The organism is Mesorhizobium sp. M0898, from assembly GCF_040319695.1.
Classification (GTDB): Bacteria; Pseudomonadota; Alphaproteobacteria; order Rhizobiales; family Rhizobiaceae; genus Mesorhizobium.
In genome coordinates, this window is sequence record NZ_JAMYOE010000021.1 from 1 (window position 1) to 54,088 (window position 54,088).

At 61.1% G+C, this 54,088-nt stretch carries 60 protein-coding genes and 2 pseudogenes (1 of these 62 cut by a window edge); 22 read left to right on the plus strand and 40 right to left on the minus strand.

The window, feature by feature from the left end:
• The 4 genes from NKH90_RS20565 to NKH90_RS20580 all read right to left on the minus strand — a co-directional run.
• The coding region (locus NKH90_RS20565; RefSeq protein ID WP_352820632.1) for a general stress protein at positions 1-329 on the minus strand (329 nt) is incomplete at its 3' end.
• A 507-nt stretch (positions 330-836) separates the two neighbouring features.
• The gene (locus NKH90_RS20570; RefSeq protein ID WP_023719429.1) at positions 837-1,037 is read right to left on the minus strand and encodes a CsbD family protein; all 201 of its coding nucleotides are present in this window, start codon (positions 1,035-1,037) and stop codon (positions 837-839) included.
• A 186-nt stretch (positions 1,038-1,223) separates the two neighbouring features.
• Positions 1,224-2,270, minus strand: coding sequence for an NAD(P)-dependent alcohol dehydrogenase (locus tag NKH90_RS20575; protein WP_352820634.1), 1,047 nt, complete (start codon positions 2,268-2,270; stop codon positions 1,224-1,226).
• Between the two features lie 665 nt (positions 2,271-2,935).
• On the minus strand, positions 2,936-3,775 hold the full coding sequence (locus tag NKH90_RS20580) for a succinate dehydrogenase/fumarate reductase transmembrane subunit (RefSeq protein WP_352686130.1): 840 nt from the start codon (positions 3,773-3,775) through the stop codon (positions 2,936-2,938).
• Between the two features lie 515 nt (positions 3,776-4,290).
• Between NKH90_RS20580 and NKH90_RS20585 the strand changes: the two genes are divergently transcribed.
• The 6 genes and pseudogenes from NKH90_RS20585 (at position 4,291) to fghA (ending at position 7,457) form a co-directional block, all read left to right on the plus strand.
• Positions 4,291-4,557 (plus strand): AbrB/MazE/SpoVT family DNA-binding domain-containing protein, encoded by a 267-nt coding sequence (locus NKH90_RS20585; RefSeq protein ID WP_352474931.1) that lies wholly within the window; start codon positions 4,291-4,293, stop codon positions 4,555-4,557.
• Positions 4,554-4,952 carry a type II toxin-antitoxin system VapC family toxin gene (locus tag NKH90_RS20590; RefSeq protein WP_352820637.1) on the plus strand — a complete coding sequence of 133 codons (399 nt, stop codon included), beginning with the start codon at positions 4,554-4,556 and terminating at the stop codon, positions 4,950-4,952. Before NKH90_RS20585 ends, NKH90_RS20590 begins: the two co-directional genes overlap by 4 nt.
• 109 nt (positions 4,953-5,061) lie before the next feature.
• Positions 5,062-5,382: a nucleotidyltransferase domain-containing protein gene (locus NKH90_RS20595; protein WP_352820639.1), complete on the plus strand. Its 321-nt coding sequence runs from the start codon at positions 5,062-5,064 to the stop codon at positions 5,380-5,382.
• A 73-nt stretch (positions 5,383-5,455) separates the two neighbouring features.
• Positions 5,456-5,908 (plus strand): annotated as a pseudogene (locus NKH90_RS20600) (ribonuclease toxin HepT-like protein).
• A 4-nt stretch (positions 5,909-5,912) separates the two neighbouring features.
• A complete protein-coding gene (locus tag NKH90_RS20605; protein WP_352820641.1) occupies positions 5,913-6,239 on the plus strand; it encodes an HVO_A0114 family putative DNA-binding protein in 327 nt (108 codons plus the stop codon).
• Positions 6,240-6,605: 366 nt separating this feature from the next.
• Entirely contained in the window at positions 6,606-7,457 is an 852-nt protein-coding gene (gene fghA, locus NKH90_RS20610) for an S-formylglutathione hydrolase (RefSeq protein ID WP_352820643.1), read from the plus strand.
• A gap of 21 nt (positions 7,458-7,478) precedes the next feature.
• Here fghA and pqqE read toward each other — a convergent pair whose 3' ends face one another.
• The 8 genes from pqqE to NKH90_RS20650 form a co-directional block, all read right to left on the minus strand.
• Complete coding sequence (gene pqqE, locus NKH90_RS20615; protein ID WP_352779662.1) at positions 7,479-8,600, minus strand: pyrroloquinoline quinone biosynthesis protein PqqE; 1,122 nt, start codon at positions 8,598-8,600, stop codon at positions 7,479-7,481.
• Positions 8,597-8,893: a pyrroloquinoline quinone biosynthesis peptide chaperone PqqD gene (gene pqqD, locus NKH90_RS20620; RefSeq protein WP_352503273.1), complete on the minus strand. Its 297-nt coding sequence runs from the start codon at positions 8,891-8,893 to the stop codon at positions 8,597-8,599. Before pqqD ends, pqqE begins: the two co-directional genes overlap by 4 nt.
• Positions 8,890-9,648, minus strand: coding sequence for a pyrroloquinoline-quinone synthase PqqC (gene pqqC, locus NKH90_RS20625; RefSeq protein ID WP_352820644.1), 759 nt, complete (start codon positions 9,646-9,648; stop codon positions 8,890-8,892). The genes pqqD and pqqC overlap by 4 nt, the downstream gene beginning before the upstream one ends.
• Positions 9,645-10,583: a pyrroloquinoline quinone biosynthesis protein PqqB gene (pqqB, locus tag NKH90_RS20630; protein ID WP_352820645.1), complete on the minus strand. Its 939-nt coding sequence runs from the start codon at positions 10,581-10,583 to the stop codon at positions 9,645-9,647. The genes pqqC and pqqB overlap by 4 nt, the downstream gene beginning before the upstream one ends.
• A gap of 153 nt (positions 10,584-10,736) precedes the next feature.
• A complete protein-coding gene (locus tag NKH90_RS20635; RefSeq protein WP_101918690.1) occupies positions 10,737-10,832 on the minus strand; it encodes a pyrroloquinoline quinone precursor peptide PqqA in 96 nt (31 codons plus the stop codon).
• A 216-nt stretch (positions 10,833-11,048) separates the two neighbouring features.
• Positions 11,049-11,912 (minus strand): substrate-binding domain-containing protein, encoded by an 864-nt coding sequence (locus NKH90_RS20640; RefSeq protein WP_352820646.1) that lies wholly within the window; start codon positions 11,910-11,912, stop codon positions 11,049-11,051.
• Position 11,913: 1 nt separating this feature from the next.
• Positions 11,914-12,438: a c-type cytochrome, methanol metabolism-related gene (locus NKH90_RS20645; RefSeq protein WP_023678824.1), complete on the minus strand. Its 525-nt coding sequence runs from the start codon at positions 12,436-12,438 to the stop codon at positions 11,914-11,916.
• A gap of 155 nt (positions 12,439-12,593) precedes the next feature.
• A complete protein-coding gene (locus NKH90_RS20650) occupies positions 12,594-14,495 on the minus strand; it encodes a methanol/ethanol family PQQ-dependent dehydrogenase (RefSeq protein WP_352617352.1) in 1,902 nt (633 codons plus the stop codon).
• A 54-nt stretch (positions 14,496-14,549) separates the two neighbouring features.
• Here NKH90_RS20650 and NKH90_RS20655 point away from each other — a divergent pair, with 54 nt between their 5' ends.
• Together NKH90_RS20655 and NKH90_RS20660 are read left to right on the plus strand one after the other, a co-directional pair.
• Positions 14,550-14,819: a hypothetical protein gene (locus tag NKH90_RS20655; protein WP_352474916.1), complete on the plus strand. Its 270-nt coding sequence runs from the start codon at positions 14,550-14,552 to the stop codon at positions 14,817-14,819.
• A 346-nt stretch (positions 14,820-15,165) separates the two neighbouring features.
• Positions 15,166-15,519, plus strand: coding sequence for a hypothetical protein (locus NKH90_RS20660; RefSeq protein WP_023678826.1), 354 nt, complete (start codon positions 15,166-15,168; stop codon positions 15,517-15,519).
• A gap of 103 nt (positions 15,520-15,622) precedes the next feature.
• On the opposite strand, the gene NKH90_RS20665 is transcribed toward NKH90_RS20660, so the two are convergent.
• Genes NKH90_RS20665 through NKH90_RS20680 form a run of 4 tightly spaced genes read right to left on the minus strand, consistent with a single transcriptional unit; the run spans position 15,623 to position 18,365 of the window.
• Positions 15,623-16,363 carry an ABC transporter ATP-binding protein gene (locus NKH90_RS20665; RefSeq protein ID WP_352820716.1) on the minus strand — a complete coding sequence of 247 codons (741 nt, stop codon included), beginning with the start codon at positions 16,361-16,363 and terminating at the stop codon, positions 15,623-15,625.
• Positions 16,332-17,129, minus strand: coding sequence for an ABC transporter permease (locus NKH90_RS20670; protein WP_352820647.1), 798 nt, complete (start codon positions 17,127-17,129; stop codon positions 16,332-16,334). The genes NKH90_RS20665 and NKH90_RS20670 overlap by 32 nt, the downstream gene beginning before the upstream one ends.
• On the minus strand, positions 17,126-18,112 hold the full coding sequence (locus NKH90_RS20675; RefSeq protein ID WP_352820649.1) for an ABC transporter substrate-binding protein: 987 nt from the start codon (positions 18,110-18,112) through the stop codon (positions 17,126-17,128). Before NKH90_RS20675 ends, NKH90_RS20670 begins: the two co-directional genes overlap by 4 nt.
• A 43-nt stretch (positions 18,113-18,155) precedes the next feature.
• Positions 18,156-18,365, minus strand: a complete 210-nt coding sequence (locus NKH90_RS20680) for a hypothetical protein (protein WP_023678830.1) — start codon at positions 18,363-18,365, stop codon at positions 18,156-18,158.
• Between the two features lie 364 nt (positions 18,366-18,729).
• Here NKH90_RS20680 and NKH90_RS20685 point away from each other — a divergent pair, with 364 nt between their 5' ends.
• A complete protein-coding gene (locus tag NKH90_RS20685; RefSeq protein WP_352503280.1) occupies positions 18,730-19,110 on the plus strand; it encodes a c-type cytochrome in 381 nt (126 codons plus the stop codon).
• Between the two features lie 59 nt (positions 19,111-19,169).
• On the opposite strand, the gene gph is transcribed toward NKH90_RS20685, so the two are convergent.
• From gph to NKH90_RS20735, 10 genes are all read right to left on the minus strand, one after another.
• Positions 19,170-19,871 carry a phosphoglycolate phosphatase gene (gene gph / locus NKH90_RS20690; RefSeq protein WP_352775152.1) on the minus strand — a complete coding sequence of 234 codons (702 nt, stop codon included), beginning with the start codon at positions 19,869-19,871 and terminating at the stop codon, positions 19,170-19,172.
• Positions 19,868-20,422: a thioredoxin family protein gene (locus NKH90_RS20695; protein WP_352820651.1), complete on the minus strand. Its 555-nt coding sequence runs from the start codon at positions 20,420-20,422 to the stop codon at positions 19,868-19,870. The genes gph and NKH90_RS20695 overlap by 4 nt, the downstream gene beginning before the upstream one ends.
• Positions 20,423-20,462: 40 nt before the next feature.
• Positions 20,463-21,149, minus strand: a complete 687-nt coding sequence (gene rpe, locus NKH90_RS20700) for a ribulose-phosphate 3-epimerase (protein ID WP_352541879.1) — start codon at positions 21,147-21,149, stop codon at positions 20,463-20,465.
• A gap of 62 nt (positions 21,150-21,211) precedes the next feature.
• On the minus strand, positions 21,212-22,150 hold the full coding sequence (cbbX, locus tag NKH90_RS20705; RefSeq protein ID WP_352820652.1) for a CbbX protein: 939 nt from the start codon (positions 22,148-22,150) through the stop codon (positions 21,212-21,214).
• A gap of 7 nt (positions 22,151-22,157) precedes the next feature.
• Positions 22,158-22,592 carry a ribulose bisphosphate carboxylase small subunit gene (locus NKH90_RS20710; RefSeq protein WP_352474618.1) on the minus strand — a complete coding sequence of 145 codons (435 nt, stop codon included), beginning with the start codon at positions 22,590-22,592 and terminating at the stop codon, positions 22,158-22,160.
• A gap of 18 nt (positions 22,593-22,610) precedes the next feature.
• Entirely contained in the window at positions 22,611-24,104 is a 1,494-nt protein-coding gene (locus tag NKH90_RS20715; RefSeq protein WP_084641467.1) for a ribulose-bisphosphate carboxylase large subunit, read from the minus strand.
• A gap of 21 nt (positions 24,105-24,125) precedes the next feature.
• Entirely contained in the window at positions 24,126-25,205 is a 1,080-nt protein-coding gene (fba, locus tag NKH90_RS20720) for a class II fructose-bisphosphate aldolase (protein WP_352771211.1), read from the minus strand.
• Between the two features lie 12 nt (positions 25,206-25,217).
• Positions 25,218-27,239: a transketolase gene (gene tkt / locus NKH90_RS20725; RefSeq protein ID WP_352820654.1), complete on the minus strand. Its 2,022-nt coding sequence runs from the start codon at positions 27,237-27,239 to the stop codon at positions 25,218-25,220.
• A gap of 10 nt (positions 27,240-27,249) precedes the next feature.
• Complete coding sequence (locus tag NKH90_RS20730) at positions 27,250-28,122, minus strand: phosphoribulokinase (protein ID WP_023678839.1); 873 nt, start codon at positions 28,120-28,122, stop codon at positions 27,250-27,252.
• A 5-nt stretch (positions 28,123-28,127) separates the two neighbouring features.
• A complete protein-coding gene (locus NKH90_RS20735) occupies positions 28,128-29,174 on the minus strand; it encodes a class 1 fructose-bisphosphatase (protein WP_352820655.1) in 1,047 nt (348 codons plus the stop codon).
• Between the two features lie 123 nt (positions 29,175-29,297).
• Between NKH90_RS20735 and NKH90_RS20740 the strand changes: the two genes are divergently transcribed.
• Positions 29,298-30,257 (plus strand): LysR family transcriptional regulator, encoded by a 960-nt coding sequence (locus NKH90_RS20740; protein ID WP_352820656.1) that lies wholly within the window; start codon positions 29,298-29,300, stop codon positions 30,255-30,257.
• 438 nt (positions 30,258-30,695) lie between these two features.
• Here NKH90_RS20740 and NKH90_RS20745 read toward each other — a convergent pair whose 3' ends face one another.
• The 4 genes from NKH90_RS20745 to NKH90_RS20760 form a co-directional block, all read right to left on the minus strand.
• Positions 30,696-31,310, minus strand: a complete 615-nt coding sequence (locus NKH90_RS20745) for a TetR/AcrR family transcriptional regulator (RefSeq protein ID WP_352795824.1) — start codon at positions 31,308-31,310, stop codon at positions 30,696-30,698.
• A 146-nt stretch (positions 31,311-31,456) separates the two neighbouring features.
• Positions 31,457-34,567: an efflux RND transporter permease subunit gene (locus NKH90_RS20750; protein WP_352820657.1), complete on the minus strand. Its 3,111-nt coding sequence runs from the start codon at positions 34,565-34,567 to the stop codon at positions 31,457-31,459.
• A gap of 2 nt (positions 34,568-34,569) precedes the next feature.
• Positions 34,570-35,676 (minus strand): efflux RND transporter periplasmic adaptor subunit, encoded by a 1,107-nt coding sequence (locus NKH90_RS20755; protein WP_352820658.1) that lies wholly within the window; start codon positions 35,674-35,676, stop codon positions 34,570-34,572.
• A gap of 92 nt (positions 35,677-35,768) precedes the next feature.
• Positions 35,769-36,131 (minus strand): hypothetical protein, encoded by a 363-nt coding sequence (locus NKH90_RS20760; protein WP_352503292.1) that lies wholly within the window; start codon positions 36,129-36,131, stop codon positions 35,769-35,771.
• Positions 36,132-36,212: 81 nt separating this feature from the next.
• Between NKH90_RS20760 and NKH90_RS20765 the strand changes: the two are divergent.
• From NKH90_RS20765 to NKH90_RS20785, 5 genes and pseudogenes are all read left to right on the plus strand, one after another.
• A pseudogene (locus NKH90_RS20765) lies at positions 36,213-36,486 on the plus strand (TetR/AcrR family transcriptional regulator); the annotation flags it as partial.
• Positions 36,487-36,745: 259 nt separating this feature from the next.
• Positions 36,746-37,324, plus strand: a complete 579-nt coding sequence (locus NKH90_RS20770) for a TetR/AcrR family transcriptional regulator (RefSeq protein WP_352820660.1) — start codon at positions 36,746-36,748, stop codon at positions 37,322-37,324.
• 47 nt (positions 37,325-37,371) lie between these two features.
• Positions 37,372-38,676, plus strand: a complete 1,305-nt coding sequence (gene fabF / locus NKH90_RS20775) for a beta-ketoacyl-ACP synthase II (RefSeq protein WP_352820661.1) — start codon at positions 37,372-37,374, stop codon at positions 38,674-38,676.
• 66 nt (positions 38,677-38,742) lie between these two features.
• Positions 38,743-39,558, plus strand: coding sequence for an oxidoreductase (locus tag NKH90_RS20780; protein WP_352820663.1), 816 nt, complete (start codon positions 38,743-38,745; stop codon positions 39,556-39,558).
• 268 nt (positions 39,559-39,826) lie between these two features.
• Positions 39,827-40,027, plus strand: coding sequence for a hypothetical protein (locus tag NKH90_RS20785; protein ID WP_352474601.1), 201 nt, complete (start codon positions 39,827-39,829; stop codon positions 40,025-40,027).
• A 27-nt stretch (positions 40,028-40,054) separates the two neighbouring features.
• Here the strand turns inward: NKH90_RS20785 and NKH90_RS20790 are convergent, their stop codons facing one another.
• The 5 genes from NKH90_RS20790 to NKH90_RS20810 all read right to left on the minus strand — a co-directional run bounded on the left by NKH90_RS20790 (position 40,055) and on the right by NKH90_RS20810 (position 44,605).
• Positions 40,055-40,684: a hypothetical protein gene (locus tag NKH90_RS20790; protein WP_352820665.1), complete on the minus strand. Its 630-nt coding sequence runs from the start codon at positions 40,682-40,684 to the stop codon at positions 40,055-40,057.
• On the minus strand, positions 40,684-41,544 hold the full coding sequence (locus tag NKH90_RS20795) for a lanthanide ABC transporter permease protein PedC (protein WP_352820718.1): 861 nt from the start codon (positions 41,542-41,544) through the stop codon (positions 40,684-40,686). Before NKH90_RS20795 ends, NKH90_RS20790 begins: the two co-directional genes overlap by 1 nt.
• A gap of 11 nt (positions 41,545-41,555) precedes the next feature.
• The gene (locus NKH90_RS20800) at positions 41,556-42,344 is read right to left on the minus strand and encodes a lanthanide ABC transporter ATP-binding protein PedB/LutE (protein WP_352775117.1); all 789 of its coding nucleotides are present in this window, start codon (positions 42,342-42,344) and stop codon (positions 41,556-41,558) included.
• A gap of 98 nt (positions 42,345-42,442) precedes the next feature.
• Positions 42,443-43,408, minus strand: coding sequence for a YVTN family beta-propeller repeat protein (locus NKH90_RS20805; protein WP_352820666.1), 966 nt, complete (start codon positions 43,406-43,408; stop codon positions 42,443-42,445).
• 21 nt (positions 43,409-43,429) lie between these two features.
• Positions 43,430-44,605 (minus strand): ABC transporter substrate-binding protein, encoded by a 1,176-nt coding sequence (locus NKH90_RS20810; RefSeq protein WP_502898864.1) that lies wholly within the window; start codon positions 44,603-44,605, stop codon positions 43,430-43,432.
• Positions 44,606-44,922: 317 nt separating this feature from the next.
• Between NKH90_RS20810 and NKH90_RS20815 the strand changes: the two genes are divergently transcribed.
• The 3 genes from NKH90_RS20815 to NKH90_RS20825 all read left to right on the plus strand — a co-directional run bounded on the left by NKH90_RS20815 (position 44,923) and on the right by NKH90_RS20825 (position 48,109).
• A complete protein-coding gene (locus NKH90_RS20815; protein ID WP_352541895.1) occupies positions 44,923-46,050 on the plus strand; it encodes an S-(hydroxymethyl)glutathione dehydrogenase/class III alcohol dehydrogenase in 1,128 nt (375 codons plus the stop codon).
• 71 nt (positions 46,051-46,121) lie between these two features.
• Positions 46,122-46,691 carry an S-(hydroxymethyl)glutathione synthase gene (gene gfa / locus NKH90_RS20820; RefSeq protein WP_352451333.1) on the plus strand — a complete coding sequence of 190 codons (570 nt, stop codon included), beginning with the start codon at positions 46,122-46,124 and terminating at the stop codon, positions 46,689-46,691.
• A gap of 734 nt (positions 46,692-47,425) precedes the next feature.
• Positions 47,426-48,109 (plus strand): response regulator, encoded by a 684-nt coding sequence (locus NKH90_RS20825; RefSeq protein ID WP_023679211.1) that lies wholly within the window; start codon positions 47,426-47,428, stop codon positions 48,107-48,109.
• A gap of 425 nt (positions 48,110-48,534) precedes the next feature.
• Here the strand turns inward: NKH90_RS20825 and NKH90_RS20830 are convergent, their stop codons facing one another.
• The 4 genes from NKH90_RS20830 to NKH90_RS20845 all read right to left on the minus strand — a co-directional run bounded on the left by NKH90_RS20830 (position 48,535) and on the right by NKH90_RS20845 (position 50,486).
• Entirely contained in the window at positions 48,535-48,678 is a 144-nt protein-coding gene (locus NKH90_RS20830; RefSeq protein ID WP_352616137.1) for a hypothetical protein, read from the minus strand.
• A gap of 149 nt (positions 48,679-48,827) precedes the next feature.
• Positions 48,828-49,286 (minus strand): RrF2 family transcriptional regulator, encoded by a 459-nt coding sequence (locus tag NKH90_RS20835; RefSeq protein ID WP_352774925.1) that lies wholly within the window; start codon positions 49,284-49,286, stop codon positions 48,828-48,830.
• 58 nt (positions 49,287-49,344) lie between these two features.
• Positions 49,345-49,809 (minus strand): group III truncated hemoglobin, encoded by a 465-nt coding sequence (locus NKH90_RS20840; protein WP_352774923.1) that lies wholly within the window; start codon positions 49,807-49,809, stop codon positions 49,345-49,347.
• 131 nt (positions 49,810-49,940) lie between these two features.
• Positions 49,941-50,486, minus strand: a complete 546-nt coding sequence (locus NKH90_RS20845; protein WP_352774921.1) for a PTS sugar transporter subunit IIA — start codon at positions 50,484-50,486, stop codon at positions 49,941-49,943.
• A gap of 411 nt (positions 50,487-50,897) precedes the next feature.
• On the opposite strand from NKH90_RS20845, the gene NKH90_RS20850 reads away from it, so the two are divergent.
• The 3 genes from NKH90_RS20850 to NKH90_RS20860 all read left to right on the plus strand — a co-directional run bounded on the left by NKH90_RS20850 (position 50,898) and on the right by NKH90_RS20860 (position 52,766).
• Positions 50,898-51,311, plus strand: coding sequence for a DUF5602 domain-containing protein (locus NKH90_RS20850; RefSeq protein WP_352774919.1), 414 nt, complete (start codon positions 50,898-50,900; stop codon positions 51,309-51,311).
• Positions 51,308-51,832: a plastocyanin/azurin family copper-binding protein gene (locus NKH90_RS20855; RefSeq protein ID WP_352774917.1), complete on the plus strand. Its 525-nt coding sequence runs from the start codon at positions 51,308-51,310 to the stop codon at positions 51,830-51,832. The genes NKH90_RS20850 and NKH90_RS20855 overlap by 4 nt, the downstream gene beginning before the upstream one ends.
• A gap of 103 nt (positions 51,833-51,935) precedes the next feature.
• Positions 51,936-52,766 (plus strand): ATP-binding protein, encoded by an 831-nt coding sequence (locus tag NKH90_RS20860; protein WP_352820670.1) that lies wholly within the window; start codon positions 51,936-51,938, stop codon positions 52,764-52,766.
• A 17-nt stretch (positions 52,767-52,783) separates the two neighbouring features.
• On the opposite strand, the gene NKH90_RS20865 is transcribed toward NKH90_RS20860, so the two are convergent.
• Positions 52,784-53,635, minus strand: a complete 852-nt coding sequence (locus NKH90_RS20865) for a LysR family transcriptional regulator (protein ID WP_352820671.1) — start codon at positions 53,633-53,635, stop codon at positions 52,784-52,786.
• Positions 53,636-53,822: 187 nt separating this feature from the next.
• Between NKH90_RS20865 and NKH90_RS20870 the strand changes: the two genes are divergently transcribed.
• On the plus strand, positions 53,823-54,088 hold the 5' end (the start) of the coding sequence (locus NKH90_RS20870; protein WP_352820673.1) for a gluconate 2-dehydrogenase subunit 3 family protein. It continues 496 nt past the right edge of the window; the window shows 266 of its 762 coding nt (coding positions 1-266); it begins with the start codon at positions 53,823-53,825; its stop codon lies beyond the right edge, outside the window.

Sequence of the window (54,088 nt, forward strand, 5' to 3'; positions counted from 1 at the left end):
GTTCCGAGAAGCACGCCGGCAAAGCCGCCCCACGCCGCACCGACCAGGGCCATGCCGGTCATCCCCGCGGGATCAACGTCTTGAGCTCCAAAAGCGCTGAAGCCGGCCAACAGACCAGCCGTGGCGCCAAGTGCGGCACCAGCAATCGCACCCCACCAGAGAGCGCTCATCTCATCGTCGTAATATCCAGCAACGCTGATCGGTTCATCATTGTCGTTGTAAGATCCGACCACGCTGATTTGCCGGCGACGAATCCCGGCAGCCTGAAGCCTGGCCACAGCACGTGCTGCCTGGGCATGGGAATTGAACAGTCTGCTGATTGTTTGCATTTACGCCCAGGCCCGACGCCCGTTCGGAGCGTCGGGCCTCTCCTCCCTGGCTTGAACTCTTCCGCCCGGACGCATCTTCGTCGCGCCAAAAGCTCACCACAACGTGAGCCAGCCGGCTACGTTCCTCAGCCGGGGCTTCGGTCCAAATCCCAGAGCGTCTCGCTTGGGACCTAAGTCTGACCAGCTTGGGCGTGCTGAGGCCATGCCGAGCGGGGACGGTCGCCGGCTCGAAGAGAGGGTTCAGATGCTATCGCAGACCCAAAAAGCTCAAAATGGCGATTACGATCACGATCGCGCCGACCAGCCAGATAATGTTGTTCATCATTGCACTCCTTCGCCTCCGGGCGGGGCGCACGCCGGGGCGAAGCCCGCCACGCAAGTGGAACATTAGATGCGGCTAAAGGTTCCTCGCGGGCCTCGCTGTCGAAAGAGCCACCGCACCAGTCGGCACGGCGACGCAGAGTTTTACCCCGGTGGTGGCGCAGCAGACGGCGTTGCGCCCAAGGCTCAGCTGATGCTTCTGGACCAGTTATCAACCTGGCGCTCTGCCTCTTCCTTGGCGATGCCATATCGCTCCTGGATACGCCCCAAGAGCTGGTCCCGGTTGCCCTCGATCCGATCAAGATCATCGTCGGTGAGGTCACCCCACTGCTCTTTCGCCTTGCCTTTGAACTGCGTCCATTTTCCCTTGATTTGATCCCAGTTCATGTGTTCCTCCTTGCTTGCGCGCCAGCTCGCGTTGTTGAAAGCCACCTTTCAGGAGAAACCGCTCAGGCGATAGGCTCGGTTGATGCCAACAAAAACTGGGTTGCCAATGCCCTTGCTCCAAGCCCGGAAGCCTACGCAACGCATCGAGGAGATCGGGAGGACAGCCCGGGGGCTTTGGAACTCGCCTTAATCCGGCAACAGGATCTGAAGCTTTACGTCCGCCGGCCGGGCTTCGACTGCGCGGTCGAAGGCGTTGATGGAATCTTCGAAGGGGAAGGTCGCCGAAATGAGTGGCTTTAGGTCGACCCGGCCCGACCCCATCAGCGCGATTGCCCGCTCATATTGGTGGGCATATCGGAATACCGTTTCGATGCGAACTTCCTTGGTCGAGGCGGTGGCGACATCGAATGCGATCGGCGCCACCGGCAGGCCGACGACCACTACCGCGCCACCGGGCCGCGGCAGATCGAGCAGGGTCTCCCATGCCTTGGACGAGCCCGAGCATTCAAACACCACGTCGGCGCCCCAGCCATCGGTCAGGCGCTTTACCTCCGCCGCCAGGTTCCTGTCGCGGACGTTGATCGGGATCACGCCTTGATAGCCGCCGGCGATGTCGAGCTTGGGTTGGGCGAGATCTGCAACAACGGCGCGGGCGCAGCCGCCGGCGAGCGCCGCGATCGCCACCATCGTGCCGATTGGCCCTGCGCCAATCACGACCGCCGTGTCGCCCGGCGCGATCTTTGCTTTGGCAGCCGCCTGCATGCCGACAGCGAAGGGCTCCACCATGGCGCCTTCGGCGAAGCTGACATTGTCGGGCAGTTTGAAAGTGTAGTTGGCGGGGTGGACGACATAGGGCGTCAGCACGCCGTGGATCGGCGGCGTTGCCCAGAACCTGACCGCTGGATCGATGTTGTAGAGGCCGAGCCGGCTCGCCCGCGAATTGAGATCGGGGATACCCGGCTCCATGCAGACGTGGTCGCCGACCTTCAGATGCTCGACGCCTTCCCCCGTTTCGACAACAGTGCCGGCTGCTTCATGGCCCAAGACCATCGGCGCTTCGACCACGAACGGGCCGATGCGGCCATGCGTATAGTAGTGCACGTCGGAGCCGCAGATGCCCACCGTATGGACCTTGATGCGAACTTCGCCCGGGCCGACGGTCTGTGGCAGATCGATGTCACGCAGCTTGAGTTCGTGCTGGCGTTCAAGGACAAGGGCGCGCACGTTCGTCATCGACGTAGTCTCCTCTAAAGCTTATTGTAGGGGCCTTCGTGACCTTACTTGCACTCGGCGCGTTCATCATAGCCGCTCATTCACAGCTTCAAAATCCAGCTCGGAAAACAGGGGTGTTGCCTGATTCCGACTATCCGTACCAACTTCCCGGCCAAAGGACTTTGAAGGCCGGCCATGCCGCTGCCGAATGCCCTCGGCGGAATGAAATAGTCGTTCGCCCCGAGACTCCCCACTCCCCAGCCTCCAAGCCAGAAGACCGGCATCGGCCAGTCATCAACAGGGGTTCAGCAGGTGCGCGACACCCGACGCTACATGCCATGGAACGCTTGCCCGATCCGCTTCTGGTCGATGCGGCCCACCAGGTGAAATGTCCGCTATCGTTTTTTGGGCGCCAGAAGTTTCCGGTTCGCTTCCGGCCCATAATGCTGCCGGGCGGCAATGCGCTCATTAACGTCAATCTCCATTCGAAGCGCTCAGGCCGGAAGCTGCCGTGCGTAAGAGGCCACGTCATTGCCCGCCGCGGATAAGTTTGCAGCCGGACAATATTGGCCAGCCGGGCGATCCCGGCATTTGGCGCTTTCTCGGCGAGTCAATACTGAGCCTGCGCTTACGCGCCATCCTGCTCGACAAGACCAACGGCTGGACCCGATCGAGTGCAGACGGGTTCAGTTGGTGCTGGTTGTGGCGGTGAACCCGCACTGCTTCTGTTCCATATCGATCTGCTTCGTGATGCGGACGGCGTTCTGTGCGTAGGCCTCCGTCACGGAGCCACTATTCACAGTCTTGTCCTTCAGCGGGCTCACGCCTGCGCAGAGGTGGAAAACATGCGGCTCGCTGGACTTCGCGGCTCCGTTTTCGGGCGCGATCCAGTAGACGACATCCTGACCGGCGGGGTGGCTCGCGTCCCGCGTCGCCGCCGCCACGGCGGCGGTGTCCGTTGCAATCGCCTGCGCCTGAGCGGCGACATCGGGCGAACAGGCGGTGGTGGGCTGCCCCGACTTGATCTGGGCTGCGCATGCGTTCATATCCTGGGTGTACTGTTCGACCGACGGGGGTTTGAAACTGATCCCCATGACCGTCGCGAGCACGGCCAGCGCAGCGCCGACGCCGCCGGCAACCTTCTTGGTCCGCGGATCCATGTTTTTGTCGGTGAGGATCAGGAAAACCAGCGGGAGGAAGGCAATCAGCGTGATGATTGCGCCGAGCTGGTTTTGGAAGAAGAACCTGGCCGCGTCGGATGCACGAGCCGGATCGTGCCTGTTGGCCGCCTTCCATAGCAAGTTGCCGGCGATTGCGAAAATCGCGATGCCGACCAGAAGGCCGATGACCAGCGGCAGGTGTCCCTGGTCGAACTTGTTCTGGCGAAGCAGCATAATTCCGTAGATCTCGCCGCCAATGGCGACGACCCACGAGAGTGCGGCGAAAAGGCGAAGACGCGTGGCGGAGGACTTCTGGCCCTGCGTCGCTTGCCAATCCTTGGTAACGTCTGGCTTGTTGTCGGTCATTGACCAGATCCCCTGATATCGACACTTCTGCGGGCGGCGTTAGACCAGAAGGCCAACCCGCCCTGCGCAGCGTCATTGAACGAGCGTCACCTGCCTTAGCGACACGGCAAAAATGTGAGCGTCACGGCAGGCCTCATCTCCATTCATGATTCATATTGCGCATGAGTGAATCCGTCCATACCCACGCAGGCAGACGCCTATGCGGCGATGGCTTCGTTCTTGTTAATCTCTGGCTAATCTCTGGCTCGAACTTGACGCTGCCTTCCCTCGCTTCCCGGCGGCGGTCGCCCCATTCCCGACACGAGCCGAAGCGAAGTGACGAACCATTGAACGAGACAGTTCTAACGAGACAAATATTGCGGCAAGATCGACGCGGATAGCGGCCGTGGTGTTGGCTTGCAGAGCGCTGGTCGCGATTCAGTCGCCGCATGGACACCAAGCTTGGCCCCGACCATCTGCATTGATAATAATGCAGATTTGCATTATCTTATCGCGATGAACAGGAAATGTTTAACATGACAACGTTGACAGTGACGACGAGGGGGCAGGTGACGTTCCGGAAGGACGTGCTGCAACATCTGGGCATCAAGCCGGGCGAGAAGATCGAGCTTGATCTGCTGCCCGACGGTCGGGCGGAATTGAGGGCTGCACGGGCGAAGGGGTCGTTCCGGGACCTCCACGGCTTCCTCAGAGGCAAGACGAACGGCCGGGTGCTCAGCATCGAGGAGATCAATGAGGCGATAGCGGAAGCGGGCGCTGCGGCCGGGTCCGGCAAGGAATGAGGGTTACGGCCGACACGAATGTGGTGCTGCGCGCCTACGTCGCCGATGATGAGGGGCAGGCAGCCATTGCCGTCGACCTGCTGGCCAAAGCGGACATCGTGGCCGTGAGCTTGCAGGCCTTGTGCGAGTTCGCCTGGGTTCTGGCCCGGCAGTACCAGACAGAGCCCGAAAATATTGCCGCGGCGATCCGGGCGTTGCTGAACACCGCGAATGTTGTCGTCAACCGGCCAGCAGTTGAGGCAGGGCTGTCAGTCCTCGATGCCGGCGGCGATTTCGCGGACGGCGTGATCGCTTTTGACGGCGGCTGGCTTGGCGGCGAGACATTCGTCTCGTTTGACCGGAAGGCCGTCAAACTGCTCTCGGCGCGGGGACAATCCGTACAGCTTCTTTTCTAGCACTCGCCTTAACGGCGCTTAGCCTAAGACTTCGACTGCAGACACAGCTTGCGGACTTGCGACAATCTCGCATCGGGTCACAGTTGGACCAAAGGCAACAGGCGAAAAGATGAACAAGATTAACAATTTGATCCACCGAAGAGCTGACGATCGCCGGAAGACCGCGCAAGCCTGTGTATCGCGTATTCTCCGGAACGCCAAAGCCCGCGGCGTCGATATCTCTGTTGTCGAAGCCCTCGCGAAAAACCGTTTCCGCGTCCATTCGGACGTAGATCTGCTGGTGCACGGACGCACTGATCCCGCGCGCCGGGCCATGGTAGAGCGCTTGGTGGCAGACCAGCTTCGGGGAACGAACATTCCTTATGACCTGATCTTTGCCTCAGACGTTTCGTCCGAACGAGTGCAGGAATTGCTTAATGACGGCGTTTAAGCATCCGGCATTCGCGAAACTGTCGCCAAAAATCGACCGCGCTGCGAAGGAACTCCAGCAAATCGAGGAATATATGGCGGCTCATCGAAGTGAGCTGTCACGCGGCGAATGGGGCGCCGTCGCAGCAGTTTCGCTGGAAGTCCACAGTGTCTACAACGGCATCGAGGACATCCTGCTCAGCCTCTCCAATAACATAGACGGCCTCGTTCCCCAAGGACCTACGATGCACCAGGACGTGCTCGATCAGATGTCGGCGGAAATTGCAGGCATACGGCCGGCTGTGCTCGACCCCTAGCTTTATCGGTCCTTGAGTGAGTTAAAGGGATTCCGTGACCTGGTGAGGCATCGGTACGGTTTTGACCTGAAAACAGACAAGGTGCAGGAAAGCCTCGAAAGGGTAAAAGAGGCATTTCCGTCTTTCGTCGAAGCCATTGTTTACTTGGAAAGCACCCTTACTGAGGAAAGCACGCACGACAGTGATGGCGGCGGCGACGGCTCAGGCGGCGGGGCATCTGGTGGTTCCTGAACCAATGGCTCAGTCGTGCGCGCCTGAAGAGGTTCTGCGGGCGTTGACCTCTGAGAACTGTCGGCTGGTGGCGCTGATCCATCGGTATCGACCGCAAAGCATCACGGAACTGTGCAGGTTGGCGGCGCGTCCGCAGCCGAACGTATCCCGCTCCTTGGCGGCCCTTGAGCGGGCGGGAATTGTCTCAATGGCGGGCTCCAGGCCGAAGAGACCCGAACTCGCCGTGCAACGAGTCACGATCGACCTCGCTGAGCTTCACAATGGCCGATGCGAGGTCGACGATTCGTGGAGACAAATCGCCGCACCATCATCTTTGCTGCGCGATGGGTGACAGGGGCAAAAGTCGATCAGTGGGTTGCGAAACCGCCGCTGACCAGGTTTGGCAAGTACTGGACGTGAAGCCGCATTTGCGCAGGGCTCGGCTTCCCGGAAGCATCGCCGATGCCTGCGCAGTGACTGCGTCGTTGTTATAGCCGGCATCGCCAACAATCGCCCAGCCTGGCCCATATGGCTTGCTGGCAACGCTGCGCCAGCGAGTGGCCTCTCGCGCCTTGCTGCGCCAAGACGGTCGGCGAAGGCAGGCCATCCCGGCTCCGATCAAGAGCCCCGCGCGCCAGCTGGCCCACCAAGGTTGCCGCGATCACCCTTGATGTCGTAGAGCCTACGGTCGGCGGTTAAAATTGGTGGAGAAGAATATATGCCAGAGCACCTGAAACTCGTCTCGACTGCCAAGTCGCATGGCGGCGCTCAGCATGTTTACTCTCATCTTTCGACGAGCTGCTCGTGCGAAATGACGTTTGCCATTTTCGTGCCTCCGCAGGCACGGGAAAGCCGTTGCCCCGTGGTCTGGTACCTCTCCGGGCTCACCTGCACCCATGCGAATGTGATGGAAAAAGGCGAATACAGACGTATTGCCGCCGAACTTGGCTTGATCGTCGTCTGCCCCGACACCAGCCCGCGCGGTGTCGACATTCCGGATGAAAAGGACAATTGGCAGTTCGGCAGCGGCGCCGGTTTCTACCTCGACGCGACGCAAGAGCCGTATGCCAAGAACTATCGCATGTATTCGTATATCGTCGAGGAGCTGCCAGCCGTGATCGGGCGCGAATTTCCCGCCGATATGGCGCGCCAGTCGATCTTCGGCCATTCGATGGGCGGGCATGGCGCGCTGACGATCGCACTGAACAATCCCGGGCGTTTCAGAAGTTGCTCGGCCTTTGCGCCGATCGTGCAGCCAAGCACAGCCGGTTGGTCGAAGCCGGCTTTCGAAAAATATCTCGGCCTGGATGAGGCCTCGTGGCGGCGCTACGATGCCACTTCGCTCATCGAGGATGGATACCGTTTCCCGGAATTCCTGGTCGATCAGGGAACGTCAGACGGTTTCCTCCAGGAGGGCCTCAGGCCTTGGCTGCTCGAAGAAGCCTGCTCCAAGGCAGGCATTCCGTTGAAATTGCGGATGCAGGACGAATACGATCACTCCTATTTTTTCATTTCGACATTCATGCATGACCATATGACGTGGCATGCCGAACGGCTTTCACGAGGGTAGGCCGTAGGAATTGGTCGGCAGTCAGGCGGGCTCGGTGACGACGCCGATGCGCCGGTAGACGAATGGTTCGTCCTTCGAAGGAACCGTCGCAGCGCGCTGGGCCTCGTCGATCAGCATTGCCATGCGCGCATGGATCGGCGATTTCGCGCAAGCCGGGTCCGTCGCGGCGGCATCGCCGGCGATCGCCATCGCCTGGCAGCGACACCCGCCCCAGTCGATCTCGCGCCGCTCACAGTTGCGGCAGGGCTCCTGCATCCAGTCCGTGCCTCGAAAGGCATTAAATGCCGGGGAATCGGTCCAGATCGCGGCCAGGCTGCGTGTTCCAAAACGCTCGAAACTGAGCGACGGGATGGTCTGGGCGGCATGGCATGGCAGTACGGTGCCGTCTGGCGTCACCATGAAGGCGTCGCGCGCCCAGCCGCCCATGCACGGCTTGGGATAGATGGCGAAATAATCCGGCGTGACGAAATCTATGTTCATGATGCCGGTGAGCCGTTCGCGCGCCGCCGCGACGATCTCCGCCTGGCGGTCGACGGCCGCACGCTCGGGCATCAGTTGATCGCGATTGGTCAGCGCCCAGCCGGCGTACTGCACGTTGGCGATCTCGAGACGCTCCGCACCCAGCGAAAGGGCCAGATCGATGAATTCCGGTACCTCCTCGATATTGTGGCGATGGATCGGCGCGTTGATGGTAAGCGGCAAGCCGGCCGCGCGAGCGCGGCGTGCCGTTTCCAGCTTCTTTTCGTGGCTGCCCCTGTGATTGCCGATGCGCTCGGTGGTCGCCGGCCGTGCGCCTTGAAAGCTCAGTTGCAGATGGTCGAGCCCGGCTTCGGCAAATGCCTCGATGCGGCCATCCGCAATGCCGACGCCGGCGGTGATCAGGTTGGTGTAGACGCCCCGCGCCGAAAGCCCGGCGATCAATTGCTCGAGATCGCGACGCAGCGTCGGTTCACCGCCGGACAGATGCACCTGGAGAACGCCAAGGTCGGCTGCCTGCGAGAACAGGTCGAGCCAGCTCTGCGTGTCGAGTTCGCGATTGGCCTTCAGCAATTCGAGCGGATTGGAACAATAGGGGCATTGCAGCGGGCAGCGATGCGTCAGTTCCGCCAGCATGCCGATCGGGGGGAGAGGGGGCTCGCTCATAGCTTCACCAGCAGCTTGTCCGACCATTCCTGCAGGAAGGCGACGACATCGGCCGCCACAGCCTCCTGTTCGGCATCATAATCTGCGGCAAGGCCGGCAATGATGTCGCCGACCGTGGACCGCCCATCGCAGCGGCGCAATATGTCGAGGCTGATGTCGTTTGGCCAGAACACCTTTTCGGGCGACAGCACGGCGAACGCCTGGCGCACGGGGTCATGCTGTATGCGCACGTGCTTCGGCAGCGATGGAACCGACTGCAGCGACACCATGGCTCTTTCGCGCAGTGCCATCATTGGGCTGCCTCCGGACGGAAGGCGCCGGGCGGGATATTGCCCGGCTCGCCATAGGCGTGTTGAAGCGCGTCGAGCATGGCCCAGAGTATATCGCATTTGAACACCAGTGCATCGATCGCCTGCTGCTGGCGTTCCGCCGCGTCGGCATGTTCGAGCACATAGGCGAGGGCGAAGTCGGCGTCGCGCGAGGCCTGTTCGGGCCGTCGGGTGAAATAGGCCAGCGTGTCCTCGGTGATATAATCGTATTTGGCCAGCATCGCGGGTACCCGCTCGCCGATGATGACCGGCGAGAACATCTCGGTCAGCGACGACGCGACCGCCTCCAGCAGGGTCCGGTTCGTGCAAAAGGAGAGGTAAGCGCCAACCGCAAAACGTGTCGCCGGCAGGGCCAGCCTCTCGCTCTTCACCGCGTGGGCATCGAGACCGAGCGAGGTCGCCAGGTGCAACCAGCGCGCAATACCGCCGCTCCAGCCGTCTTCGCCGTCATGATCCTCGATGCGTTTGCGCCAGGCGGCGCGAAACGCCGGATCCTCGGCATGCGCGAGGATCATGGCGTCCTTGCGCGGAATGACCGCCTGATAGCAATAGCGGTTCAGCGCCCAGGCCTGCATCTCGGTCCTCGACAGCGCACCGCTGGTCATCCTGTGATGGAAAGGATGGCGGTTGTGATAGCGCTCGGCACCGACCTGCCGCAGCACTGCTTCGAGCTCACTTGAGGACAGGCCGTTGCTGGCCGCGTCGTGGAAATCACTCAAAGTTCTATCTCCATCCCGTCGCAGGCCACTTCCCAGCCAGCCGCTTCGACGGCTGCATGCTCGGCAGAATTCTCGTCCAGAACAGGATTGGTGTTGTTGATGTGGACGAAGACACGGCGGCCGATCCTTACATCGGCCAAGCCGGCGATCGACCCGGCGTCTCCCGACATTGCCAGATGCCCCATGCGTGCACCGGTCTTTTGGCCGACGCCGGCAGCAATCATCTCGTCGTCGGTGAAGACCGTGCCGTCGAACAGAAGGCATGCGGCATCGGCTAGACGCGTGCGAAGGGTCGCATCGATGCGGGCGCAGCCGGGGATGTAGAAGCCGGAGCCGCGACTGCCGGCACCGGCGATACGGACGCCAATCGTGTCGCCGGCATCGGAGCTGAAATTGGCATCCGGCTGGCCTCTTTCTTCGAGATAGAGGGCTATCTTCCCGGGCACGGGAAAACTCTCGACAGCCACCCCGGTGTCGTGGCCGTCTGCGTCGCAGATCGACAGCTCTTGCGCCGGCGGCAAGATGCGTCGCGGCACGAGCGCCGGATCGAGGACATTGAAAATCGAATTCGCCTTCAGCGTCGCCAGAACCTGTGTCGTTGCATAGATAGCGAAAGGCTGCCGCTCACGCAGGCTGAGCAGGCCGGCGACATGATCGACATCGGCATTGGTCAGCACCACCGCGCGAATAGGCGTCGAGCGCAGCGGCGCATCGTGCGCGGGCTGCAATTCAGGCGTTGCCGCGATCTGCTGGCGAATGTCGGGCGAGGCGTTGAACAGAACCCACCCGAGGCCATCCGCCGACGCGGCGACACTCGATTGGGTTCGTGAATGCACACCAGCTACCCCGGTGCGAGCCGCACGGCTCAGACGATAATTGCAGTTCCATTGCGGAAAGCCGCCGCCGGCCGCCGATCCGATGATTCTCAAGCGCATGAAAACGCCCGCCCCGCGGCTTCTCTGACCAGCAGCCAATTTGCAGCCGCAAAAAACGGCCCGCCCGCTTTGCGCGCCTCAAACTCTTTCACGAAAATCCCATACGGCAAGGGGATGCGTGCCCCTGTTGCCAGGGACACGCACCTCTGCGGCCTACTTCTTGGGAGTAATTTCAGCAGGCAGATAGCGCGAAATTTCAAAGCCCGCAGCAACCTGGCACATGGTCGGTTTTGTCCAGCTCTTCTTCATAACATTTCTCCTCTTCTACCAGCCCGAAGGGGCCGATCTGGTGGTTAGCCAACCATTGCAGGGCACCGAAGCAATGGCTCGTCCATCACGTTCTCAAAATGGACAAATGAACGCAAGGTTTTGAAAGCCCGAAAAACAAAAAAGTATCGAAAGTAGCTGTAGTCTTCTCTTCAATTGTTCATCGCGTAGGTGTTTCCTCCTCCTGACCCATCCCAACTATTGCGTAATCGGATTGTCGTGCTCGTCGATCAGCGGCACATTGTAACCCAGCAGGAGCTTGGTGATCTCCGCCTGGTTTTCCCTGATCACCCGGTTTAGCGTCCGTTTCCATTCCTGGTCGGACGGACGTACACCCATGGTAATGCGGTAGGACATGCGCGAGCCGGTTTTTTCCTTCAACAGCGGAACAATGGTGACATCGGCTCCGAGTTCCCTGGCATAGTAACCTGCCATCGGCCCCCACAGGACCGCCGCGTCAATCTTGCCGGCGAGCATGTCCTTGATCATGACCTCCCCCATGGAAGGGGTGACGCGCGTATCCACCGCCAGCGGGTAGATCTTGGCGGTCCGCAGAAGCTTGTTGGCGGCCATGTTGGCGGTTGGCGGCGTGCTTTCGACGACGCCGATTCTCTTGCCGGAAAGTTTCGGGTCTTCGATCGTCTCGATGCCTTCCATGCCGTTGCCTTTGGGGTATACGAGCACATAGGCGGAGCGGTAGTAGGCGTTGGTGTTCTGCACCAGTTCATCGCCTTGGGCGTAGCCCATGATGATGTCGCATCGATTGGCCCCCAGCGTATTGCGCACAAATCCGGTGACAGTGGGAAACCACGTGTAAGCGACTGATTTTCGCCCCGTCTTCTTGGCAACCAGTTCAGCCAGCTTGTTTTCGAAGCCTTGGCCGTTCTTGTCGGTAAACGGCATGTTCGAGGGATCTGCGCAGACGCGCAGAATGTCGGGATCGACCAGTTCGCCCGCAGCGCCAAGCCCGGCATTTTGTGCCAGAACATTCGGCGGCAGCAAGGCGAGCGCGCCGAGGATCGGCAGAACGACGCGCAGCTTCGATGCAGTGCAGCCGGTCATATCATCCACCCATGCAGGATGCTTCGGCATCCTTGGCTGCCTGAGCCTTGTTTTCGTGCTTGGGCGGCCTGCCGCGGGGTGCCGCGCCATCGGCGCGCGCGCGCAGATAGACGTAGAGATCGTCCAGGTAACAATAGACGTTCTTGTTGTCGCCAAAGGCGGGCATGACGTTTTCCTTGCCGCCGCCGACATTCTTGCGGCCCTCGGCGACGATCGACAGGAACGTGGCATAATCCATGTTCTTCAGGCTATTAGCCAAGGCAGGCGCATAGCTCGAACCTGTGGCGTCCTGTCCGTGACAGACATGGCAATCTGAATGATACCGGCGGTACCCGCTGAAGGTGTACCAATCGACGGTTCCGTTTTCGATCTTGTAGGTCGGATTTCCGTCCGCATCTAAATATTTGCCTCCTTCTTGCTTCACCGCCTTGGCTTTCTCCATGCTGTCTTCGGCCCGTACCAGACTTGAGCTGGCCAGAGGCAGCAGGACCAGGGCGAGAGCGGAAACTGCAATGCGAACGATCATTCAGGCTCTTCCTTCGTTTGCCAGAAATCCTGGCTGCCGTCGTGCAGCGGCATTGATCGGAGTTGGGTGCGCGGCGCAATCGAGAGCCCGGTTCCCGGCTTCGGGATGACCCGGGCTCTCGTTTTCGAACCTAGCCGTAAGGCTCTTCCCGGTTATCAGTCCGGGAGGCCGAAGACGGTGAGCTGGCCGCCCAGCGTCGTATAGTCGGCAAGTGCCGCATAACCGCCGACGGCACCCAGACCGGCGGTTCCAACGACCGCGGCCTGATCGCCCTGCGCACGGCCTTGATCAACGGCGCCATGCCAGGCGGCGGCGTTGTCGGGCGAAAGCAGCCCACCTGCCAGACCGATACCGGCCCATCCACCGACGCCGGACAGAACGGCGACGTACTGCTTGCCGTCATGCTCGTAGGTCGTGATGTTGCCGATGATGCCGGACGGGGTCTTGAACTTGTAGAGTTCCTTGCCGTCCTTATCGACCGCCTTGATGTAGCCTTCGAGGGTACCGTAGAAGACGACGTCGCCATCTGTCGCCAATGCGCCCGACCACACCGAGAACTGCTCGGGCTTCGACCAGACGATCTCACCCTTGGCTGCGTCCCAGGCAATGAAGTTGCCCATGTTACCGTCACCGCCGGGCGCCGCATACATCGACACGGTGGCGCCCACATAGGGCTGACCGGCGGTGTAGCTCACTTTGTAAGGCTCATAGTCCATGCAGACATGGTTGGTCGGCACGTAGAACAACCCGGTCTTCGGCGAGTAGGCGGCCGGCTGCTGGTCCTTGGTTCCAAGCGCGGCCGGGCAGATACCGGTCGAGTTGTTGTCTTCGCCGTTCTGCTGGGTCGAATACTTGGCCACGACCTGCGGGCGGCCATACTGGTCGCTCTTGGGATCCATGTTGACTTCCGTCGCCCAGTTCACTGCCGGATCGTATTTTTTGGCGACGAGAAGTTCGCCGGTGGCGCGATCCATTGTGTAGGCAAAGCCGTTGCGGTCGAAATGCACCAGCACGTCGTGCTTGGCGCCGTTGACCTCCATGCCATCGACGAGAATCATCTCGTTGATGCCGTCATAGTCCCACTCATCATGCGGGGTCATTTGGTAGAGCCATTTGGCAACACCGGTATCCGCATCGCGAGCCATGATTGTCATGGACCAGCGATTGTCGCCTGGGCGCTGGACCGGGTTCCACGTCGAGGGATTGCCGGTGCCGTAATAGACCAGGTTCAGCTTGGGATCATAGGAATACCATCCCCATGTCGTGCCGCCGCCCGTCTTCCACTGTTCGCCTTCCCAGGTGTTCGTGCCGGAATCCTTTCCGACAGGCTTGCCGAGATGGGTGGTCTTCTCGGGATCGAGAAGGGTGTCTGCGTCAGGACCTTCCGAATAGGCTTTCCAGGCGAGCTTGCCGTCTTTCAGATTGTAGGCGGCCAGCCAGCCGCGAACACCGAATTCAGCACCGGAGACGCCCACGAGCACCTTGTCCTTGATGACTACGGGTGCCGACGTGCCGGATTCGCCCTTTCCGCCGTCGGTCTGGTCTCCGTTCTTGACAGACCAGACGACCTTGCCAGTCTTGGCATCGAGCGCGACGACGGTGGTGTCGGCCTGGTTGAGAATGATCTTGCCGTCGCCATAGGCAACACCGCGATTGACCGTGTCGCAGCACATGATCGGAATGACGTTCGTGTCCTGCTTGGGCTCGTATTTCCACAGGATCTTGCCGTCATTCTTGAGGTCCAGAGCATAGACGTTGTTTGGGAAAGGCGTGTGGACATACATCACGTCGCCGATGACCAGCGGCCCGCCTTCGTGACCGCGCAGCACGCCGGTGGAAAAGCTCCATTTGACCTGCAGGTTCTTCACATTGTCGGCAGTGATCTGGTTGAGTTTGGAATAGCGGGTGTTGGCGTAGTCACCCGTCTGCATCGCCCAGTTCTTCGCATCCGATGCGAGCTTTGCAAGGTCTTCATTGGCCGAAGCCGTATAGGCAGCGCCGAGCGATAAAAACGCCGCGGTCGTCAGAATGTAAGTAGTTTTCGCAAGTACACGCATCCAAAATCCTCCCGGGTTCGCAGTGAAGAATCGACCGTCAAGCCCCACAAGGGCTTGCCCAAGCAATTCATGTTGGGAAGTTATTTTCCGGCAGCTGTCACGACCTACCCCGAAGCAGAGGGCACCGTTACCGCCCGCCCCCCTTGGTCTTCGAAAGACTGCCGCCGCTCCCTGATGACGGTGGCGCTCTTGAAGCCGGAAACAGGAAAAAGCTATGTCATCGTAAAAGGCCAGGCAAGCAAAAACCTACAATGGGTCGCTGCGCTGCAATATCGATATGGTGCGATGCAATATTTAGAAACAATTAAAATAAGCGCCGCGTGAAGAACTAATAAGAGGATGACCGCCAGCCGCGATATATATAGCAAACATATTGTTCGCGTATTCTCGAGGTGATACACATTTGACTTTATTTCGATATATTCTGCGGGGCACTTACGAGTAAGTATGCGGGCGTCTCGCTCGTTGCCGATAGTGAGCGAAGCATGAAATGAACGTATGAAGGAGGGTGCGCAGCGGGTCATGAAGCGGGCTCTTGTCGGTCGATAGGGCATTCCTCCTTTGGTCCTATACGCAGGCCATGGGAGCTTGACTGGCTTTGCGGCACGTCGCCAATTGGAGCGATGACCCCGTCTGGATGCATGGTGTCCAGGCCAACTGGAGGTTCCTCATGATAAGGTCTGTTGGATCTCTCACCTTGCCGGTGGCCTTTGCGGCGACGCTGGCTTTTGCCAACTTGGCCAACGCCGCGGGAGACTACCCGACGGCAACGATTGCCGACTACGTGCTCGGCTGCATGCAAACAAATGGCCAGACACGTCAGGCGCTTGAAAGCTGTTCCTGCTCGATCGATGTTATCGCCTCGATCCTTCCTTACGATCACTATGAGAGGGCGGAGACCTTCAAAAGCATGTCGCTGACGACAGGGGAGGCGGCAGGGTTGTTTCGCGAAAGCGCGCCAGCGAAGGCGGCGCGCACGGAACTGAAACGCGCGCAGGCCGAAGCCGACGTACGTTGCTTTTAGTCAGGCGGAACAGGCACGCGTGGCCGTGCGCCTCACAGTCCCGCCGTTTCTATGGCCATTGGCTGCGAAATACCTTGCAATCCGCGTTCGAGCCGTAAGGCGATCAGGCCACACCCGGAAATTTTTGCTGGAATGACCGCAAAAGGTCGCTCATCACCTGTGGATTGCGATGTTGTCGCGGCACTCTTACGTCGAACATGCCGAGCACGTGGGCTGGGCGCTGCGCAAGCACGATGATGCGGTCCGACAGCATCAGTGCCTCGCGCAGATTGTGCGTGACCATCAAGGCGGTCGTAGGTCGCGCTGACCAGACGGTCAAAAGCAATTGCCGAAGCCGCTCGGCGGTCTGTTCGTCGAGGGAGGCAAAGGGTTCGTCCAGGAAAAGCACCGCCGGTTCGGTGGCGAAAGCCCTGGCCAGGGCTGCCCTGCGCGCAAGGCCGAGCGAAAGCTCCGCCGGATAGAGCGAGCGCATGCCGGCGAGACCGAGAGTGTCAAACAGCTCGTCGAGACTCTTCGCTCTTAGGCTTTTCGGCAGCGCCAGCCTGACATTCTGCTCCACCGTCCGCCATGGCAGCAAAGTAGGCTCCTGGAACACGGCGGCGATGCGGTTCGAGCCGCCTTGCGGCAGTTGGAAAGAGCCGGAAAAGTCTTTGTCCAGTCCAAGCAGGATGCGCAACGTCGTGGTCTTGCCGCAGCCCGACGGCCCAAGCAGGCAAGCGAATTCGCCCTGCCGGACCTCGAAGGACAGACCCTGGAGCGCCGTGATCGAGACGCCTTGCGCGGACCTGAAGGTCTTTTGGCCGATATCGACCCTAAGCGGGACGGCGGCGCCAACGGGTTGCATGTCGTTCAATGGGCTGCACCAGGAGAAGTTCGATGACAAGCATCACCGCCACGAAAGCCAGCGTGTAGGCGAGAATGGCGGCGACGTCGAAGAGCTGGAAATAGAGATAGATCTGGAAACCGACGCCATTGGAGCGGCCGAGCAGTTCGACCACCAGGACGATCTTCCAGATGAGGGCGATGCCGGACCGCGAGGCCGCGGCAAAATAGGGCTGCAGTTGCGGCAGCAGGACATGGCGGATGCGCTCGAGTGGGGCGAAGCGGTAGACGGCGGCCATTTCGGCATAACGCGGATCAAACGCCCTGGCGCCTTCGCGCATCGTCACCACGACATTCGGGATCTTGTTCACGGCAACTGCGCCAATCGCCGCCGCCTCGTTGAGGCCGAACCAGATATAGGCGAGCACGATGACCACCAGCGCGGGAATGTTGAGAAACAGGACCACCCATGGACTGAAGAACCGGTCCACACCGCGGTGGCTCCCGAGGATGACGCCGATGACCGAGCCGATAATCATTGCGACGACGTACGCCGCAGCAACCCGTCCGAGTGTCGCGCCAAGGTGATAAAAAAGGTCGCCGCTCGCCGCTTCCCTGAGCAGCACCTGCCAGACCTGCCCTGGTGAGGGCAAAGCGCGGCTTTGCCACAGATTGGCCGCGAGGCTCCACAGCAGGCAAAGTCCCAGCAGGGAAACCGTTACCGTCAGCGCTGGCGTCAGCGCCGTCGGAAAGCCGGATCGACGCGACTTGTCTTCCGTTGCGGTCATTTCGCGAGTTCCGGCCAGAACGTGCCGGGCGCCATCTCGGGCGCCCTGCCAACCAGCTTCTCGCCGCCTATCGCGGCCAGCACGTGATAGAGTTTGCCCGCATCGACCGCTTCTTCGGCGACCGGCCGTCTGGGGATGCCCTGGCGATAGCGGTCGCGCAGTTTTTCCAGCTCCTTGCCTTCTGCGCGAATGAGCGGCGCCAGGCGCAGCCATTCATCATCGGATTTGGCCAGCAAGTCCTTGGCCTGCTTGGATGCCTTGACGAAGCCCCGGGCGGCATCCGGATTGTCGCTCGCCCATTGGTCGTGGAAGACGTAGCCGAGCGCCGACACGGGGCCCGAGGCACCAAGCGCTTTCGTCGCGTCATCCGCACCGATCAACCGGCGAAAGCCATTGGCCTCGAGCCGGGCGCAGAAATGCCAGAAATTGAGCACGGCATCGAGTTCGCCTTGCATCGCCTTTTCAGAAATCAGCGGCGGCGCGCCAAAGACGACGTCACAGGCTGTCGGCAGGTCGAGGCCGTGCTCGCGTCTGGCCAGCGCCTGGACCAGTAGCCAGCTCTTGTCGAGCGGGCCGCCGGCGACACCGATTTTCTTTCGCTTGAGGTCGGCGAGCGTCCGGATCGGCGATTCCTGCTTCACCATGATTGCCCCCACGGCGGTCGAATAAGGGGCCAATGTAAGATCGCCGCCCTCGGAGCGCTGGCGCGAGACCCACAGCCAGTCGGTCACGATCATGTCGATCGCGCCGGCCAGCAGCGCGACGTTGGTCGCATCCTCCCCGGCGAAGTAGACAATCTCCAGATCGATCCTGTTGGCCTCGTCGAGCTTGTGGCGTTTCAGCGTATCGAGTTCCCAGCTCACGGTGCCGAACTTCAGGACACCAATTCGGACCTTAGCGGCCGCAAAGACGGCAACCGGCCTTGAGGCGAGGATGGCCGCCAGAGCCGCCAAGCGCAGCGTCGTACGCCGCGAAATCATCATGGCGTCTCCTCTTTCAGGGCCGTCGACGAACCAGGAATGTCGATCAAATCGCTCGTTCCTTGCTCGGAACGGCACATTTCCAGCGCACGACCTTGAGACTCGGATGTTCCTGAGACCATTTTGCGATCTCGGCGGGCGCCAGGAACATGCATTGGAACAGAGAGCCGCGGCTCTCGAAATAGAGATGTTCATCTCGGCAATTGCCCGGATTGGCGCTAAGGCACACCGTTAATATGAGATCGACCATGTCCATTTGGCACTTATCGTCGCCTGCGCGGCGAACTCTCCAGAGTTCGTGCTTTGGAGTTGCGCGGATTCCTGAAGGTGCCCAAACAGCAAACCGGTTGGAGTGAGGCTACGCGTTCGGCCAATAGGCGTCAATGATGTGGACCGCGTGTCGCCACACACTTCCCGTCGCGCAGTCGGGAAACGAAACAGGACCTTTGTACGATTGACTTCCCTCATCGGCAGTCTAGCTTTTCGAGGTGTGCAGGTCCTGCCAGTCCGGGGAGGAAGGACGAATGGTTCGCTCTCCCGCTTTAAAACGAATGCCGGCGATCAAGGCATCGACACGCGTAAAGTGTCCCGGGCACTCACACCATCAATGAGGAAATGCCATGCGCGCAGTCGCTTTTTTCGCCGCCGTGTCCGTCGCCACCTTTGTCACTACCCAGTCTCAGGCACAGGATGCCGCGGCGGGTGAGAAGGTCTTCGCCAAATGCAAGGTCTGCCACGTCGCAGACAAGGACCAGAACAAGGTCGGCCCGTCCTTGAACGGCGTCATCGGCCGAACGGCCGGGACGCATCCGGGGTTCAGCTATTCCAAGGCCATGACCGAGGCCGGCAAGTCCGGCGTCAAATGGGACGAAGCCACGCTGACGACCTACCTTCGCGATCCCAGGGCGATGGTCAAAGGAACCAAGATGGCGTTTGTCGGTCTCAAGAAAGACGAGGACATCGCCAACGTCATTGCTTATCTGAAACAATTCTCAAAATAACACGGTACCGCCGGCCGTCGGACTGCGCTCGGCCGGCGTTGGCTGGGCTGCGCTTGGGGTCATGCAGCGTCTTGCAGCCTCTGCATCGCGGACGGCAGATCGAACAGGCTGTCGCAAACGAGGTCGGCGCCAAGCTCTTCAACGGGAATTTGGCTGTATCCGCCACGCAGCAGAATGACGGCCATGCCGGCGGCGCGGGCGGCGGCCACGTCGGCGCTGCTGTCTCCGACCATCAGCGTGTCACGAGGTTCGACCTGAAGCAGGTCGAGCGCCAGCAACAGCGCGTCTGGCGCCGGTTTCAAGTATGTCACCGCGTCTCCGCCGACGATCGCGCCGAGATATTCCGTCAGCCGAAAATGCAGCAGGATTTCGCGCGCCGCCAGCTGCGGCTTGTTGGTCACCACGGCCATGGCTATTCCGCTCAAATGCAAGTGCGTGAGAACCTCCCTGACGCCAGGCATCAGCCTCGTGCGGCCGGTCAGATGCCTGCGATAGATCGGCGCCATGACGCGGTTGGCCTCATCGAGCGCGCTGCCGAGGAGCGGCGTGCCGGAAGCCGCGAAGGCGCGTTCGACCAGTTTCCTGATGCCGCCGCCGATCATGGCCTTGACCTGATCCAGCCGCAGCGGCGGCAGATCGTGGCCGGCCAGCAATTCGTTGACGGCGGCCGCTATATCAGGTGCCGAATCGACCAGTGTGCCGTCGAGGTCGAACAGGATCGCCTTGGGCGAGCGAAACGGCCTGCCTGCGCCGACGTTCATGCAGCATCCTTCCACTTGATCGAACAGCCGATCGAAGCGATCTGGTCAAGCGGTCCGTCGCCGGTTCGGGCAACCTGCTTCATCGCCTCGAACAGGTCGCGCCTCAGCCTGGGCGATTCGGCGTCGCGTCGCGACGCGTCCAGCCGGCCGCGGTATTGCAGCGTCAACTCGCTGTTGAGCCCGAAGAAATCCGGGGTGCAAACGGCTCCGTAGGCACGCGCCACCGTCTGGTGCTCGTCGTGGAGATAGGGGAAAGTGCCGTTCGTCCTGGCAAAGAGCTTCATGTTGTCGAAGGAATCATCTGGATAGGCGTCGCTGTCGTTGGAGTTGATCGCGACAAAGCCGATGCCTTCGGCCTTGAGGTCATTGGCGTCGCGCACCATGCGTGAAATCACCGCCTTCACATAGGGGCAGTGGTTGCAGATGAAGGCCACCACCAGCCCGTTCGGGCCGGCGTGGCTTAAGATCGAATGCGACGTGCCGTCGACGCCTGGCAAAACGGCGTCGATGGCTCGCCAGCCGAAATCGCAGACAGGTGGGATTGCCGCCAAGTTTTCCTCCGATGAAATGTTTGCCCTCCGATGAAACGGTTTACGCCGCTTTCCGGATCGCCCCGTCGGCCGCCTGCCTGATGGCGCCGATATTGGCGCGATAGGCCGCCTCGGTGCCGCCCTTAAAGATGGCCGAGCCGGCGACCAGCACATTGGCGCCGGCCGCGGTGACCAGCGGAGCGGTTTCGGGCGTGACGCCGCCGTCGATCTCTATGTCGATCGGACGATGGCCGACCAGCGCCTTGACCCGCCTGACCTTGTCGACGACCGCCGCAATGAAGGCCTGGCCGCCGAAGCCCGGATTGACCGTCATCAGAAGCACCAGATCGAGCCGGTCAAGTACATATTCGATGACGCTTTCCGGCGTTGACGGGTTCAGCGACACGCCGGCCTTCTTGCCGAGATTTCTGATTGCCTGCAGCGAACGGTCGAGATGCGGTCCGGCCTCGGCATGCACCGTAATGATGTCGCAGCCGGCATCGGCGAAGGCGCCGAGATAGGCGTCGGCCGGCGCGATCATCAGGTGGCAGTCGAAGACCTTGTCCGTTCGATTACGGATCGCCTTGACCACCGGCGGACCGAAGGTGATGTTGGGCACGAAATGGCCATCCATCACGTCGAGATGGATCCAGTCGGCACCCGCCCGGACGACCGCTTCGACCTCGTCGCCGAGCCGCGAGAAGTCCGCGGAAAGCACCGAGGGCGCGATGATTGTCTTGCTATCCATGGTCGTCGGCTCCCATTCTGTCGTCCGTTTCCGGTCGCTGCACACCAACCGCCGTCATCTTGTCAGCGCGCCTTCGTCTCCGGTTCGCCTTCGAGCTTACCTTCCGCGAACACGCGGCTGCCGCGAATATCGGATTCCTCGATGGTGATAAGATCGATTTTCGTCAACGCCCGGTCGCGCGATGCGAAAAGCCGGCCGGCCTGGCGAAGCCGCGCCCGGTCGAGGCTATTGCGAACGGAGCGGGCGTTGGAGAAATGCGGCAGCCGCATGCGGATCGGGAGATACTCTTCGAGCGCCTTGGCCGCCGCTTCGCTGAGGCGGTAATTCTGTTCCGCCAGCATGATCTCGGCGATTGATTTGAGTTCGCTGACGCCGTAGTCCGGAAAATCGAGGTGATGGGCGATGCGCGAGCGCATGCCGGGATTGCTGTCGAAGAAGCAGTCCATCTTGTCCTTGTAGCCGGCAAGAATCACAACCAGATCGTCACGGTTGTTTTCCATGCATTGCAGCAGGATTTCGATCGATTCCTGGCCGTAGTCGCGTTCGTTCTCGGGCTTGTAGAGATAGTAGGCCTCGTCGATGAAAAGCACCCCGCCCATGGCGCGCTTGATCACTTCGCGGGTTTTGGGCGCGGTGTGGCCCACATACTGGCCGACGAGATCGTCGCGCGTCACCGCGACCATGTGGCCTTCGCGGACATAGCCGAGACGATGCAGGATTTCGGCCATTCTGAGCGCCACGGTGGTCTTTCCGGTACCGGGATTTCCCGTAAAGTTCATGTGCAGCGTCGGCGCGCCAGAGATCAGCCCGAACTTGCGGCGAAGCCGGTCGACTAGGAGCAGCGCCGCGATCTCGCGGATGCGGGTCTTGATGGGCTTCAGGCCGACGAGTTCGCGGTCGAGCTTGTCCATCACCTCGTCGATGTTGGAGGCCTCGAACTCGGCCTGTAGATCAACCGATTCGCCCTGCGCGGCAGCGCTCTTAGCTATCGCGTCCAGCATGGTTCGCCTAGCTCCGTTCGCCTTCGGGCCTGTCGGTCGCATAAGGCACGATCGAATAGCCCTGACTGCGGCCGTCACGCTCTTGGCGCAGCAGCCGGAACCCGGGTTCATTGGGTGGCCGGTTGACGATGAATGACATGCGCGGTGCTTCCCAGCCCTTGGTCGAATCGAAGGCGGTGACCCGGACATACATGTTGGGCATAGCTTTCCGGCAATTGTCGACTTCAAGCAGGATGCCCGCCGGGTCCCTCAGGTCGAACATCGGGTTGCCGTACATTTCCCAATAGGTGTTTCGCGGATGTGGATCGTCCGTGTACTCGACGCTGACCGCCCAGTGGTTTTTCAGTGCGTATTTGATCTGCGCCGAAATCTGCTCATCGGTTAGCTCGGGCAGGAACGAAAACTGTCCCTGCGTGACCTTGTTTCCGGGATTGGTCATCATGGCGACGGTTCCTTTCGTCTAGAAGCTCGGCGTTGCGGTTGGCACGAAGTCGGCCGTGTCGGTCGATTCGTAGTTGAAGGTGACGTCCTTCCACGTCTCCAGGGCCGCCTTGAGCGGCGTGCACCATCTGGCCGCCTGTTCGAGGATTTTGGTTCCTTCGCGCAGATAGTCGCGGCCCTCGTTGCGGGCGAGGATCATCGCCTCCAACGCGACGCGATTGGCCGTCGCGCCGGCCTGGATGCCGTCCGGATGGCCGATCGTGCCGCCGCCGAACTGCAGGATGACGTCCTCGCCGAGATAATGGATCAACTGGTGCATCTGGCCGGCATGGATGCCGCCGGAGGCGACGGGCATCACCTTGTTGAGCGAGGCCCAGTCCTGATCGAAGAACAGCCCGGTTTCGAGGTTCTGCGGCGTGCGCTCCTCGCGCAGCGTGTCATAAAACCCCTTGATCATAAGCGGGTCGCCTTCCAGCTTGCCGACCACCGTGCCGGCATGGATGTGATCGACGCCGGCCATCCGCATCCATTTGCAGATGACGCGAAAATTCATGCCGTGGTTCTTCTGGCGCGAATAGGTCGAGTTGCCGGCCCGGTGGAGGTGCAGGATCATGTCGTTGCGGCGTGCCCACTTGGCCATCGACTGGATCGCCGTGTAGCCAATGACGAGGTCGATCATGACGATGCAGGAGCCAAGCTGTTTTGCAAATTCGGCGCGCTCGTACATGTCCTCCATCGTGCCGGCGGTGACGTTGAGATAATGGCCCTTGACTTCGCCGGTGGCGGCCGACGCCTTGTTCACAGCCTCCATGCAGTAGAGAAAGCGGTCGCGCCAATGCATGAAGGGCTGTGAGTTGATGTTCTCGTCATCCTTGACGAAGTCGAGGCCACCTTTCAGCGCCTCGTAGACCACGCGGCCGTAGTTGCGGCCGGACAGGCCAAGCTTGGGCTTCGTCGTCGCGCCGAGCAGCGGCCGGCCGAACTTGTCGAGCCGCTCGCGTTCCACCACGATGCCGGTCGCCGGGCCCTGGAAGGTCTTGAGGTAAGCCACCGGGATGCGCATGTCCTCGAGCCGCAGGGCCTTGACGGCCTTGAAGCCGAACACGTTGCCGATGATCGACGCAGTCAGGTTGGCGATGGAGCCGGGCTCGAACAGGTCGAGGTCGTAGGCGATATAGGCGAAGTACTGTTGCTCGATCCTGGTGCCTGGACCTGTGTTCGGCACCGGCTCGGATTTGAATGCCTTGGCGCGGTAGAGCTCGCAGGCGGTCAGCCTGTCGGTCCACACCACGGTCCATGTCGCAGTAGAGGATTCACCGGCGATGGCGGCGGCCGCCTCCTCGTGGTCGACGCCGGGCTGCGGCGTGATCCGAAACATGGCGATCAGGTCGGTCTCCTTGGGCCGGTAGTCCGGCTCCCAGTAGCCCATCTTCTTGTAGGGGATGACGCCCGACCTGTAGCGTTCCTTGCCTTCCTTGAGCGTGCCTGCTGAGGGCATGTCGATCTTGTTCATGGCAGGTCTCCTGTTTGCCGCTCAGGCGGCTTTCGCGGTTGCGATTTGGGGGTCGAGCTTTCCTGCGGCGTAACGTTTCGCCATCTCATCCATGGCGATCACCCTGATCTTCGACGCGTGGCCTGCGGTGCCAAAGCGTTCGAAGCGATCGCGGCAAAGGTCGCGCAGGGCGTCCATGGCGGGTTTCAGGAATTTACGCGGATCGAATTCGCGCGGGTCCTCCGTCGCAACGCGGCGGAACTGCCCGGCCATGGCCATTCGGCAATCGGTGTCGATGTTGACCTTGCGCACGCCGTAGCGGATGCCGCGCTCGATTTCCTCGACCGGGACGCCAAAGGTCTGCGGCATCTCGCCGCCATAGTTGTTGATGATGTCCTGCAGTTCCTGCGGCACGGAGGAAGACCCGTGCATGACCAGATGCGTGTTGGGCAGCTTTTCGTGAATCGCCTCGATCACCTGCATGGCCAGGATGCCGCCGTCAGGCTTGCGGCTGAATTTATAGGCGCCGTGCGAGGTACCGCAGGCGATCGCCAGCGCGTCGACCCGGGTGGCGGTCACGAAGTCGACCGCCTGATCGGGATCGGTCAAAAGCTGGTCATGGGAAAGCGCACCTTCGGCGCCGTGCCCGTCCTCGGCCTCGCCCTGGCCGGTCTCCAGTGAGCCGAGCACGCCGAGCTCGCCTTCGACCGAAGCGCCGACCCAATGCGCCATGCGTGCGACACGTTCGGTGATGGCGACGTTGTAATCGAAGCTCGCCGGTGTCTTGGCATCCGCCATCAGCGATCCGTCCATCATCACCGAGGTGAAGCCGTGGCGGATCGCCGACAGGCAGGTGGCTTCGTTGTTGCCGTGATCCTGATGGATGCAGAGCGGAATGGCCGGATGGATTTCGGTCAACGCCTCCATCATTTTGGCCAGCATGATGTCATTGGCATAGGAACGGGCGCCGCGTGAGGCCTGGATGATAACCGGGGCATCGCAGGCCCTGGCGGCCTCCATGATGGCGAGGCCCTGTTCCATGTTGTTGATGTTGAAAGCCGGCACCCCGTAGCCGTGCTCGGCGGCATGGTCGAGAAGCTGGCGAAGGGTGATGCGGGCCATTGTCGGTTTCTCCTAGATGATGAGCTTCAGCGCCGCTGCCGCGACGGCTTCGGGCGTGATGTCGAAATGCCGGTAGAGGTCCGGGGCAGGGGCGCTGGCGCCGAAACCGGCCATGCCGACGAAAGTGCCGGTGTCGCCGATCCAGCGGTCCCAGCCGAGCCGTGCTGCGGCTTCGATGCCAATGCGGGGCGCCGAGCCGAGGACTGCCTTGCGGGTGCCGGCGTCCTGCTCCTCGAAAAGCTCCCAGCACGGCATCGAGACAACCGCGGCGGCGACGCCGTGCCCGGTCTCCAGCCGTTCGGCGGCGGCAACCGCGATCTCGACCTCCGAGCCGGTGGCGATCAGCGTCACCGCGCGCTGCCCGACTGGCTCGCGCAGGATGTAGGCGCCCCGGCTCGACCGGTTCTCGTCGCTGTGTGGCTCGTCGCTAGGTGCTTGGCGCAGCATCGGCAGGTTCTGGCGCGAGAGCACCAGCACGCTCGGCCGCTTCTCGCTTCTCAGCGCCAGTTCCCAGCACTCCGCCGTTTCGATGATGTCGGCCGGGCGGAAGACGTTGAGGTTTGGCGTCGCCCGCAGCATCGCCAGGTGCTCGACCGGCTGGTGGGTCGGGCCGTCCTCGCCGAGACCGATGGAATCATGCGTCATCACATAGATGACACGCTGGCCCATGAGCGCCGAGAGCCGCATCGCGCCGCGCGCGTAGTCGGCGAAGCACAGGAACGTGCCGCCATAAGGCACGAAGCCGCCATGCAGTGCGATGCCGTTCATGGCTGCGGCCATGCCGTGCTCGCGGATTCCATAGTGGATGTAGCGGCCTGCGTAGTCGCCCGGCGCGATGCGGTTCATACCCTTGGTGATCGTCAGGTTCGAATGCGTCAGATCGGCGGAGCCGCCGACGGTCAGTTCGGTTGCGCCATTGATCGCAGCGAGTGCCATTTCCGAGGCTTTTCGCGTTGCAACCTTGGTCGCCTTCCCGACATGCTCCTTGCGGAAAGCGTCGAGTGCTTCGAAGACCGCGTCGGGCAGGGCGCCGGCGACCGCGCTCTCGAAGGCCTGCCGCCGTGGTGAGGCGGCAAGCCGATTCTCCCAGGCGCGGCGTGCCGCTTGACCGCGGCCGGCAATCGCGCGCCAGGCGAAAAGGATATCGTCCGGCACCTCGAACGGCGCGAAGGCCCAGCCGATATTTTCGCGCGTCGCGGCGATCTCCGCATCGCCCAGCGGCGCGCCATGCGTCTTTTCCGAACCACCCAGATTTGGCGCGCCCTTGCCGATCACCGTGCGGCAGGCGATCAGAGACGGCTGGTCCGATTGCTGCGCCGCTTCGATTGCCGCCGCAACGGTTTCGGTGTCGTGGCCGTCCACCGACTGGACATGCCATCCAGCGGCTTTGAACCGCGCCGGCTGGTCCATCGATGTCGACAGGGAAGTGGGCCCGTCGATCGAGATCGCATTGTCGTCCCAAAAGACGATCAGCCGGGAGAGCTTCAGGTGACCGGCAAGATCGATCGCCTCGTGGCTGATGCCTTCCTGCAGGCAGCCGTCGCCGGCGATTGCGTAGGTGAAATGGTCGACGAGATCGGCGCCGTGGCGGGCCGCCAGCATGCGCTCCGCCAGCGCCATGCCGACAGCGGTCGAAATGCCTTGTCCAAGCGGGCCGGTCGTCGTCTCGATGCCAAGCGCATGGCCATATTCCGGATGTCCGGCGGTGCGGCTGCCCAGCTGGCGAAACCGCTGCAATTCTTCGATAGGCATGTCTTCAAAGCCTAGCAGATAATGCAGCGCATACTGCAGCATCGAGCCGTGCCCGGCCGACAGCACGAAGCGGTCACGATCGGGCCAGTTGGGCGCCGACGGATCGATATTGATGAAGCGGCTGAACAGCACCGTCGCGACATCGGCCATGCCCATCGGCATACCCGGATGACCGGAATTGGCCTTTTGGACGCTGTCCATCGCCAGTGCGCGAATGGCGTTGGCCATGTCGCGCTCCGAGACGGCGGCGACGGGCTTCAGTGCTGCTGCCTGGCTGTTCATGGCGTCCTCCTCACGACACACGGTTCTTGCGTTCGATCAATTGCAGGATGAGCGGCGTCAGGATCAGCTGCATGGCAAGGTCGAGCTTGTTGCCGGGCACCACTATGGAATTCGGCCGCGACATGAACGAGTCGTGGATCATCGAAAGCAGGTAGGGGAAATCGATGCCGCGGGGATTGGCGAAGCGGATAACCAGCATCGATTCGTCGGGCGTCGGAATCCAGCGCGCGATGAATGGATTGGACGTGTCGACGATCGGCACGCGCTGGAAGTTGATGGCGGTCTGCGAAAACTGCGGGACGATGTAGCGGACATAGTCCGGCATACGGCGCAGGATCACGTCCATCACCGCCTCGGTGGAATAGCCGCGCGTTGCGCGGTCGCGATGGATCTTCTGGATCCATTCGAGATTTATGACCGGCACCACGCCGATCTTGAGATCCGCGTGCCTGGCCAGGTTGATCTTGTCGGTGACGACGCAGCCATGCAGGCCCTCATAGAAGAGCAGGTCGCTCGGCGGAAATTCGCGCCATTCGGTGAAATGTCCCGGCGGCGTGCCGTACTGCTTCTCCTCATCCTCATCATGGATGTAGGTGCGGGTCTTTCCGGTTCCCCGTCGGCCATATTCCTCGAATACCTCTTCGAGGATTGCCAGTTCATTGGCCTCGGCATGGAAGTGGGTGAAGTTCGGATTGCCCGCCTTTTCCTCCTCGGCCACCTTCGCCTTCATCGTGGCGCGGTCGTAGCGATGGAAAGCATCGCCTTCGATGAAGGCGGCCCCGATGTTCTCGCGCCGGAAGATCAGTTCGAAGATGCGCTTGACAGAGGTGGTGCCTGCGCCCGACGACCCGGTGATGGTAATGATGGGGTGCTTTGCCGACATGGTCTTCAGGCCCTGAAAAGGCCGCGGCGGCTGAACAGCGGCGCGCGCTCGCCGATGGCGCTCGGCTCGGTGTGGTAGCGGGTGATGCGCGCGACTTCCCGCGCCGATCCGAAAACCATGGGCACGCGCTGGTGCAGGCTCTCGGGTTCGATTTCGAGGATGCGGGTGATCGTGTCGGTGGCGGCACCGCCCGCCTGTTCGACGAGATAGGCGATCGGGTTTGCCTCATAGACGAGGCGAAGTCGCCCCTGCCTGTAGCCCTTGCGCTTGTCGCCTGGATACAGGAATACGCCGCCGCGCATCAATATGCGGTAGCAGTCAGCAACCAGAGAGGCGATCCAGCGCATGTTGAAGTCCTTCTCACGTGGGCCTTCGGTGCCTTCAAGGCAGTCGTCGATGTAGAGCCGCACCGCCTCGTCCCAATGCCGGTAGTTGGCGGCGTTGATGGCGAACTCCTGGGTTCGCTGCGGGATGATCCGGCTCTCGTAGGCCTGGACGAAGGTGCCGAGCCTGGTCGAGAGAACGAAGACATGGGTACCGCTGCCGAGCGACAGAACCAGCGCCAGCTGCGGCCCGTAGATGAAGAAACCGGCGCCCAGCTGGTTCACCCCTGCCTGCAAAAACGAGGCGGCCGGATTCCCATCCGGCGCGCCAGTTGCAGGGAGAAGCGAGAAGACCGTTCCGATCGACACGTTGGTGTCGATGTTGGAAGAACCATCGAGCGGGTCGATGGCGATGGCAAGAGGCGCTTGCCTGTCGAGCAGCACCGGCTGCTCCAGTTCCTCGGAAGCGTAGAGCGCGACCGGAGCGTGGCGCATGGCGTCGAGGAAGATATCATCGGCGAAGACATCGAGATCCTTCTGGATGTCGCCGTCAGCATTGGCGCCGCGGGTTCCCGCAAAGGCGGTGCCGAGCACCCCTTGATTGATGGTGTTGCGGATTGTGGTGGCCGCCTGCGTCAGCTGACGGATGGTCGCTACGACGGCGGAGCGCAGTTCGTCCGGCTCGCCAAGATAGGAGTTCAGAAAAGCGTCGAGTGTTGCCGCTGGCATCGTAACCTCCCGATCCAGCCGCCTCTCCTCGGGTCGGCCGGATTGGGAAAGGAGAACAAACGACGCTGGATAAGTAAAATTCAATAACTTTACTCAGGCAGTAAAAAAATTTTAGTATGCCGTATGAGAAACCTCACGCTCAAGCAGTTCAAGACCGTTCAGGCAATCATCAGCCACGGAAAAATCGTCCGCGCGGCCAAGGTGTTAGGGCTGTCTCCTCCAGCGGTGACGATCCAGTTGCGGCAGGTGGAGGAGGAGTTCCAACTGGCCTTGTTCGACCGGACGTCGGACGGCATGCGTCCCACTGCCGCAGGTCTGGCCTTCGTCGAGACGGCACAGGCCATCGAGGAGCGGCTTCGTCTGCTCGAAGACAAGATGGATGCAATCAAGGGCGTGCGCGCCGGCAGCTTGCGGCTCGGCGTCGTTTCCACGGCCAAATATTTCGCGCCGCGGCTGATGGCCGCCTTCATGAAGGAACATCCCGATATCGACATGCGCCTTGCCATCGGCAACCGCGCCGAGACGATCGACAATCTGAAGAACCACGATATCGATATCGCGCTGATGGGACGCCCGGCCAAGGAAGTCCCGGTGCGTGCCTCGGTCTTCGGCGATCACCCGCTGGTCATCATCGCATCGCCCGATCACCCGCTGGCGTCGGCACGCGACATTTCCAAGGAGCGGATCGCCGAGGAGCATTTCCTCATTCGCGAGCCCGGCTCCGGCACGCGCATCTCACTGGAAATATTCCTGAGCGACGTGCCCGGCCGCATCGACGATCTCGGCGTCGAGATGGACTCGAACGAGACCATCAAGCAGGCGGTGATGGCCGGGCTCGGCATCGCCTTCATCTCTGCCCACACCATCGCTGCCGAAACCGAAGCCGGCCGGCTGGTTATCCTCGACGTTGTCGGCATGCCGATCCGCCGGCAATGGTTTTCGGTGATGCGCAGCGATCACGCGATCTCGCCGGCGATGGCGACCTTCCACGATTTTCTGATGCGCAAGGGCGCGATGTACCTGCCACTGTTCGGCAAGCTTTATCCGCACGAGGAACTGAACAGTAGAGGTCGCGCGAGTTAGCCTAGTTCAACAAGTTTCGGTCGTAGTAGGGACGTGGCTTGCAAATACAGGAGAACGGCGGTGGCGCTGAGCGGCAGCTTCGACTCGACTAACCCCTAAGGCTCGAATCATTTAGGATGGAAGTCCGAATGGAGCGACGCAACCGCTTGTCCGTATGGCTTAGCTGCGCCATGAGCGGTCGCTAAAGCGATCAAGGCCGAGCGGCCGGAGTCGACCCCTAAGCCGACCGTCGGAAGGCGGGCTGCAAGGTCCGCATCCGGCTGGTCAGCGGGCATCGCCCGAAATGGCTGCCTTTGGAGAGCTGTCTCGGACGAGGGACGGCTTTGCACCTCTTCCGGCACATGGTTCGGCAACCGTTGCTGTTCGTGTGTCAAGTTCCTCGGTCGAGTCCTCGTGGATGTCATCAGCGGCGGCTTGATCCTGCATACGGCAGGCTGGTCAATCCGACTTGCCGAGAGCTTTCAGGATGAATCGGATCTGCTCGCGCAGGCCCGCTTCGGTGTCTTCGCCGTATTGGACGCAGTGCTCGATCAGGATCGGATGGAGGAACGGCGTGAACGCGGTGTGGACGGCACGCGCCGCCGTAGCGGAATCGTCGACATTGAATTCGCCCGATTCGATGCCCTCGCGGATAATGACCCCTAAGGTAGTTACCACGTGCTCGATATGCGCCTTGATGGTCGCCCAGTTCTCCTGCATGGCGGCGACAATCAGGTCGTGCATGCGCCTTTCCTTGACCAGCGTCATCTTCTTGTGATGGTGAACGGCGGTCAGTAGCTGACCCAATTTCTCCCCGGCCGACGCGTTCGTGCGCGCGATTGCCAGGGCGATGTCAGCTACCTCGTTCAAAGCTTTCCCGCAGATGGATTCTTTGATTGCGTCCCTTGAGGGGAAGAAGCGGTAGATGTTTGCCGTGCTCATGCTGAGTTCGGAGGCGATGTCGGCCACCGACGTTTTGTTGTAGCCGATGCGGCGAAAGTGCCCCTCCGCCACCTCCAGGATGCGCGCGCGCACCTCGTCGGGATCAGTTCGCATTCGGAGCGGACGATTCATGGATGTCTCCAGGACTGATGAAACGGATCTGCCGGGCTCGCCCTGGGCGATCATTCGTAAGCGGCAAGATCGTCCGGCTGGCCCTGCATATGTTCAGGCAAAACCGGCGGGCGAAAACTTGAACCGTCTTTTCCGACAACAGTGCCCTATTCGGCAGCCATCGCTGTTTGCAATTCCGGTTCCTCGGTCGAAGCCTCATGGGCCACATCTGCGGTCGGCTTGATCCGGAACCACGCGGCATAGAGAGCGGGAAGGAAGAGCAGGATCAGCACCGTGCCGGCCGCCGTGCCGCCGATCAGCGTATAGGCCATCGATCCCCAGAACACGGAGTGCGTAAGGGGGATGAAGGCCAGCACGGCGGCAAGCGCTGTCAGGATCACCGGCCTCGTGCGTTGCACGGTGGCCTCAATGACGGCGTGATAGTCGTCAAGGCCGGCAGCACGGTTCTCCTTGATTTGTTCGGTCAGGATCAGGGTGTTGCGCATCAGGATGCCGGCCAGCCCTATCAGGCCCAGAATGGCGTTGAACCCGAAGGGCTGGTTGAAGGTGAGCAACATCGGCACGACGCCGACGAGCCCAAGCGGTGCGGTCAGCACGACCATGGCCATCGTCGAGAAGGATCGTACCTGCAGCATGATGACGATCAGCATGGCGGCGATCATGGCCGGGAAGATCTTGCCCAAAGCAGTGTTGGCCTTCTCAGCCTCCTCGATCGATCCCCCCATTTCAATGTTATAGCCGGCCGGAAGGGACGCGATCAGCGGCTGAAGGGCTTTCATGATCTGCTTTGAGACCTCCGGAGGCTGAGTCGCTTCGTTGATATCCGACCGGATCGTGACGACGGGCGTCCGGTCGCGGCGCTTCAGGATCGGCTCTTCAAGACGGATCTCCGAATGACCGATCTGGTCGAGCGGAATCTGGCGGCCGTCCCGGCTCATCAGCGAGAAATCCGCCAGACGCGCCGGATCCAGCCGCTCAGCCCCAGCGCTGCGCGCCACGATGGGGACATTGCGAATGTCCTCGCGGACCTGCGTGACAGGGATGCCGGTGAGGAGGAACTGGAGCTGCTGGCCTACTTCCGCCGGCGAGAGGCCGATGAGGTTCAGTCGATCCTGGTCAGGGATGAAGCGCAGTACGGGCGTGCGGTTGCCCCAGTCGCGGTTGGCCTGCCGCACGTCCGGGACGCCCCGCATGATATCGAGGGCCTTCTCGGAAATGCTATAGAGTTGCGCGGGATCAGGCCCCGTGACCCGGAACTCGACAGGGAACGGGGTGTAGGGTCCGAACACAAGCTGGGTGACGCGGACATCGGCTTCCGGCGCGAGCCCCTGCGATACCGCCTCCCGGAGCCGGTGCTTCAGCGCCTCGCGCGCCTCCGCGTCCGGTGTCAGCACGACGATCTTGGCAAAGGCAGGATCAGGCAGTTCCGGTGCCATCGCGAAGAAGAAGCGCGGAGCGCCCTGACCGACGTAGCTCGTCACGATCTTGGCTTCGGGCTGGCCGTCCAGCCAGTGCTCCAGCTTCTCCACTGTGGCGGTCGTCGTCTCGATGCTGGTGCCTTCCGGCAGACGAACCTCGACCAGCACTTCGGGGCGATCGGATGTCGGGAAGAACTGCTGTTTCAGGCTGCCCATGCCGACAACCGAAAGTGCGAAGACGATGCCGACGACACCGCAGGTTACGAACTTGTGGCGCACGGCAAAGATGATGAGCCGGCGAAGGCGCCGATAGTTCGGTGTGTCGTATATGGCGTGAACGCCGCCTTCGACCGGTTTGATCGCGGGCAGCATCTTGACGCCAAGGTAGGGCGTGAAAACCACGGCGACGATCCAGGAGACGACGAGAGCGAACCCTACGACCCAGAAGATATTGCCGGCGTACTCGCCGGCCGTCGAGCGTGCGAAGCCCACGGGCAGGAACCCAGCTATCGTCACGAGCGTTCCCGACAGCATCGGCGCCGCGGTATGGCTCCAGGCATAGGCCGCCGCCTTGATGCGATCCATGCCCTCTTCCATCTTCACCACCATCACCTCGATGGCGATGATGGCGTCGTCCACGAGAAGACCGAGCGCCAGGATGAGGGCGCCGAGCGTGATGCGATCGAAGAACCGGCCGGTCTCCAGCATGATGAGGAACACGGCGGCAAGCGTCAGCGGGACGGCGGCCGCCACGACGATGCCGACGCGCCAGCCCATGCTGAGCAGGCTGATCAGCAGCACGACACCGAGCGCCATCGCGAACTTTAACATGAACTCGTCGACCGCCGAGGTGATGTTGACGGCCTGGTCGGACACCTTGTCGAGCGTTATCCCAAGCGGCAATGTTCGTGCGATGGCCGCCGTCCGATCCTCCAGCGCCTTGCCGAGCGCGCGACCGTCCCAACCCTCCTGCATAACGGCCGCGAGCATGATGGTGGGCTCGCCCTGGCGTCGGATGAGATAGGTGGGAGGGTCCTCGTAGCCGCGGCGGACCTCGGCAACGTCGGAAAGCTTCAGCGTCCGCCCCCCGGCAACGATCGGCGTGTCGGCGATAGCCTGGACACTGTCATAAGCGCCGTTGAGCCTGATGAAGACCTGCGGCCCCTGAGTATCGATCGAGCCCGCCGGTGTGACGGTGTTCTGCCGCTGCAATGCGACGATGATATCCTGTGCCGACACGCCCAGCGTTGCCAGCTTGGCATAGGAGAACTCGACGAATATCTTTTCGGGGCGCTCACCGAGGATGTTGATCTTCTTGACGCCGGGCACGTGCAGGAGGTCCTGTCGAATTGCCTCGGCCTGCCTGGCCAGCTCACGCATCGGCATGCCTCTGGCCTTCAGCGCATAAAGGGCGAAGCTCACATCCGAATATTCGTCGTTGACGAAGGGGCCGTAGACGCCGGGCGGCAGGTTGCGGGCTTCATCCCCCAGCTTCTTGCGGGCCTGGTAAAACTCTTCCTGCACGACGGATGGCGGCGTGCTGTCCTTCAGCGTGACCGTCATATAGGCGTAGCCCGGCCGCGTGGTGGTCTCGACCCGATCGTACCAGGTGAGCTCCTGAAGCCGCTTCTCCAACGGCTCGGCGACAAGGTCCTGCATCTCGCGGGCCGTCGCGCCCGGCCATGCCGTCGTGACCGTCAGGGTCTTAATGGTGAAGTTGGGATCCTCCGCCCGCCCGAGCATAAGGAACGCGTAGGCGCCAGCCGCCACGAGCAGGAGGATGAAGAACAGGGTGACGGCCCGTTCGCGAACGGCGATCGCTGAAAAATTGAGGTTCATCGTCAGTTGCTCCCGCTTTCGGAAGCAGACCTGACGCGAGCGCCCTCCTGCAGAAGATGAGCGCCGAGCGAAACGACCGGATCTCCCATGTTCAGCCCGGAGACCACGGCGCTTTCGCTTGTCACACGAACAAGGCCGACAGGTCGGAAGTGTACGGTCGAGGTGGCGCGATCCAGGGCCCAAACGCCTGTCTTGCCGCCATCATCGAGCACGGCTCCGAGCGGCACCTGGACTTCCGGCTGGCTCGCCTGGCTTGTGATCCGGATAGTCACGGTCGCGCCAAGCGGTGCTGCCGCGGCCTCCCCGTCGAGCACATAGCGGGCCTCATAGGTACGGGTCTGGGGATCGGCGGCATCCGACAACTGCCGCAGATGCGCCGTATGGCGCCCATCGGCTGCATAAACGGCGGCCTCGGCCACAGAGCCGATCGCCGGCCGGATCGTTTCGGGAAGCGCGACCACCGCTTCACGAGGGCCGGCCTGGGCGATCCGAACCACTGTCTGACCGGCGGAGACGACCTGTCCCGGCTCGCCGATGGTTTCGACCACAGTTCCATCCGCGTCCGCCAGCAGGACGGAATAGGCCGCTTCGTTTTCCGCGACTTTCGCTTCCGCTTCGGCGGCGGCGAGTTGTGCGGTCGCGGTGTCCAACGCGGCCTTCGCCTGCTCGTAGCGCTGCGGAGTTGCTGCCAATTCCTTCTTGACCAGAACGGCATAGCGCTTTTCGTCCGCGCTCGCCTGAACCAGCACAGCGCGTGCCGCGGCGACCGCATTGCGCTTGGCGGTGAGCGCGAGAGCCAGATCGGTGTCGTCGATCCGCAGAAGCGGTTGGCCCGCCTTGACCCGTTCACCGACGTTCACCAGGCGCTCGATGATCTTGCCGGGTACGCGAAAACCAAGATTGCTCTGCACCCGCGCGGCAATCGTGCCCGTGAAACCGCGTTCGGATCCAGCCACTGGCGCCGCCGTCACCAATCTGACGATCGGCGCTTCCTGCCTCGGATCCGCCACTGCGGTTGCCTGCGTGCGAATGGGCAGCGTAACGAATGCGGCCACCCCTAACCCCGCGGCCAGGACGCTGCCCAGCCCAATGACAAGTCGCTTTTTCATGCCCATCGCCTCATGCCGAAATAGATTGCGTTCATTCTCTATGCTGTGTCCTGCGTCGACCGGCAGCGGCCGGCTGCGACCTGCGCGGCGAGTCAGTCCGGTAGCGCGTCGGCGCGCGGATGCTTGTCGGTCCCAGTCGCGACTGTCACCTCCTCGCCGGACCTCGAGAACGCGTAGAGAGAGCCCCGGTAGCCCGGCATGGAGAAGGCAACGGAGTCGCGGTCGGCGAGGCCCATGACGACGCGCAGCGGATCGCCTCCGCCCTTGGGCGCGAAGGTGGCGGTGACCTCCAGGAGGTCGCCGTCGATTGGGACGTAATAGACCACCATGTCGAGGCGTCCGTTGTGCAGGCTGCCGGCTTCGATTGGGCGTCCGACGGTAGCTTCCTCGGCAAACGCTGGGGTCGCCAGAAACAGCGCGGTCAGGAGCGAAGCGCTCAGGATCTTGCGGATCATTTCGTGTCTCCTTTTTTAGATTGCATTCGCCATCTATATAGCAGATAGATTACGAATGCAATCTAAAAAAAGAGATCGACGATGCGTGTGAGTCGCATACAGGCCGCGGAAAACCGCGAAGCCGCAATCAACGTGGCAAGCCGCCTTTTGCGGGAGCGTGGCTTTGACGGCATCGGCCTCAAGGATCTGATGAAGGATGCCGGGCTGACCCAAGGCGCCTTTTACAAGCATCGCATCAAAGGAGGACTTGGTGGCACAGGCGTCCAAGCGGGCGATGGAGAGTGCCAACCACCGATGGTCGGCCGCGACCGCGGCAAAATCCGAGGATCGGCTTGGCGCGGTGATCGCGTTCTACCGGGTAGATTCTGACATCTTGATCCGGTGAAACCTTAGTGGTTTTCTGTCCGCTGGTCGGATCCGTGGCGCTGTCGGGAAGACCACTGAGCAGGACGCCCGCCAGCACAACGCGGGTCTCGTTTTCATGCCCATCTCAGTGCGGCCAAGAGCGGAGCGGTCGGGGTTCTGCGGATCATCTCTCATCTTCTCTTGATAGATTGCGTTCGCCCTCTATATAAGGTATAGATTACGAACACACGCTAAAAGGGAGATTACCGATGCGCGTAAGTCGCATTCAGGCTGCGGAAAACCGTGAAACCGTTATCAATGTGGCAAGCCGCCTTTTTCGGGAGCGCGGTTTTGACGGCATCGGCCTTAAGGATCTGATGAAGGGTGCCGGGCTGACCCAAGGCGCTTTTTACAAGCAGTTCGCGTCAAAGGAGGACCTGGCGGCGCAGGCGTCCAAACGGGCGATGGAGAGCGCCACCCACCGATGGTCGGCCGCGACTACGGCAAAACCCGACGATCCGCTTGGCGCGGTGATCGCGTTCTACCTCAGCATGGACCATCGCGAAGAAAGGATGGACGGCTGCCCGATCGTGGCGCTCGGTTCGGATGCCGCCAGACAGGGCGTGGACGTGAGAGCTTCGTTCGAAGCCGGGATCAGGGAATATCTTGAGATGTTTGGTAGTTGGGTTGGCGAGGCCGACGGCGAGCGGCCCGGCGACAAGGCCATGGCCATTCTCTCGACAATGGTCGGTGCGGTGCTCCTTTCGCGCGTCGTCAACGACCCCGACCTCGCGCAGGCATTTCTGGATGCGGCGACAGAACAGGTTCGCGAAGCAGCCAGCGCTTGAACGGCGTGCGCAGCGCTGGCGGCGCACCCAAATTGATAGGAAAATAGATGCGACGGATTGTTGTCACAGGCATGGGAGCGGTCACGCCCCTTGCTGCCGATGTCGAAGCGTCCTGGTCGCGTCTCCTGGCCGGCCGCTCGGGCATCCGCAGGCTTGCGGATGATGTGGTGTGCGACCTGCCGGCGAAGGTCGGCGGGGTGGTGCCCTCCACAGAAGAAGATCCGGACGCTGGTTTCGATCCGGAAGCCATCCTTCCGCCGAAGGACCAGCGCAAGGTAGACCGGTTCATTCTCTTTGCGCTGGCCGCGGCACAAGAGGCGCTCGCCCAAGCAAGATGGGTCCCCGTCTCGGAAGCGGATCGCTTGCGCACGGCCACGATCATCGCCTCGGGCGTCGGCGGGTTCCCGGCCATAACCGAGGCGGTGCGCACGGTCGACCGCCGCGGCGTCCGCCGTCTATCACCTTTTACGGTGCCGTCCTTCCTGGTGAACCTCGCGGCAGGCCACGTCTCGATCCGCTATGGCTTCAAAGGTCCGCTCGGTGCACCCGTGACGGCGTGCGCGGCCGGCATTCAGGCGATCGGCGATGCGGCTCGCCTAATCCGCGCCGACGAGGCCGATATTGCCGTGTGCGGCGGGACGGAAGCATGCATGAATCTTGTCAGCCTCGGTGGGTTTGCCGCGGCACGCTCTCTTTCGACGTCCTTTAATCATCGTCCTGATGAGGCCTCCCGACCGTTCGACAAGTCGCGGGACGGCTTCGTCATGGGCGAAGGAGCCGGCATGCTGGTCATCGAGGAATTGAGCCACGCGCTGGCGCGCGGCGCAAGACCGCTGGCCGAGCTTGTCGGCTACGGCACGACGGCGGATGCTCATCACGTCACCTCCGGTCCAGAGGACGGCGACGGTGCGCGCCGGGCCATGGAGATCGCAATCGCCCAAGCAGGGATTTCGCCACGCGAGGTTCGTCATCTCAATGCCCATGCGACCTCCACGCCGGTGGGCGACCTGGGTGAGATCGAAGCGATCAAGAGCGTGTTCGGGCGCGATTTCGCGATAGCTGTCAGTGCAACGAAATCGGCGACCGGACACCTGCTCGGAGCCGCCGGCGGGCTCGGAGCAATCTTCGCAATCCTGGCGCTCAGGGATCAGATGGCACCGCCGACCCTCAATCTGAGCGCTCCCGATCCGGCCGGCGACGGGATCGACTTCGTCGCAAACCGGGCCCGGCCGATGGCGATGGGCTATGCAATCTCCAATGGCTTCGGCTTCGGAGGCGTTAATGCCAGCGCGCTGTTCCGGCGCTGGACGGATGATCTGGCCGGCGCGAGTGCCGGAGGCGCTCATGATTGACGCCTTTCGCTCCGACCTGTCGTGCTTCTCCCACGCCAATCCAAAACGAAGAAAGAAGTGACCTCCATGAACAAGACCAATCTAGGCGTCGCCCTGGTGACGGGGGCATCCAGCGGTATCGGGCACACAACGGCCAAAGCCCTGCAGAACGCGGGCTTTCGCGTGTTCGGAACCAGCCGTCGCGCGGTCGTCGACCGATCCGATGGCATTACCATGCTGGCCTGTGACGTGACCGATGACACGTCCGTGGCGAAACTTGTCCAGGACGTGCTGGCCGAGACCGGGCGCATCGACCTGCTTGTCAATAATGCCGGCATTGGCCTGCTTGGTGGCGCGGAGGAGTCCTCGATGGCCCAGGCCAAGTCGTTGTTTGACGTGAACGTCTTTGGCGTTATGCGGGTAACCAAAGCGGTGTTGCCGACAATGCGCCGCCAAGGCAAGGGCAGAATCGTCAATTTGAGCTCGGTGCAGGGGTTCATTCCAGCTCCCTATTTTGCGCTTTATTCGTCGACCAAGCATGCCGTTGAGGGCTACTCCGAATCGCTCGACCACGAACTGCGTCCTTTCGGAATTCGCGTCGTGCTGGTGGAGCCCGCCTATACCCGCACCTCATTTGAAGAAAATCTCGCCAGGCCGGATCAGTTGCTCGATATCTATGACTCTGCGCGCGCCGGCATGAATGCAGCTGTGCGGAAAGCGATGGAAAAAGGCGATGCGCCGGAAGTGGTGGCCAGGACCGTTTTGGTGGCTGCGACCGATCCCGCTCCGAAGGGGCGCTATGCGGCTGGAAAAATGGCGCGCCAGGTCAGTTTCCTGCGCCGTTTCGTCCCCGCATCCGCATTTGACAAGAGCCTGCGAAAGCAACTCGGGCTCCCGGTTTGATGACATCGACGAACACCCGTGAAGATCGGAATCATCGACGCTGGAAACGTCGGCACCACATTGGCGCGGCGCAACCTGACGCGATTGCTCTGGAGAACGCCCTGCGGTCGTTGGCGTTAGATTAGCGCCATGTTATGTTGCGGCGCGAAAGAGCGGGGGGACGTCCTTTCACACCCGTAAGCGATCTGTATGTGCGACCCCTGCAGACTGGTCGGAATCACGGAAACCTCCCGGGCATGGGGTTCGGGATCGATGGGGACAAGGGGTAATGCTTTACACGCTCGTTATGATGGTCTGTCTGACGGCTGTGCCGCAGACCTGTGAACAACGCGAACAGATGGTGGACGGCCTGGCGATGAATCCCGGGACCGCCTTCATGCAGGCGCAATCGCTGGTCGCCCAGTGGATCGAGACGCATCCCGGTTATTTCGTTCAGCGCTGGCGCGTGCTGCCCGGCCGTGGATCGTGATATCCGCCGCGAGGATCGAATGAGGTTCTATTTCTTCGCGGCGAGCGTTTCCGAGACGGCCTTGGACAATTGATAAAGCCGCTGCTCGATTATCGTCGGCACTTCACAGACGTAGGTCAGTGATTGGACGCGTTCATTGAAAATTCGCGTTGCGAATTTCAGCTGTTCGGTTCGCCGATCGATCTCTTCGGGATCCGCATCGGGCTTTGTCCGCAATGCATCGACCTCGGACGCTTCCTTGCGCAACGCGGCGGCTATTTCGAGCTGCTTGTGGGCGTAGCGGGAAATGCCGGAGATCACCTGCGAGCGCTCGGCGTCCAGGTGGTCGAACATGCCTTGCACCATCATCGCCATTTTGGGTGCAAGTTGCTCGGCCGGCAAGGAGGCCGCGAAATCCCTGATCTTCTTTTGAGCTTCCGCAATCGGCATCCGGCGAGCTGCCACTTCCTCGATCAGGGCGGAGATGGTGGGGTCCTTCGACCAGTCCTTCGCGGCTGAAGGAAGATCCGGTCCGCTCCAGATCTGGCCGAGCGAGAGCTGCGGCACCTTGCGCTGCATGCAGGGCCAGTCCGGTTCAGTGTTTGCCGCCATGGCGTTGACGCCCGGCGCGAGCATGGCAATCACAGCCAGGCTCCGAACATGGATCATTCGCGCCATCAGGCATTTCCTCCCGTGTCCTGTTTGCGGGTCATCAGGCCGCGCGAAGGGTCGTAGGCGATGATGGCGGCGGCAAGGAACAGCAGCGTGCAGCCGGCAACGACGCCCAGCGACAGCCAGTCAACCTGGCCGTAGAAGGCGAAGCGGATCAGTTCGACGGCGTAAGTAAATGGATTGGCGAGGCAGATTTTGTAGAGTAGGGGGCTAGCCTCCTGGATACGCCACAAGGGATAGAGTGCCGGAGAAGCGAAATAGCCGGGAAAGATGACGAAGTTCATGATGCCAGCGAAGTTTTCGAGCTGCTTGATCATCGAAGACAGAAGCATGCCGAGCGCGCACAGCATCATGCCTGACAGGAACAGCGCCGGCAGCACGGTGAGATAGTCAAGAGGCGGCGCCTTCACGCCCCAGAACCAGGCAACGATCAGGAACGCGTAAACCTGCGCGATCGACACGGCGACACCGGCGAGCATCTTCGAGATCAGTAAAAACCAACGCGGGAAGGGGCTGACCAGCAGGGTGCGCATGTTGCCCATTTCGCGATCATAGACCATCGACAGCGAAGACTGCATGCCCGAAAACAGCAGAATCATGCCGCACAGGCCCGGCGTGATGTAGACCTCGTAGAGCACGTAGGTCTTGTAGGGCGGGATGATCGATACGCCGAGCACCTGCCGGAATCCGGCGGCAAAAATGAACAGCCAGACGAGCGGCCGAACCAGCGAGGATATAAAGCGCTCGCGCTGATGCAGGAAGCGCAGGCACTCCCGCACGACGATCCCTTTGAGGCAAACGAGGTAGTGGCGGAGCCCAAACTGTTCGAACTTCACCGGCGTGAGGGCGGCGACTTTTGCGGGCATTGCGGGAGCGCTCATGGCGACATCTCCGCGATGCCGCTTGTCTCGATGCGGTTGAGCCTGGAAAAGGCGTCGCGGATCGAACTGGCACCGCTCGTCGCAACGACATCGGCCACCTTACCTTTGGCAACCAGGTCGCCCTGCCGCAGCACGACGACATGGTCGCCGTCTTCGACCTCATCGATCAGATGCGTCGCCCACAGCACACCGATGCCCTCGGTTTCGACGAGTTTGCGGATGGTGGCCAGAATGCCCGCACGCGACTGGATGTCGAGACCGACCGTCGCCTCGTCGAGCAGCAGCAGGGAAGGGCGGTGGAGCAGCGCCCGCGCGATCTCGATGCGCCGCATTTGGCCGCCGGAAAGACTGCGTGCCTTGTCATGCTGACGGCCCTGCATGTTGACTGTATCGAGCAGCGCGGCAATGCGCTGCCGGGCTTGGTGTCCGCCAATGCCATGCAGCGAGGCGTGGTAGGAGAGGTTCTGGTGGACGCTGAGGTCGAGGTCGAGCGTGCGTGCCTGGAATACGATGCCCACACGCCTGAGCGCTTCGCCCGAAGCGCGGCTGACATCATGGCCGAAGATGCGGATCGATCCGCGGCGGGTGCCGTAAAGATGGCTGATCAGTGAGAACAAAGTTGTCTTGCCGGCCCCATTGAGGCCGAGCAGAACGGTGAAAGTTCCCGGCGCGATCGAGAATGAGACGTCCTGGAGCGCTCGCTTCGGACCATAGGAATGGCTGACGCCGGCAACATCGAGCGCTGCCACCTCCTCTCCAGCTCCGCTTGTCCTCACATGCTGCATGCCGCTGGCTCCTTCGGGGCGCGCTGGTCATCTAGTGCACTTGCAACATCCCCGCGGCAAATATTCATCACGTCGGCCTCCCTGATCATTGCTGCGGTCTAGTGGGGCGATATGGCCACGCCCCAAGGCTGCTGGCCCACCGTAACCGATTGAACCGGCTCGTCCGTCGCCGTGTCGATGAAGGTGATGTCGTTGGAATTGCCGTTGGTGGTGATCAGCGTCTTCTGATCGGGGGTGAAGTCGAGATGCCAGACGCGCTGGCCGACCAGGATGTATTTTTCCACCTCGTAGGTTTCGGTGTTGATGACGGCGACGTGGTTCGCTGGGCCGAGCGCGACATAGGCTTTCTTGCCGTCCGCGCTGATTGCGATGCCGACCGGCTGGATGGTTTCGGGCCGCAGTCCCGCAATCGCGAACTGGATCTTCTTCACCACCTCGCGTTTGAGACTGTCGATGACGCTGACGGTGCCGCCGATTTCGGCACTGACCCAGATCTGTGATCCGTCGGGCTTGAATTGCGCAAAGCGCGGACGCGTGTCGACCAGGACGTTGTCGGTCACCTCATGGCTGCCGGTGTCGATGAAATGCGCCATGCTGGTGGTTTCGGAGGTGTTGACCATGGTTTTGCCATCGGGACTGACGGCCATGCCCTCAGGCTCCACCCCGACGGGAATCTCGGTCATGACCTGCTTGCTCTCCACGTTGATCGCGGTGACGAGATTGTCGTCCTCGTTGGCGACGTAGAGCGTCTTGCCGTCGGGCGAAAGCACGAACAGTTCGGGATCGGGGCCTGATGGCAGCGTGCCAACGATCTGCAGCGTCGCGGTATCGATGATTTCGATCGTATCGTCATCGCTGGCGCACAAATAGATGAACTTGCCGTCATGCGAGATGGTGATACCGCGCGGCCTCTGGCCGACTTCGACGGTCTTCACCACTTGCATCGTCGCCGTGTCGACGACCGTTATCGTATTGTCTTTCTCGTTGGAGATATAAACGGTGTAAGCCCACGCCGGATTGGCCATGAAGCCGAGAATGGCGAGTGCGCAAGCTCGTCTCTGCACGAAAATTCCTCCCGATTGGTTCTACTTAAGGACGCATTTCGTTTCCGGCTGATCGACGCCGAGCGTATCGAGCTCGGAGATCTGGTGGAGATAACCCTCCTGTGGCGATGTCGAGACCACGGATTTGGTGTCGCCGAGCAGGATTGGCTGGCGAAGCTGATGGTTCCACTTGCGGAAGGTCAGCTTCTGTCCCTTGAAGGCGGCGACCGAGAAATCGTCCGAGCGGATGTAGTCGCTGATCTTCTTCGGATCGTCGCCATTGGTCCGCGTGCTGGCTTCGCCCACCGCCCGCACCGCCGTCCAGGCCGACATATCCTTGGACAGCATTCGCCGGCCGGTCGTCCTCAGGAAACGGCTTTGCATTTGAATGCCACCCCATTGCTCGCTCGCGGGATGCCAGGACGATGCGACAAGACCGGCCGTGCCAGCGACCAGCCGCGGTGTCCAGGTGCGGTAGGGCACATAGGTTCCGAACACCTCGCTCTCATCGGCGACAAGCACCACGTCATGCTCCGGCAGATCCTGCGTGAACACGGAAATCTGCTGCTGTATCTGCGTGGCGCCGGTGTCGGTGCGGCGCGCCGTGCCATTGTCTTTGAACTCCTTCTCGGCGACGATCTGACCGCCGAAGCGAGCTGCCGCGCGGCGCAACGCGGCCGCATAGAGATGATCCCGCTCATGCGAACCATAGAGCAGCACCCAATTCGGCCATTTCTTTACCACGAGATACTGCGCCAGCGCGTCAGCCAGCATGCTTCGTGTCGGCGCCACATGGAAGATGTTTATGCGGCAGTCTTCCTCGCGCAGGCTGTCGTCTGTGGCACCGACGTTGAAGACCAGAACGCCCTTGTCGCGGGCGATGTCGGCGATCGACAGCAATTGCCTGGCCGAGAGGTCAGCGACAACATAGCGGTCACCTTTGGCAATCAGATCGTTGAACGCCTGAACCGCGTCGGCGTCCGGCTTGACCTCGGCTATGTCGAGGCTGAATTTCTGGCTGAGGAACTTTCCTGTCGTGTTGTTGTCGCCGATCGCCACATTGGCGCCGGCGACACCTTCGTCGCGTGGCGGCAGGTCCAGCAGGGAAAGCGCCAGTTGCGGCGCGTAGGCCCGCAAATAACCTATTCTGATTTCGGTTATCTTTCTTTCCGGCCTGTCGGCAGCGAGCGGTTGCTTGCCCGTCACTTCCTGGGCCATCACGCCTGTAACGTTGGCGGTCTGGAAAAAAAAGCACAAAAAGGCCGCGAGAGTGCCTGGCACCGCGCTCGTCATCGATAAAACTGCCCATTCTTGCACTAAAGTCCGATTGTTCCCGGACCAGCGCGAATTCAAGGTGCCCACAATGAGCTTAGCGGACGCCACAAGATTTATCAAAGCCCCGCAAGTGGACTTACGTGTCTGCTTTAGTCCTATTCCTTTTCGCGGGGATACGGCGATGAATGAGCGTATTGCGGTCTCATCCGCAGCAATGGCGGAATGAGAAACTCTATGGGTCGTCATGGGAGGATTGCCTGATGAAAACGCGCGCCGCTGTCGCCGTTGCCGCCGGAAAGCCGCTGCAGATCATGGAGGTCGACCTCGAAGGTCCCCGCGATGGCGAGGTGCTGGTCGAGATCAAGGCAACCGGCATCTGCCACACCGACGAGTTCACGCTGTCGGGCGCCGACCCGGAAGGCCTGTTTCCGGCGATCCTCGGCCATGAGGGCGCCGGCATCGTCGTCGACGTCGGCAAGGGCGTCACCTCGGTCAGGAAGGGCGACCATGTCATCCCGCTCTATACGCCGGAATGCCGGCAGTGCCCGTCCTGCCTGTCGCGCAAGACCAATCTGTGCACCGCCATCCGCGCCACGCAGGGACAGGGCTTGATGCCCGACGGCACCTCGCGCTTCTCGATCGGCAAGGACAAGCTGTTCCACTATATGGGCTGCTCGACCTTCTCCAATTTCACCGTGCTGCCCGAGATCGCGGTGGCCAAGGTCAATGCCGACGCCCCGTTCGACAAGATCTGCTACATCGGCTGCGGCGTCACCACCGGCATCGGTGCTGTGATCAACACGGCCAAGGTCGAGCAAGGCGCGACGGCGGTCGTGTTCGGCCTCGGCGGCATCGGCCTCAACGTCATCCAGGGCCTGCGCCTTGCCGGCGCCGACATGATCATCGGCGTCGACCTGAACAACGACAAGAAGGAATGGGGCGAGAAATTCGGCATGACGCATTTCGTCAATCCGAAGGAGATCGACGGCGATGTCGTGGCTCATCTCGTCAACATGACCAAGCGCGGCGCCGACCAGATCGGCGGCGCCGACTACACGTTCGACTGCACCGGCAACACCAAAGTCATGCGGCAGGCGCTGGAAGCGTCGCATCGCGGCTGGGGCAAGTCGGTCATCATCGGCGTTGCCGGCGCCGGCCAGGAGATCTCGACGCGGCCGTTCCAGCTGGTCACCGGCCGCACCTGGATGGGCACCGCCTTTGGCGGCGCGCGCGGCCGCACCGACGTGCCGAAGATCGTCGACTGGTACATGGCCGGCAAGATCGAGATCGATCCGATGATCACCCACACGCTGAAGCTCGAGGACATCAACAAGGGCTTTGACCTGATGCATGAAGGCAAGTCGATCAGGAGCGTGGTGGTTTACTGACGAGGAGAAAGCCGCCGGCAAACCAGCCAGCGGCCGAAAAATGCAGATGTTCAACCAGGGAGGAGACAAAAATGCCGGAAAAACTGCATCCTAAAATCGACAATGGACTGCCACGGGAAAAGGCCGACTTTGCCGGCGGCACGCTGGTCTGCGCCTGCACCAGCAACCCGGTCAAGGTGAAGGTCAAGGGCCAGATCGCCCACAACCATGCCTGCGGCTGCACCAAATGCTGGAAGCCGGAAGGCGCGCTGTTCTCGGTCGTGGCGGTTGCCGGTACAAACGACGTGACGGTGACCGAAAACGGCGACAAGCTGAAGATCGTCGATCCGGGCGCGCTGATCCTGCGCCATGCCTGCACCGGCTGCGGCGTCCACATGCACGGCCCGGTCGAGCGCGACCACGCGTTCAAGGGGCTGTCCTTCATCCATCCCGAACGCTTCCAGGAAGACGGCTGGTCGCCGCCGGGCTTCACCGCCTTTGTCTCGTCGATCATCGAGTCCGGTGTCGATCCGAGCCGCATGGACGGCATAAGGTCACAGCTGAAGTCGATCGGGCTCGAACCTTATGATTGCCTCAATCCAGGACTGATGGACTATATCGCCACCTGGACGGCCAAGCGGTCCGGCGCGTTGCCGGCCTAACGACTGATCAGACACTATCTTTGGGGGCCGGACGAAATCGCCCGGTCCCAGGCGTTGGAACGAACGCAGGCGAGCGCGTAGACGGACACGCTTCGTAAGTCATTGCCGACGTGCTGTCAGCCTCGGGGGCGTTGGGCCCAACGGGAATACGCTGAAATTGGTCCAACCGGGTCGTATAGTTCTTCGAGATCAGCGACTGCGATCAGGTGGTTCTGGCTTGGCGCGGCCCAGATCGTGGACTAGCTTGGATATCGCGGGCAAAGTCGCGCCCAAGCGCGATGGCGACAAGGTGGTGCTCCTTACCAGAACGATACGAGCGCCTAGCCGGGCTTGAACGGCAGCACCATCAGCTTGCCGCGTTTTGCCCAGGAAACCAGCCCGTACACCAGCGCGACCCCAGACCAGCCAATACCATCGGTGCGGCCGCGAACAGGGCGGGCGTCGGGGAAGCGTCGTGTGGCGGCCGGCAACAGTGCGAAAGCCGGCGGTCACTGGCTGTCACGCGAAGCCGGAAGTCGGTCACGACCTGTCTCTGTTTCAATCGATCCGTCGCCGGCACATTCGGCCGATTTGGGCCACCGGGCAAGGTATTGCATTTCAGAACGGCCACATCTGCCGCGTGGCGCCGCGGAAATCATAGGCACATTCTGCTTTAGCCGGCCAAGATGGCAATGTACTATTTGCCAATAAGCTGGCCATGGTTGCAGGACTATTCTAGGCCAGACCAAACCGAAATGAAGCTGATGACCGATCGCGCCAGGTTCCTGATCATTGACGACCATCCGCTGTTTCGCGAGGCGCTGCATAGTGCCGTGCAGATGGCCTATCCGGAGGTCGACACGGTGGAGGCGCGCTCGATTGCCGAGGCGCTCGAGCTTCTGACGGATGCCAAGCCGTTCGACTTGGCGCTGCTCGATCTCAGTATGCCCGACGTGCATGGGTTTGACGGGCTGCTGCAGCTCAGGACGCGTTATCCGCGCCTGCCGGTGGTCATCGTCTCCGGCTATGAGGAACCAAAGATCATTTCCGAGGCGCTGTCCTACGGTGCGGCCGGCTTCATCCCGAAATCGGCGCGCAAGAGCGACCTTGCGGCCGCCATTCGCTCGGTGATGGAAGGCGCGATCTATGTTCCCGAGACTTATGAAGGCCGGCCGCGCGACGCCGACAGCACCGACCGCGCCGAGATGGTGCAGCGCCTGGCTACGCTGACGCCGCAGCAGCTCAAAGTGCTGCAGATGCTGCGCCAGGGCCTGCTCAACAAGCAGATCGCCTATGAGCTGCAGGTCGGCGAGACCACAGTCAAGGCGCATGTCTCCGAAATCCTGCGCAAGCTCAACGTCTACAGCCGCACCCAGGCGGTGATCGAGGTCTCGAAGCTCGACAATGCCGAGCTGTTTCGCGATCCGGCGGGGTTTTGAGAGGGCTCGCTAACAAGCGCACTGTCACCCTAGTCGACCGCACTCGTGTCACCGCAATCAGACTAAGCGACGGCTCTCACGTTCCTGACACCAGCTAAGCAACCCGCGCCTCTCTCCTTCGTCATCGGCTTCCCGCTCGGTGCGGTGAAAACGCTCGTGTCGCCGACCAACCCGCAGCAGGAAATAAAAAGTGGGTATGCGGACCACTATCTGGCACCTCCGTGGGCAAGAGTTGGGTTCATCTCGGTCAGGGCACATTCCAGCGGATGAGCGTTTCCGAATTGGGTACTGCCAGTGCAGGTCGCGAAGACCTCTCTAATCTTTAATAGTCAATACCAGCTGTTAGCTCGTGGGCGCCGCGGCATTGCTTGCGGTGCCCAAGTCACGAGCTGCTTTCTCGATTGCGCCACAGCCCTCATTGCGAACTAGACAAATATCATGACTACGATCGCGCCGATCACGATAAGGACAAGGCCGCCGACCAGCATCGGCAACAGACTGTTGTCCGGGTCGATACCCGATTCAAACTGCTTCGTTATCTGCTCATGGTTCTTCTTTGGTTCAGCCATGGCTCGTCTCCGTGCGGGAAAAATCGAACATACGTCCGGTCTGTGGCGGCCGCATGCGCCGTCCTCACATTGATTATGCGATAAGATGGTGCGGCTCTTGATCCTTCGCGGCGCAATATTTTGTCTCCGATCGTAGAGAGATGTCGACCTTACTCGCCGCTTTGCACCACGCCGGAAACTTGCAGTGGTGACGGCTTGAGGAAATCCTGAGGCATCAGCGTGACGTCGGCCAGCGTGTAGCGGTCAAGGGTGCTCTGGAAGGAGGCGATCGCTTCGCCAAACATGCGTGAAAGCTTGCAGGAGCCGGTGAGAACACATTGGTTTCCCGTGGCGAAGCACTCCACAACCGCGAAATCCGGCTCGGTCAGCCGTATGACATCGCCGATTCGGATCATCTCGGGCCGGATCCCCAGAACAAGACCGCCGGAACGGCCGCGGACCGCCTTCAGGTAACCGCCGCGTGTCAGGGTATTGGCGACTTTGTTGAGGTGGGTCTTCGACACCTTAAAGGTGCGGGCAGTCTCCTCGATCGTGATCAGGCGATCGCCGGCGGAGGCCGCGTACATCAGCATCCTCAAAGCATAGTCCGAGAAGTTGGTCAGCCTCAACGGTGCCTCTCTTGGGTTGGCGTGCCGTTATGGGAACCACTAACAAACCAATTCGGCATCACAGGTCTTTCTCTGCGATAGGTTCGAGGCCAATCGTAGTCTCGCCACGGCTGAAGGCGACCGCGAGACGGAAACTGTGAGCGATGCGCAACGCGCGCTCCATAAAGAGCGCTGCCACCTCGGGCGGGCAAATGCGGCGTACCGTTGCCCGAAATAACTTTAACCAGCGACGGAAATGCGCCTCGCCGAGACCGGCTATGGCCAAGTGTGGCGGTAGTGGCCGGCCTTCATATCGCGAAGTGCGAAGTAGCGTCGCAGACCAGAAGTCGCACATCTTCGCCAGATGCTGCGGCCACTTGTCGGGCTCAATCCGGTCGTGGAAAATAGGGCCGAGAATGTCATCACGACGAATTTCGTCATAAAAACCGTGGATCACGCCGCGGATCATTGTCTCGTCGAGCACGTCGGGCAACAGGACGCCGTCGACGACGATAGTTCTTCTACTCAGACCTTTCTCACTCATCTGGACGCTCCTGTTTTTCTCCAATGCGAGCGGGCTCAAGCCTTGGGTTCGCTCCTCGATGGATGCGACATAAAAGATAGATTGTCAATCTATGTTATTGCGCCTGGCCCAATCCGCTGGCGACGACCCTCTTAGTTGACCGTGGTCCGTGCCGCGCCACTGGATTCTAAGGCATTGCTGAACTGCTTAGGTATCACGACGCCAGGCCCGACGCGGCAAGTATGCGTCGGAAGCGGCTCAGTTTCGAGAATCGCCAACGCCTCATCCGATGACCGTGCCTGTCGGAGTCGCTCCCGAACTTGAGATGTCCGAAGCACCCGGCATGTTTGCGAAAGGGCAGGGAGGAAGGCGGAAGTGGCAGAGCGCGGCCAGAGTACAGCGTAAATGAGATCGACGGGGTCGTCGTCAGGGCCGTCGAAATCGATCGGCTGGGCCAAGCGTGTCAAAGACGCGACAGGTGAAGAGATCATACCCAGTAGAGCGTGGGGGATTGCGACGCCACGACCTATGCCCGTCGAGCCGAAATCCTCGCGGTCGAAGAGACCACGGAGAACCACCTGCTCATCAAGCCCGGCGCTTCGCGCAATCCTGATCGCGATTTTTGATAAGGCTGATTGCTTTCCCTTTGTCGCAAGGTCAAGCGAAATGTCTTCCTCTGACAAGACGGGGGAGATCATCAGGGTCAACTCCAAGTCGATCCAAACGCGATCGCAAATCAGCGTTCAGCCGCACTGGTTAAGCAAGGCAGATGAGGTGTGAAGATGCTGGCTGTCCCGGACGCGAAGCCAAGGCTTTCTCGCGTCCGGGCTAATGACCCGTTTTGAGCAGTCTTGGCTGCAGGAAATCGAGGCGGAAAATATTCATAGCACTTCAGAGGTAGTGAAAGATTTTTCGAAATCAAGGAAACAGGGCACGCTTGGACGAGCAGAAATAATGCACTGAAATGCCAGTTAATTTCGTTTGACGATCAGAACAGTCTCCTGCTTGCTGGCTGGACGCGAACAGGCCGCGCCAGCAAGTGAAAATCGGATTCTTTGAGTCAAGATCTTCGGCCATCGCGTTTCTTAGTTCAACAAGGAGATACCGTGATGAAAAAACTCGTCCTCGCAGTTGCCCTGACAGTGGGCAGTTCGCTTTGCGCCATGGCGGCGGATGAGGTCACCAAAGCTCCGCCAGCCGCTCCGTACGAACAGGTCAGCAAGCTTGTGAAGCTGCCGGACTTCCTGCCGGGCATCGGCCAACTTTTCGTTGATCCGACGACATTGCCTGCTGGACCATTCCTTGCCTATGACCACGATGGCAAGCTTGTCAGCACGATTTATATGCTGCCGATTAAGGACCTTAATCCGGACAAGCGTTTTGACGACCTCGCTTCTCCCGGCGGCAATGTCGACCATGTCGATGTCTACTATAATGCCGGCCATCCGGGGGTAGAGGAGCCGCATGTCCACGTCGTGCTGTGGCATGTCTCGGCCGCTGACGAGGCACGGGTCGCCAAATGACACTCACGCGCCGTAAGATCCTAAGCGCGGGCGGGGGCCTTGCCGCCGCCCTCTCGCTCTCTTCTGTCACAGTATGGGCCGGCGAGGCGATCGAAATCCGGATGCAAGGGCGCGACGACGGTTCGCACGTTTGGTTCGACCCGATAGGCATTCTGATGAAACCAGGACAGACGATCCGCTGGACCAATCTCAATCCCGGCAATTCGCATACGACGACGGCGTACAATCCCACAAACTTCGAGCGGCCGCTTCGGATGCCCAAGGCGGCAAAATCTTGGGATTCTGACTATCTCCTGCCCAACGAGAGCTTTTCGGTTACCTTAACCGAGCAGGGGGTCTACGACTATTACTGTATCCCCCATGAGCATGCCGGAATGGTCGGCCGCATTATCGTCAGCGAACCCGAGGCACATGGCTGGACTGAAATGGTTGGAGCAAACGGCGACCTACCGGAGGAGGCCCTCAAGGCATTCCCGACTGTCGAAGACATCATGACGAAACGGGTCGTCCGGCGCGCTTAGATCATGCGCATGAAAGGCACGGCCCTCGCAACAAGTGGAACCTAATACGACGATACCAGTGGGAGCGCGAGTTTCTTGGGTGTCGTGAGTGAGGCGGACTTTCATGACAGACTGCGTGTTTGCGTGTGGAACTCGACCATCATCTCAGGCCGGACGCGACGCGCGGACCCAAGTGCCGGACGCACCTCTCGATGCCCGAACTGCTGCCGAGCAACGCGAGCGTGCAACGCACCGGCTTGCCGCCTTGGGCGAGATGACGGGCGGTATTGCCCATGACTTTAGAAACCTCCTGGCAGTAATAGAATCTGGGCTCGGGCTCGCTGAACGAAGAGCCGACGAGCCCGAAAGGGTTCGTGCCTACATTGCGGCTGCGCGGGAAGGAATCGATCGAGGGATCGAGCTAACGTCACTGCTATTGGCCTTCGCAAAGCATCAGGACGTCGATATCCACGCTGGCAATTTGAATGAGTTCCTCACGTCTTTCGAGCCTTTCCTGAGGTATGGCGCGGGAGCCGATGTCCGCGTCAAGCTGGAGCTTGGTTCCGGTGTCCCAGACTGTTTGATCGATCCGGCACTTTTCGACAGCGCGGTGCTTAATCTCGTCATGAACGCACGAGATGCGATGCCAAGTGGCGGGGAGATCCGCGTCATCACCGAGCGTTTGGTGCAGACGACCGCGAAACCTGACCCGCCCGGACCTGGAATCTACGCATGCGTTCGCGTCAAAGACCACGGTTGCGGAATGGCTCATGAAGTGTTGCGGAAGGTGTTCGATCCATTCTTCACGACAAAGGGTGAGAAGGGTACCGGGATAGGGATGCCGCAAGTGCAGGCACTGACCCAGATGGTTGGTGGTCGGATCCGGATAAGCAGTGAACGAGGGATTGGAACAACGGTCGACCTTCTGTTCCCGTCAGTCCAGTCGGATATTTAGACGCTCCACTGGAACTCTCAGAATTTGATGTCGCCGCTTGCGACCGAATGCAATCCCGTCAGCGCTGGACCAACTACACTCTCGTCCGCACTTGCCGATTGCACCGCATAGACCGGATAGGAGAACTGCGGCATCTCAGGCACAAGATGCAGCCGGCCAGCCGCAATGTGAGGCTGCACTGAACTCATCCTGAAATATCCGCAGCCGCCAGTCGCAAGAACATAGTTCAGAGCGAGCGGACCGAGATCGAAAGAAAGATCCGGCGCGGCACTCGGGAAATTCATCCCGTGCTGAAGTCCAAAATCCGGCCCCCAATCCATATAAACATAATCGGATTCGTCCAGCAGGCGCGCTTCGGAATTGGTAGTCACAAGGACGAGCTTTTCCTCCAGAAGCAGATCGATCTTCAAACCCGGTCTGTGCGGGGGCGCGTACATGATAGCTAAGTCGACCATTCCCGACGCGACCTGATTGATCAAATCCTGCGGCACATCCACGTGTACTCGAAGCGCAATATCCTCAAGCGAGCCACGCATCCATCGGACCCAATCAAGCAGCAGAGGTTGCGCAAGGCTGACTTCGCTGCCGACCGTCAGAACAGCCCGGCGTCCCGGCGGCACGGCAACCTGGTGAAGGGTGCGTTGCCACAGTTGGACGAACATCGGGGCGTGGCGCAGAAATTGCTCGCCGGCCGAGGTCAGCGAAGCTCCGCCTTTGTGGCGGACAAAAAGGGCCCGGCCCAGTTGCTGCTCGAGGTTGCGGATTCGTGCGCTTACCGTCGTCTGCGCAACATTCAGGCGCTCCGAGGCCCGAATGAAACTTCCGGTCGATACGATCTCGATAAAGGTGCGGGCGAGCTCGATGTCCATGACGGACATAGCATAAAAATTGCGCTTAAATGTCAATCAATTTCGCTTGCCACATAGTTAGTGTGAGCACTACGCTCGAAGAATTCCACCAAGCCTAGCGCTGGATGCTGCGCAGCGCCGGTTGGAGCGGGCGCAAGCTCTCTCCATCCTCACAGATCCTTTTACCTGCAGCGTCACAGGAGAGATCATGTCGACGAGAGACAAGAGCCAAGGCGATGTGGGGCGTCGCGATTTCTTGAAGCTGTTCGGTGCCGCAGGAGCGGCAGCGAGTACGTTGCCGCTGGCAGGATCCGCATCGGCGGACGAAATGATGGCCGCGCCGACCGGCAAGCCGCACCGTCACGAAAGCGACGGCCTGAAATCTGATGTCCGTGGCTCCGGCTATGAATTCTTCAATGTCGACGAATCCGCCTTCGTTGAGGCGGCGGTCGATACGCTCATTCCCAGCGATTC

What these genes read in the sequence shown, in the direction of transcription:
- NKH90_RS20570 (WP_023719429.1), bottom strand. Translation starts at nt 1,037, where the DNA reads ATGAACTGGGATCAAATCAAGGGAAAATGGACGCAGTTCAAAGGCAAG.
- NKH90_RS20575 (WP_352820634.1), bottom strand. Translation starts at nt 2,270, where the DNA reads ATGACGAACGTGCGCGCCCTTGTCCTTGAACGCCAGCACGAACTCAAG.
- NKH90_RS20580 (WP_352686130.1), bottom strand. Translation starts at nt 3,775, where the DNA reads ATGACCGACAACAAGCCAGACGTTACCAAGGATTGGCAAGCGACGCAG.
- NKH90_RS20585 (WP_352474931.1), top strand. Translation starts at nt 4,291, where the DNA reads ATGACAACGTTGACAGTGACGACGAGGGGGCAGGTGACGTTCCGGAAG.
- NKH90_RS20590 (WP_352820637.1), top strand. Translation starts at nt 4,554, where the DNA reads ATGAGGGTTACGGCCGACACGAATGTGGTGCTGCGCGCCTACGTCGCC.
- NKH90_RS20595 (WP_352820639.1), top strand. Translation starts at nt 5,062, where the DNA reads ATGAACAAGATTAACAATTTGATCCACCGAAGAGCTGACGATCGCCGG.
- NKH90_RS20605 (WP_352820641.1), top strand. Translation starts at nt 5,913, where the DNA reads ATGGCTCAGTCGTGCGCGCCTGAAGAGGTTCTGCGGGCGTTGACCTCT.
- fghA (WP_352820643.1), top strand. Translation starts at nt 6,606, where the DNA reads ATGCCAGAGCACCTGAAACTCGTCTCGACTGCCAAGTCGCATGGCGGC.
- pqqE (WP_352779662.1), bottom strand. Translation starts at nt 8,600, where the DNA reads ATGAGCGAGCCCCCTCTCCCCCCGATCGGCATGCTGGCGGAACTGACG.
- pqqD (WP_352503273.1), bottom strand. Translation starts at nt 8,893, where the DNA reads ATGATGGCACTGCGCGAAAGAGCCATGGTGTCGCTGCAGTCGGTTCCA.
- pqqB (WP_352820645.1), bottom strand. Translation starts at nt 10,583, where the DNA reads ATGCGCTTGAGAATCATCGGATCGGCGGCCGGCGGCGGCTTTCCGCAA.
- NKH90_RS20635 (WP_101918690.1), bottom strand. Translation starts at nt 10,832, where the DNA reads ATGAAGAAGAGCTGGACAAAACCGACCATGTGCCAGGTTGCTGCGGGC.
- NKH90_RS20640 (WP_352820646.1), bottom strand. Translation starts at nt 11,912, where the DNA reads ATGACCGGCTGCACTGCATCGAAGCTGCGCGTCGTTCTGCCGATCCTC.
- NKH90_RS20645 (WP_023678824.1), bottom strand. Translation starts at nt 12,438, where the DNA reads ATGATCGTTCGCATTGCAGTTTCCGCTCTCGCCCTGGTCCTGCTGCCT.
- NKH90_RS20650 (WP_352617352.1), bottom strand. Translation starts at nt 14,495, where the DNA reads ATGCGTGTACTTGCGAAAACTACTTACATTCTGACGACCGCGGCGTTT.
- NKH90_RS20660 (WP_023678826.1), top strand. Translation starts at nt 15,166, where the DNA reads ATGATAAGGTCTGTTGGATCTCTCACCTTGCCGGTGGCCTTTGCGGCG.
- NKH90_RS20665 (WP_352820716.1), bottom strand. Translation starts at nt 16,363, where the DNA reads ATGCAACCCGTTGGCGCCGCCGTCCCGCTTAGGGTCGATATCGGCCAA.
- NKH90_RS20670 (WP_352820647.1), bottom strand. Translation starts at nt 17,129, where the DNA reads ATGACCGCAACGGAAGACAAGTCGCGTCGATCCGGCTTTCCGACGGCG.
- NKH90_RS20675 (WP_352820649.1), bottom strand. Translation starts at nt 18,112, where the DNA reads ATGATGATTTCGCGGCGTACGACGCTGCGCTTGGCGGCTCTGGCGGCC.
- NKH90_RS20680 (WP_023678830.1), bottom strand. Translation starts at nt 18,365, where the DNA reads ATGGACATGGTCGATCTCATATTAACGGTGTGCCTTAGCGCCAATCCG.
- NKH90_RS20685 (WP_352503280.1), top strand. Translation starts at nt 18,730, where the DNA reads ATGCGCGCAGTCGCTTTTTTCGCCGCCGTGTCCGTCGCCACCTTTGTC.
- gph (WP_352775152.1), bottom strand. Translation starts at nt 19,871, where the DNA reads ATGAACGTCGGCGCAGGCAGGCCGTTTCGCTCGCCCAAGGCGATCCTG.
- rpe (WP_352541879.1), bottom strand. Translation starts at nt 21,149, where the DNA reads ATGGATAGCAAGACAATCATCGCGCCCTCGGTGCTTTCCGCGGACTTC.
- cbbX (WP_352820652.1), bottom strand. Translation starts at nt 22,150, where the DNA reads ATGCTGGACGCGATAGCTAAGAGCGCTGCCGCGCAGGGCGAATCGGTT.
- NKH90_RS20710 (WP_352474618.1), bottom strand. Translation starts at nt 22,592, where the DNA reads ATGATGACCAATCCCGGAAACAAGGTCACGCAGGGACAGTTTTCGTTC.
- NKH90_RS20715 (WP_084641467.1), bottom strand. Translation starts at nt 24,104, where the DNA reads ATGAACAAGATCGACATGCCCTCAGCAGGCACGCTCAAGGAAGGCAAG.
- fba (WP_352771211.1), bottom strand. Translation starts at nt 25,205, where the DNA reads ATGGCCCGCATCACCCTTCGCCAGCTTCTCGACCATGCCGCCGAGCAC.
- tkt (WP_352820654.1), bottom strand. Translation starts at nt 27,239, where the DNA reads ATGAACAGCCAGGCAGCAGCACTGAAGCCCGTCGCCGCCGTCTCGGAG.
- NKH90_RS20730 (WP_023678839.1), bottom strand. Translation starts at nt 28,122, where the DNA reads ATGTCGGCAAAGCACCCCATCATTACCATCACCGGGTCGTCGGGCGCA.
- NKH90_RS20735 (WP_352820655.1), bottom strand. Translation starts at nt 29,174, where the DNA reads ATGCCAGCGGCAACACTCGACGCTTTTCTGAACTCCTATCTTGGCGAG.
- NKH90_RS20740 (WP_352820656.1), top strand. Translation starts at nt 29,298, where the DNA reads ATGAGAAACCTCACGCTCAAGCAGTTCAAGACCGTTCAGGCAATCATC.
- NKH90_RS20745 (WP_352795824.1), bottom strand. Translation starts at nt 31,310, where the DNA reads ATGAATCGTCCGCTCCGAATGCGAACTGATCCCGACGAGGTGCGCGCG.
- NKH90_RS20750 (WP_352820657.1), bottom strand. Translation starts at nt 34,567, where the DNA reads ATGAACCTCAATTTTTCAGCGATCGCCGTTCGCGAACGGGCCGTCACC.
- NKH90_RS20755 (WP_352820658.1), bottom strand. Translation starts at nt 35,676, where the DNA reads ATGAAAAAGCGACTTGTCATTGGGCTGGGCAGCGTCCTGGCCGCGGGG.
- NKH90_RS20760 (WP_352503292.1), bottom strand. Translation starts at nt 36,131, where the DNA reads ATGATCCGCAAGATCCTGAGCGCTTCGCTCCTGACCGCGCTGTTTCTG.
- NKH90_RS20770 (WP_352820660.1), top strand. Translation starts at nt 36,746, where the DNA reads ATGCGCGTAAGTCGCATTCAGGCTGCGGAAAACCGTGAAACCGTTATC.
- fabF (WP_352820661.1), top strand. Translation starts at nt 37,372, where the DNA reads ATGCGACGGATTGTTGTCACAGGCATGGGAGCGGTCACGCCCCTTGCT.
- NKH90_RS20780 (WP_352820663.1), top strand. Translation starts at nt 38,743, where the DNA reads ATGAACAAGACCAATCTAGGCGTCGCCCTGGTGACGGGGGCATCCAGC.
- NKH90_RS20785 (WP_352474601.1), top strand. Translation starts at nt 39,827, where the DNA reads ATGCTTTACACGCTCGTTATGATGGTCTGTCTGACGGCTGTGCCGCAG.
- NKH90_RS20790 (WP_352820665.1), bottom strand. Translation starts at nt 40,684, where the DNA reads ATGGCGCGAATGATCCATGTTCGGAGCCTGGCTGTGATTGCCATGCTC.
- NKH90_RS20795 (WP_352820718.1), bottom strand. Translation starts at nt 41,544, where the DNA reads ATGCCCGCAAAAGTCGCCGCCCTCACGCCGGTGAAGTTCGAACAGTTT.
- NKH90_RS20800 (WP_352775117.1), bottom strand. Translation starts at nt 42,344, where the DNA reads ATGCAGCATGTGAGGACAAGCGGAGCTGGAGAGGAGGTGGCAGCGCTC.
- NKH90_RS20810 (WP_502898864.1), bottom strand. Translation starts at nt 44,605, where the DNA reads ATGGCCCAGGAAGTGACGGGCAAGCAACCGCTCGCTGCCGACAGGCCG.
- NKH90_RS20815 (WP_352541895.1), top strand. Translation starts at nt 44,923, where the DNA reads ATGAAAACGCGCGCCGCTGTCGCCGTTGCCGCCGGAAAGCCGCTGCAG.
- gfa (WP_352451333.1), top strand. Translation starts at nt 46,122, where the DNA reads ATGCCGGAAAAACTGCATCCTAAAATCGACAATGGACTGCCACGGGAA.
- NKH90_RS20825 (WP_023679211.1), top strand. Translation starts at nt 47,426, where the DNA reads ATGAAGCTGATGACCGATCGCGCCAGGTTCCTGATCATTGACGACCAT.
- NKH90_RS20830 (WP_352616137.1), bottom strand. Translation starts at nt 48,678, where the DNA reads ATGGCTGAACCAAAGAAGAACCATGAGCAGATAACGAAGCAGTTTGAA.
- NKH90_RS20840 (WP_352774923.1), bottom strand. Translation starts at nt 49,809, where the DNA reads ATGAGTGAGAAAGGTCTGAGTAGAAGAACTATCGTCGTCGACGGCGTC.
- NKH90_RS20845 (WP_352774921.1), bottom strand. Translation starts at nt 50,486, where the DNA reads ATGATCTCCCCCGTCTTGTCAGAGGAAGACATTTCGCTTGACCTTGCG.
- NKH90_RS20850 (WP_352774919.1), top strand. Translation starts at nt 50,898, where the DNA reads ATGAAAAAACTCGTCCTCGCAGTTGCCCTGACAGTGGGCAGTTCGCTT.
- NKH90_RS20855 (WP_352774917.1), top strand. Translation starts at nt 51,308, where the DNA reads ATGACACTCACGCGCCGTAAGATCCTAAGCGCGGGCGGGGGCCTTGCC.
- NKH90_RS20860 (WP_352820670.1), top strand. Translation starts at nt 51,936, where the DNA reads ATGACAGACTGCGTGTTTGCGTGTGGAACTCGACCATCATCTCAGGCC.
- NKH90_RS20865 (WP_352820671.1), bottom strand. Translation starts at nt 53,635, where the DNA reads ATGGACATCGAGCTCGCCCGCACCTTTATCGAGATCGTATCGACCGGA.